Consider the following 45,905-nt stretch of genomic DNA (forward strand, 5'->3'; position numbering starts at 1 on the left):
GCTTGAGGTGATCACGGGCACTGGGCGTCGGCGCCGGTTCTCGGATGATGACAAGGCCCGCATCATCGAAGAGACACTTGTTCCGGGCGCTGTAGTTTCGGAGATTGCGCGCCGTCATGGGTTATCGCCGCAACAGTTGTTCGGCTGGCGCCGTCAAGCACGGCAGCCTGCATCGGCGAGCACCGAGACGTCAGGGCCGCTTTTTGTTCCGGCGCTCGTGGAAGCTACATTGCCGGAGCGCGCGGTTCGCCGCCGCGGTCGCAACCGTGCGCTCGATGAGGATCGTGTTGCTGGAATCATCGAGGTTGAGATTGGCAGCGTGACGGTGCGCGTCGGCCGCGGTGCCGACGCCAGGACGGTCACGGCGGTGATCCGCGCGCTAAAGGCCAGCGCGTGATCGGTCCGACCGGCGCAGTTCGGGTTATGATGGCGACCAAGCCGGTCGACTTCCGGAAGGGTGCCGAGGGTCTCGCGGCTCTGGTGCGAGACGGGATGAAGACCGATCCGTTCTCCGGTGCTGTCTACGTGTTCCGCGCCAAGCGGGCGGACCGTGTGAAGCTGATCTTCTGGGATGGCACTGGTGTCTGCCTGTTTGCCAAGCGGCTCGAAGATGGCGCATTCCGCTGGCCCAATGTACAGGACGGCGTCATGCATTTGACTGCGGCGCAGCTCTCGGCGTTATTGGAAGGTCTCGACTGGCGCCGTGTCCACGTCGCGCGCGAGACGACGGTGCCGACGCAGGCCAGTTGATCTGCGACACAGTGAATCATCTTCATCGGATCGCTCGCGACGCATTGAGGCTCGTGATTTAATTGCTTCCATGACGGCTCTGGCAGACGCGCTTCCCGATGATCCCGGTACGCTGAAGGCGATGCTGCTGGCGGAACGGGCACGCGCCGAACGGTTGGAACAAATCATCAGGGAGTTGCGCCGCCATCGCTTTGGCCGGCGCGCCGAGACGCTGCCGGAAGATCAACTTCTGCTCGGGCTCGAAGAGGTCGAGCAGGCTGCTGCGAGCAGCGAGGCGGCAGGTGAAGCGGTCGCTCCGGCCGAGCGAGCACGTCATGCCGTCAGGCACCGCATGAACCGCGGATCGCTTCCGGCACATCTGCCGCGCATCGAGATGGTGGCCGATATCGAGGACCACAGCTGTCCATGCTGTCGTAACGCGCTGCATCGGATTGGCGAAGACCGGAGCGAGAGACTCGACATGATCCCCGCGCAGCTGCGCGTGCTCGTCGTGCGCCGGCCGAAGTATGCCTGTCGGGCCTGCGAAGAGGTGGTGGTGCAGGCTCCGGCGCCGGCACGGCTGATCGAGGGCGGATTGCCGACCGAAGCGACAGTGGCGCAGGTCCTCGTCTCCAAATACGCCGATCACTTGCCGCTCTACCGCCAATCCCAGATCTACGCCCGGCAGGGCATCATACTCGACCGCTCGACATTGGCCGACTGGGTCGGCCGCGCCGCCTGGTTGCTGCGGCCGGTGCATGAGCGCCTGCTCGCTACTTTGAAGACCTCGACCAAGCTGTTCGCCGACGAGACCACGGCGCCGGTGCTCGATCCCGGCCGCGGGCGGACCAAGATCGGCCAGCTCTGGGCCTACGCACGCGATGATCGCCCTTGGGGCGGGGCCGATCCGCCGGGCGTAGCTTACCTCTATGCGCCCGACCGCAAGGCGGAGCGGCCGATCGCTCATCTCGCCGGCTTCACCGGCATCCTGCAGGTAGACGGCTATGCCGGCTATCGCGCCCTCGCCGAACGCGGCGACGTGCGGCTCGCGTTCTGCTGGGCCCACGTGCGCCGGCGCTTCTACGAGCTTGCCGTCGCCGGTCCGGCGCCGATCGCCAGCGAGGCGCTCAAACGCATTGTCGATCTCTATGCCGTCGAGACCCAATGCCGGGGCCGCTGCGCCGATGAGCGGCGCGCGCTTCGGCAGGAGAAGAGCCGCCCCATTCTGGAAGCCCTCGAACCCTGGCTGCGTGCCAAGCTCGACCTGATCAGCCAGAAGACCAAACTCGCCGAGGCGATCCGCTACGCGCTGTCGCGCTGGGAGGGGCTCACGCGATACCTCAATGACGGCCGCATCGAGATCGATAGCAACATCGTCGAACGCTCAATCCGACCGATTGCGCTCAACCGCAAAAACGCGTTGTTCGCCGGCTCCGACGGCGGCGGCGAGCACTGGGCCGTCATCGCCTCGCTGATCGAGACCTGCAAGCTTTGCAGCATCGAACCGCATAACTATCTGGCCGACGTCATCACCAGGATCGTCAACGGCCATCCCAACAGCCAGATCAACGACCTGCTGCCTTGGGCCTATACCGCTGCGCTGGATACCAGGGAAGTGGCCTGAAAACACCGCTTACCCTCAAACTGTGGAGCATTTGAATTCTTCAAAGACTCGGACAATGCAAAAGCCCGATCCATGCTCTCTTTGTCGGACCTATAGTCGAGTAACAAACTCACGAGATTGTTCACAGCAACGGCAGCGTTCGGTCGAGCCCTCAGGATGGACTCGTACTGCGAAATCGCTGCGTCGTGATCGCCTTTGAGTATCTGCAGGCCGGCATACAGCAGTTGCAAGTTTAAATCGGCCGGCATCTGTTTTAATCCAGCTTGAAGCACGCTTTCGGCGGCGTCATAATTTTTCTGGCGAATGTAGAGATCCGACAGAGCTGCGTAGCCCTCGGGGCTATTCGGCTGCTTTGCTGTTGCATTCTTAAAACTTTGGATCGCATCGACGTCCTTGTTTTGCCCAAGCTGAACCTTCCCCAACAGCACGAGGATTTGCGAATTTTCCGGATATTTCTGACTTATTTCCTGCAGGAGTGAGGCCGCTTTTTCTGGCTTGCCTTGCTTTACATACGCCGAGACCAACGAGACGACAGGTTGGAGAGCAGTCGGCGCTGCCTGGTGAGCGTCTTCAAGCGCTGCAATGCTTTCATCGACTTTGCCTTGTCCCGCCAGTGCTAACGCACGTATTTGATCAGATAGCACACGGCCCTCGCCGAGCTTGCCAACTGCATCTGCGACGGCGGCCGCACCGGTCCAATTTTTTTGAGAAAGTTTGATCTGCGCCAAGGAGGAAAGGAGCTGCAGATTTTGGGGATACCGGCCTGATGCCTCGATGAGAACATGCTCCGCATGAGTGACATCATCGCGACGCTGCAGGAACGCAGCATATCGTAGAGCAACTTGGGGGATCATGTTTGAGAACTTCAGCGCATCGGCATACTGGCGATCCGCTAACTCGTTCTTTCCATCCTTTTCATAGGCTGCCGCTAAGAGCAGTAGAAGTTCAGGCGACTTCGGCTGATCGTTCATTGCTTCGCGAAGATCTGAAATCGCGCTATCGATTCGTCCTTTGTCTATGCTAATCGCAGCTCGAAGTCTTAAGGCTCCCGTGTTCCGTCGGTCGTTTTCGATAACCTCCGCAATCAGCGGCTCCGCATCTGAGATCTTTCCCTTACTCACATAGACTTCAGCGAGCTTGAGCTTAACTTTGAACTTCCGCTCTGGCGTCAAAACAGAACCCGCTAGCTTCTGTAATGATTGGATTGCGTCGGTACTCTTATTTTGGGAGACGTCGAGCTGTGCCAAGGCCATCTCGTAATCGAACACATCACCACCGACCTTTATTAGTTTGTCCAGCTCCGTTCGGGCGGCTTCCGGGCCTTTCGCGAGACTGAGGAAACGCACCAGATCAAGAGCGATCTTGCTATCATGAGGATTGGCGCTCACCCTTGTCCGAAGCTCCTTTTCGGCTTCATCAAACCGCCGCTGCGCGATAAGAAGCTGAATGAGCTGCGATTGGTAAGAAGGCTCCTTTGGATTGAGCGATATTATTCGTCGCAGCAGCTCTTCTGCTTTCGCCAAATCGCCCTTTCGCGCATAGGCCTGCATCCTTAGCAGCGAGATTCGCGTTTCATCCTGGGGAGCGACAGCAAGCGATTCCAAAAGCTTTAACGAACCGTCCGCATCCCCCTCAAATAATTTTTTAGAAGCAAGGAGACTAACCGCGTCAACATTCGTTGGATCAATCTCGAACGCGCGCTGCGCTTCGCGGACCGCACCCGCACTGTCATTGGTTTTCAATAGAATGAGAGCCTTTAAGGCGTGAAGTGCAGCGCTCGGCTTATCTTCCTTGGCAACCTCAATAACCTTCAGCGCCCCGTCAACAGCGCCGCCGCTAACCATAATGCGAGCAAGCTTTAGCCTCGCGTCGAGATCACTTGGATCAAGCTCAACGATACGGCGAAGGTCCAAAAAAATCGAAGTAGCTTTTGTCCGTTCGTCTACGCCAGCGAGAGCTTTCCAAACTTCAACCTTGTCGCTTTTGTATTTTACAGCCTTGAGGAGCTCCTTGCGTGCGCCTAGATCATCGCTCTTTTCTATGAGAACCATAGCGTTCGTATAGTGTTCCTGCGCCTGCTGTTCGGGTGAGCCACACCCTGTCAAACAGACAACTAGAGCAAGTGCGAACAAACCACCAAGTGAGCGTCTCATCTTTGAACCTATCGTCCTCATTCTGTCTCGCGCGTTCGGGAAGCTCTTTCCAGGACAACTGCTTCCTAAAAAAGCAAATATTCAAAGCGGTTCAGTCGGAAGAGTCGTCGCATTCGGGGCGAAGCACCGGCAAAGTGCAAAGACTCTCCGCGGCCATTCAAACGTTTTCGCACCATTAAAAGCAGCCCAATGAAGCGGGCGTCGAGATACTCTGTCTTTGAAAGATCGATAATCATCTGCTTGCCACTAAGTAACGCGACATGAAAATGCTGGATCGCTTTTTCAATATGGCTTGCAACAGCGTCGCCGACCAGATTGATTGTGATGGATTCCTGTGTTTGCTGGATCTCGATCGAGAGTTCATCGACAGGTCGTTTTCGACGCTGGCTGATCATCAATGGCACCGCACTTCCGAGCAACATTTTTAACAACGCCTTTCCATCACTCCAATAACGCCGCCAAAGGTATGGTTCTTCTTTAATCCGCCACAACCATTCAAAACCCGTGCTCCTGATCAACGGCGGCGCTCTTCGGACGGTTCCTGCCTCGAAATTAATGGTGGCGCCGAACTGAGCACGGAGGGGGGCACGCAAGTTTCGGTGGTTGTGTAGCATCCACGCCTGTGCCTTTTCGGCTCCAAAAAACACCGCGATCAAATCCGCGTTGCTTGCATTGATTGTTCCTATAATTGCTGGCGTGCTCATTTCCTCTACGGTGCCAAAGCCCGGGTTCAGCACGCCGACACACTGTAACCCTCCCCCCTCTGCGTTCAATTTTGCGCCCACAGTGGCCGCTAAGCCTTCGGCACCACCAAGCAGAAAAACCTTCAGGGGACGAGCGGTCTTACTTGCCGACTTAAGCCGACCAAAAAGATCACTTCCTGCAATCCTTTCATGGATCGGAATGCCAAGCAGCTTTGCGATCCAAATGAGGGGCATGCCATCGGCAAGGCAAAGACTGCTTGCCAACATAGCCTCGCGAAAATCAGGGTTTCCTTGGCTTTTGACCAGAAAATTGACGTTGGGAGTGGAGATTAGAAAGGGCGAACTTTGATCTGCTGCAAACTCGATTGACTGCAGCAAGGACCGAAAATCTATGGCATCGACCGGAATGCCTAGCAGGCCAAAGACATTGCGTGAAAGATCGTCAGGGACCCTAGAATCTGGATTTGCCTCCGAGGGATGCTGCGAAATGATGTCGACAGCCTGACCTGGCCCCTTGCTATGCGACTTCTCTAACACCATTCGCTCCAACAGGGTCACCGAGAATTAAGTCATTAGGTGTAAGATCCGAATAGGGGTATGACCGAATGACTTGCTCTTTGAAATAGATTTAATATAATTTAATTAATATCGATTCATAAAAATGGACCCCAAGGATACCAAGTTGTGATGGCTGCGGCTGTTATAACGGCTCGGCGGCGGACATGGTAAGCTATTCCGATTGACCAAGGTGCTTTTCGCCATTTGAACTTAAAATGCACCATGACCAAGCATCCGACCGAGTAAGTTCCGAGGTTCCCGATTGGGCCAGGGAAAAGCCTCTCCGTTTCTGGGATCCCGGCCGGAAGTTGCTTTTATCGGTTCGGCGTTACCAGTATTGGCGGGCTCGGGGCGGGGCTTTGGGCTTGCTTCACTGCAAGGTTATCGCTCTTCGTCATCGCTTCTGGAGCGTCATTACAGGCGCAGAAATTCCTCTCACCTGCGCGATCGGGGGCGGGCTATTAATACCTCACCCCAACGGTATTGTTATACATCCCGGCGTGAAAATCGGCGTCAATTGCTTGATTTTCCATCAGGTCACCCTGGGAAGCCGTAAGGGTGGCGGGGTGCCCGAGATTGGCGGGCACGTCGACATAGGAGCCGGCGCTAAACTTCTTGGACCAATAAAGGTTGGTGCGCACGCGCGAATAGGTGCAAACGCGGTCGTAATTGGTGATGTGGAACCTTACGGGGTCGCGAGGGGATATCCTGGAAAGATTCACCACGCTTCGTAATAGCTCAACGTTTCAGCTTACCCTGCTAAATTGCTAATCTACGGGCGAAGCTGTATTCGATCACCCATTGTCGAAACTCATCAACTGATTATTGCGTATTGAAGTCACTCCAACGCTCAGCCTGCCGCGCTTACGAGAAAAAACTTTGCGAACAAATGGAAGCATAGACGGCGAGTCGGACTGGAGTCCGAAGCAACTTGGTGTCGTTGTCATTGGGCGTAACGAAGGACAACGATTGGTTACTTGCCTCCGCTCCGTCTCCGAAACAAAGGCGGTCGTCTATGTCGATTCTAAGTCGATAGACGACTCTGTGAAGACCGCAAGCGATATGGGAGCGGACGTCGTCGAGCTCGATCTTAGCATTCCGTTCACTGCTGCCCGCGCCCGCAATGCTGGGTTTGACCGACTTTTGAAAAAAGAACCCCATGTGCGGTACGTGCAGTTCGTTGACGGTGACTGTGAGCTGATACCGCAGTGGACGACGGACGCTGTCCTATTTCTCGAGAGTCGACCAACCATAGCTGCTGTCTGCGGTCGGTTAAGGGAACGATATCCTGATCGATCGATCTACAATTGGCTCTGCGACAAAGAGTGGGATCGTCCGATCGGCGAAGTCCGCTCCTGCGCCGGTAACGTGATGATGCGCGTGAAGGCATTGAAAGCCGCAGGCGGCTATCGTGAAGATGTTATTGCGGCTGAAGAAGATGAGCTATGTGTGAGGCTTCGTAAGGCGAACTGGAAAATTTGGCGGCTCGCTGACGAAATGGCAATTCATGATGCGGCAATGGTGCACTTCGGGCAATGGTGGCGACGGGCGTGCCGCGCGGGTTATGCTTTTGCCCAGGGCCATTATTTGCATGGAGCTCCACCTGAGCGACACTTTAGGCGCGAGACGTGGCGCGCCCTGATCTGGGGACTTGGACTACCACTCGGGGGCATTGCCGCTACAGCAGTTGCGCCGAGCATTGGATGGACGATCTTGCTGGTCTATCCGCTGCAGCTAGCGCGACTGACGGTCAACAACAGAGGGACTATTTCTACGCGGCTTCGCCTTGCATGCTTTCAACTTCTCGCACGCTTTCCTGAAGCGCTTGGTCTTGCGATGTTCTGGCGCGACCGCTTACTGAATAGGCGTCCTTACATCATCGAACACAAGCAGATTGCAAAGAGCGGCATTCATGACCAACACCTCTGGTGATCGAAAACCCACAGCCGTTCCGTTACGCGTTGGGATCATCGGAACCGGCTACATCGCGGACTTCCATGTCCGTTCTATTCGCGCAGCCGCTGGCACAAAACTCGCCGCTGCCTGTGATTCCAATCTTGGCCGGGCACAAGCCTTTGCAAAATCCTGGGATATCCCGCTCGCCTTCGATTCTCTTGGGAAAATGCTTCAGGATCGCCAGATCGACTGCGTGCATATTCTCACACCACCCGATCTGCATTTTTCTCTAGCCAAACTCGCTCTTGAATCCGGTGTGCACGTCTTTTTGGAAAAGCCTATGTGCACTTCGACGGAAGAGGCCGACGAGCTGATAGGACTAGCCGCTGAACAAGGCGTTTATCTCGGGGTCAGCCATAACTTTCTGTTCTCGACCGCATTCCAGCGATTGCGTGAAGCTATCTCTTCGGAGCGACTTGGGCCGATTGATCACATCACGATCAATCACTTCTATGAACTCGGCCAGGTTCGCTTTGGCCCATTCGACAGTTGGATGCTACGCGATCCCGGAAACGTTATCCTCGAAACCGGGCCTCACCTGGTTTCTGCACTGCTGGATCTTGTTGGTAAGCCAGAGAGCTTCTCGGTAACCGCCGACCGGATGGTGACCTTGCCAAATGGAGCTCAAGTCTATCGGCGCTGGCGCATAAGGACCACCGTGGGTCGCGCCGCAATTGATCTCAATATAAATTTCGCGCCAGGTTTCCCGCAGCGAACAATCTCCGTGCGCGGGCTTTTTGGGTCAGCATTGCTGGATTTCGATGCCGACACCTGTGTCATCGATCAGAGGACTCCGCGAGATATCGATTTCGACCGCTTCAAGCGCAGCCGCCAAATTGCGAGCCAGATGAGGACGCAGGCACTCGTTGTCCTCGCTAAATACGCGCTCGGAAAATTAAAGCTTCTGCGCCGCGGCAATCCTTACCAGAACTCGATACAGGCTAGCACGGCTGCGTTCTATTCAGCCATCGGAACCGCCCAGCCGCTTGATGTTCGCATTGCGGGAGCCACTGGGCGTGACGTCGTCGCTCAATGTGAAAGGATTATCGAGGCGTCGGCCCTCGATAAAGTCGCTTCTTTAGTTGCTTACGCGCCTATTGAACGCCCTGCTCTGGTGACTCAGCCTACCGTCCTCGTTCTCGGCGGCGCCGGTTTCATCGGCAAGGAGTTGATACGCAAGTTGTTGACAGACGGGTATTGCGTTCGTGCGCTGGTTCGCGGCTCTGGACTAGCACTGGAGGAGTTCAGGTCTGACCATCTCGAAATCGTACGTGGTGACATCGGAAACCGGACGGACCTGGAAAGATCCATCTCCGGCATCGAGTTCGTCTATCATCTTGCCCATGCGCAATGTAGAACTTGGGATGAATATCTAACGAGAGACGTCGAGCCGACTCGGCTAGTCGGCGAAGTTTGTCTCGCTGCTGGAATCAAGCGCTTGATCTATACCGGTACAATCGACTCCTATTACGCGGGGAGCAAGGCGGGCACTATCAATGAGACCACACCGCTAGACCCTGGAATTCATCGTCGAAACTATTATGCCCGCGCCAAGGCCGCAGCCGAAGGTATTTTAACCGACATGAATCGTAATCGAGCGCTGCCGCTGGTAATCTTGCGTCCCGGCATCGTGATTGGCCGTGGCGGCAATCCTTTCCATTGGGGAGTCGGACGCTTTTCAGAGAACGTATGCGAGGTGTGGGGAGATGGACGCAACAAGTTACCCTTCGTCCTTGTATCGGACATTGCCGGTGCGCTGGTACTTGCGATCGAGGTACCTGGCATTGAAGGCAAGAGCTACAATCTGGTCGACGAGCCAATTCTGACAGCTCGGGACTACCTGCGCGATTTGCAAGAGCGAGGCGACATGAAGCTGGCCGTACTGTACCAGCCAATTTGGAAATTCTACCTAGCGGACCTCGCAAAGTGGCTTGTTAAGGCATTGACCAAGCATCCAGACCGGATCCGCGTGCCGAGCTATGCCGACTGGGAATCGCGGACACAGAAGGCTTTCTTTGACTGCGCCCGGGCTCGTAGAGAACTCGGTTGGAACCCGACATCTAATCGATCGGGTTTGGTCAATGACGGAATTGGAGAAGCACTTCGGCCCTGGATTGAGGCCACTAGATGAAATTGAATGTGCTGAGGGCAACCAACGACAAGGGCTGGTGTGTTTGTCAGTGCGGCCACGGCTAAGGGGGTTTTTACCAGCTGCTTGGCAAAGACGATCAGCGGCTCACGCCTACGGAGTGGCACGAACTCGCGCCAATTGAATACAACGGCGGCATTTCCTCATCGAACCTCGACTAAGTCATAGGACCAGGTCCGGTCGAAAGCCGGATACGATCCGTCATTCAGCCAGAGCTGGAGACCTCTAAAAACCGCTGGGCAAATTGGCGATTGGCTGATTCATTCGATCATGTCGCAAGCGGAGCGCGGGCATGGTCGATCGGTCGCCGGGTTTCTTCGATTTGGACGATCGGCTGGCGGAACTGTCGGCCAAGGGCGACGATCTGGAGCGCGTAAAGGCGCTCGTCGATTTTGACATGTTTCGCCCCGCGCTCAAGGCGGCCGTGCCGCGCGCGGATCGGTCGAAGGGCGGCAGACCGGCCTTTGATCACGTCCTGATGTTCAAGGTGCTCATTCTTCAGGCGATGCACGCGCTGTCGGACGAGCGCACCGAGTCCCTGATCAAGGATCGACTGTCGTTCATGCGCTTCCTCGGCCTAGAATTGGCTGACAGCGTTCCCGACGCCAATACGATCTGGACGTTCCGCGAGATGCTGAAGAAGGCCGAGGCCATTGACGCCTGGTTCGACGAAGCGCTGCGCTCGGAAGGCTTCCTGGCGATGAGCGGTCAGATCGTCGATGCCACGATCGTGGCAGCGCCCAAGCAGCGTAATACGATCGCGGAGAAGACGGCAATCAAGGAAGGCCAAATTCCGGACGAATGGAAGGATAAGCCCGCTAAGCTTGCCCAGAAGGACCGGGATGCGCGCTGGACGGTCAAATACACGAAGGCCAACCGCGCGAGGACGGCAGCCTGCCGGCGGTCGACCTCGCTATGCCGGCGTTCGGCTACAAGAACCACGTCTCGATCGATCGCGGCTTCGGCCTGATCCGTAAGTGGACAACCACGCACGCCGCCGCCCATGGCGGCGCGCGGCTCGAAGACGTGCTGGATCGGACGAACACAGCCAGCGACGTGTGGGCGGACACGGCCTATCGGTCGGCGAAGAACGAGGCGATGCTGGCGCGGCGCGGGTTCGTGTCGCGCATCGACCGTAAGAAGTCGCTGGGTCGGCCAATGCCGGAGCGCATGCGCATCGCCAATGCTCAGACGTCCAAAGTCCGCAGCGCCGTCGAGCACGTGTTCGCGCATCAGAAGGGTCCGATGAGTCTCATCGTGCGCACGATCGGCATCGAAATGGTCTTGGGGTTGACGTTATAGCGTAAGCGCTGTGGTGGCCCCACCTTTTTCTGACGTTGCTGATCAGCGATGGTGAAGATCTCTGAAGGGGAGATCGGCTTGTGTCTACGCTTGACCATACGCTTAAGCCGCAGGATTATGGCGTGCGCAAGGTCTGGCGGCAGCTCAAGCGTGAAGGCTTCGATGTCGCCCGCTGCACGGTGTCGCGACTGATGCGAGGCCTGGGCCTGCAAGGGGTCATCCCTGGCAAACCTGTCAGGACCACGATCCGCGACAAGGCGGCGCTATGTCCGCTGGATCACGTCAATCGGCAGTTCAAGCCGTCGAGACCAAACGCCCTTTGGCTCTCCGACTTCACCTACGTCGCACTTGGACGGGCTTCATCTATGTCGCCTTCGTCATCGACGCTTATGCCCGCAGGATCGTGGGCTGGCGGGCTTCGCGCACGGCGCACGCCGGCTTCGTGCTCGATGCGCTGGAGCAGGCATTGCGTGATCGACGGCCGGTCCATCGTAGCGGCCTCGTGCACCACAGCGACAGAGGCAGCCAATACGTCTCGATCAAATACACGAACGTCTGGCAGAAGCTGGTATCGAACTTCCGTCGGCAGCGTCGGAGATTCCTATGACAATGCTCTCGCCGAAACCATCAACGGTCTCTACAAGGCCGAGGTGATCCATCGGCGCGGACCATGGCATAGCTTCGAGGCCGTCGAGTTCGCGACCCTGGAATGGGTAGACTGGTTCAACAACCGGCGGCTCCTGGAGCCGATCGGCAACATTCCGGCTACTATTGAACTTCCGCTTGAAACTTCGCACAGCAGTATTCTTCTACAGCCGTAAGAGCCAAGGCCATCATCCTGGTATGGCGCTAAAGCGAGCGACCAAGCTCCTCTCCCGGTCAAACAGCCGGCGCCACGGGCCATCGCCGGACCTTCAAAGCCAGCCGAATCGCTTTCCGGCACCGCGCAGCAATGGTCGAACAGGCAATCTTGCACTAATACTAAAACCGACCACCACAAAGGGACGGGACACGTGTCTGTTGAAGATCATCAAACATTTGTGGCGTTAGCTGCCTTACTTCTTTGGCCGATTGTAGGTCTATGGATTTTTTTGAGTTCCAGATCTGTTCCTCGCAATCTGATTTGGGCAATATTGACTGCTCAGCTCCTTCTGCCGGTCGGCGCGGTCATCAAATTTCGAATGATTCCACCTATCGACAAGGTCAACGTCGCAAGTTTCGTTGCGGTGATTGGCTGCCTCCTCTTTGCACGAGGAAAACCCTTACCGCGATCAAAGGGGTTTGGGTTAGTCGGGCTGTTGCTCATTTCAAACATTGCGAGCCCCATTATAACGTCATGGCTCAACCCGGACAATGTTGTCATCGGCGTTCGCTTTCTGCCGGGTGTTGGCATCTATGATGCCCTATCAGCTTCCGAGGCAGCACTGATAGGGCTGATTCCTTTCATTTTGGGGCGTAGGTATCTTCGATCGATTGAAGATTGCAAGAATATTCTCTTGGCGCTCACTATAGCGGGCCTTTGCTATTCCATCCCTTTGCTGTTTGAGATTCGTTTCAGCCCGCAGCTTCATCTTTGGGTCTACGGCTACGCTCCAAGTGAATTCGTTCAATCTGTGCGCGAGGGTGGCTATCGGCCCATGGTTTTTATGGGTCACGGATTGTTAGCTGCATTATTTATGTCGTCTAGCGTGCTGGCCGCGACTACCCTTTGGCGCAATCGGGTCAATGTTGGCGTAATGCCATCCTCCATTTTGGCCCCGTATCTGGGACTGGTACTTTTTTTATGCAAGAGCATGGGCGCTCTAATTTATGGAGTGGTCGGAGGTTCACTCATCATCTTCACAAAGCCCAAAACACAAGTTCGCATTGCTGTTGTGTTAGTAGCTATCTCGCTGGCGTTTCCTCTGTTACGCTCCTTGAATTTAGTACCAACGACCCAGGTTGTCGAACTTGCGAAGCAGATTAGTGAGGCCCGAGGTGAATCGCTCGAATTTCGGTTCGAAAACGAAAACAAGTTGCTACAACGAGCTTTTGAACGGCCGTGGTTTGGATGGGGACGATTTGGGCGAAGCCGTATTTATGATGCTAATTCTGGCAGAGACACAAGTGTAACCGACGGTCGATGGATAATTGACATAGGACAATTCGGTCTGATTGGCTTTTTTTCCGAATTCGGACTTCTCGCGATATCCGTTTTCCGTGCCGCAGCTTCCTTTCAATACTTATCGTCCCGAAAGGAGCAGCTGATGTTCACAACACTCATTTTGATCGTTGCAATTAGCGTTTTTGATCTATTGCCCAATTCAGGCTTGATACCTTGGACATGGCTGATATCAGGAGCATTGCTAGGTCAATCCGAAGCGCTCGCCTTGCGAAACTCCTCCATGAGTAATTGCTTTCCAGCCAATAAAACGGCCCGCAGATGACCCTTCGCAAGCGGACTGTGCGGGCGGGCATTTGGACCATTGCGTCATACAGTGTCGAACTTTCTACCAGACTGCTTACAAATCTGATCATGACGCGACTCCTCTTCCCGGACGTGTTCGGTATCGTTGCTGCCGCAACTGGGATCATCATCGCCTTCGCGTTATTAAGCGATTTTGGAGTTAAGGCTGTTGTTATCCAGAGCCCTCGAGGTGAAGATATCGGATTTCTTCGATCTGCCTGGACGTTCCAGTGTTCGAGGGGGTTGTTGTTATGGATTATTTTGGCGGCCGGCAGCCTAATTTTCACTCTCTCCGATATGCGTACCTTTCTATCGCCAGCAAGCGTATTCGCAAACCCATCATTTCCGGCGGTTACGGCAGCTCTTGGACTTAGCTTAATTCTAAGCGGCTTCGAATCGACAACGATCCCGTTAAACCTAAGAAAACTGAATTTTCGGCCGCTCGTTATCCTAGATTTGGCTGCACGTATAGTCCCCATTCCGATCATGATCGCGGGTGCTTATGCGTATCCAAACGTCTGGTCGATGGTAGTGGGAAGTTTGACGAGCAGTGCGCTACGCGCAACGCTATCGCATATAATTATCCCTGGACCTCGAATGGCTTTCTCTCGGCACAATAAGCATTTCAAAGAAATCATTGCGTTTGGAAAATGGGTAAACCTATCCTCTTGGGCCACGTTTATTGGATCGCAAAGCGATATTATATTATTAGGAGTTTTATTGCCTAGCCCGTTACTGGGAGTCTATTACATTGCAAAAACTTTGAGCGACGCTATCGAAAACTTTCTCGAACGCCTGAACAGCACGATGACACTTTCCGTGCTTGGCGAAGTGATCAGAAGCAATCCGGATAACCTGAAAGATAGATACTACCGATTTCGAATGCCCATTGAGTTGGTAGCTGCCGGCTCAGCTGGCTTCCTTTTATCCGCCGGGGATCTGATCGTTGAAGTTCTATATGATCATCGCTATTTGGAAGCCGGGATCATGTTACGAATACTTAGCTTCGGATTGCTTCTCTATCCATTTCAACTCATCCGGAGCGCGTTTGCCGCAGTGTCAAAAGCGGACATTGTTGCTTGGGTTTCAATGGTTCAAGCCGTTTCACTGATTATCTGTTTGAGCCTAGGGTATCAGTTTTTCGGCCCATTAGGAGCGATTGCGGGTGTCGCGGGGAGTCGATTCTTTCCCTCCCTATTGATAATTGTATTAGCACATCAGGCAAACTGGATAAGCGTTTTGAAGGAGCTGAGATGGCTTCCTATTTATGCTCTCGGGTACATGCTCGGTGAAGCGGCCACGCGTGTGCTCGAACCTTTCGCCGGCATTAGTCTCAGACAAATCTTTCATTGATCTCCACTAGAGTCGGTGGTCTGCCCCCTGAAAAGTGGTCCTCCCTGACTTAGGCTATTCGCCGTTATGGAGCTGCCCCGTTTTGTGGTCCAGATGTCAGGCAATTTCTCGGGCTGTTTGAGTTTGTCGTGCGAACTCGTTCGGCGTCAAGTTGCCGAGCGAGGTGTGGGGCCGATCATTGTTGTAGTGGCACCTCCATTCCTCGATCCGTTCGATAGCGTCGGCCATCGACAGGAACCATGAGGCATTCAGGCACTCCGCCCGGACGCGACCGTTGAAGGCCTCGCAAAACGCATTGTCCGTTGGCTTTCCGGGTCTCGAGAAGTCGATCTCGACGCCATTGTGATAGGCCCACTGGTCGAGCATCTTGCCGGCGAACTCGGGGCCATAGCACCTACGGAAGGAATGCGGAGAGGCCACCAAGGAGCGTAAGCGGTGTTTTCAGGCCACTTCCCTGGTATCCAGCGCAGCGGTATAGGCCCAAGGCAGCAGGTCGTTGATCTGGCTGTTGGGATGGCCGTTGACGATCCTGGTGATGACGTCGGCCAGATAGTTATGCGGTTCGATGCTGCAAAGCTTGCAGGTCTCGATCAGCGAGGCGATGACGGCCCAGTGCTCGCCGCCGCCGTCGGAGCCGGCGAACAACGCGTTTTTGCGGTTGAGCGCAATCGGTCGGATTGAGCGTTCGACGATGTTGCTATCGATCTCGATGCGGCCGTCATTGAGGTATCGCGTGAGCCCCTCCCAGCGCGACAGCGCGTAGCGGATCGCCTCGGCGAGTTTGGTCTTCTGGCTGATCAGGTCGAGCTTGGCACGCAGCCAGGGTTCGAGGGCTTCCAGAATGGGGCGGCTCTTCTCCTGCCGAAGCGCGCGCCGCTCATCGGCGCAGCGGCCCCGGCATTGGGTCTCGACGGCATAGAGATCGACAATGCGTTTGAGCGCCTCGCTGGCGATCGGCGCCGGACCGGCGACGGCAAGCTCGTAGAAGCGCCGGCGCACGTGGGCCCAGCAGAACGCGAGCCGCACGTCGCCGCGTTCGGCGAGGGCGCGATAGCCGGCATAGCCGTCTACCTGCAGGATGCCGGTGAAGCCGGCGAGATGAGCGATCGGCCGCTCCGCCTTGCGGTCGGGCGCATAGAGGTAAGCTACGCCCGGCGGATCGGCCCCGCCCCAAGGGCGATCATCGCGTGCGTAGGCCCAGAGCTGGCCGATCTTGGTCCGCCCGCGGCCGGGATCGAGCACCGGCGCCGTGGTCTCGTCGGCGAACAGCTTGGTCGAGGTCTTCAAAGTAGCGAGCAGGCGCTCATGCACCGGCCGCAGCAACCAGGCGGCGCGGCCGACCCAGTCGGCCAATGTCGAGCGGTCGAGTATGATGCCCTGCCGGGCGTAGATCTGGGATTGGCGGTAGAGCGGCAAGTGATCGGCGTATTTGGAGACGAGGACCTGCGCCACTGTCGCTTCGGTCGGCAATCCGCCCTCGATCAGCCGTGCCGGCGCCGGAGCCTGCACCACCACCTCTTCGCAGGCCCGACAGGCATACTTCGGCCGGCGCACGACGAGCACGCGCAGCTGCGCGGGGATCATGTCGAGTCTCTCGCTCCGGTCTTCGCCAATCCGATGCAGCGCGTTACGACAGCATGGACAGCTGTGGTCCTCGATATCGGCCACCATCTCGATGCGCGGCAGATGTGCCGGAAGCGATCCGCGGTTCATGCGGTGCCTGACGGCATGACGTGCTCGCTCGGCCGGAGCGACCGCTTCACCTGCCGCCTCGCTGCTCGCAGCAGCCTGCTCGACCTCTTCGAGCCCGAGCAGAAGTTGATCTTCCGGCAGCGTCTCGGCGCGCCGGCCAAAGCGATGGCGGCGCAACTCCCTGATGATTTGTTCCAACCGTTCGGCGCGTGCCCGTTCCGCCAGCAGCATCGCCTTCAGCGTACCGGGATCATCGGGAAGCGCGTCTGCCAGAGCCGTCATGGAAGCAATTAAATCACGAGCCTCAATGCGTCGCGAGCGATCCGATGAAGATGATTCACTGTGTCGCAGATCAACTGGCCTGCGTCGGCACCGTCGTCTCGCGCGCGACGTGGACACGGCGCCAGTCGAGACCTTCCAATAACGCCGAGAGCTGCGCCGCAGTCAAATGCATGACGCCGTCCTGTACATTGGGCCAGCGGAATGCGCCATCTTCGAGCCGCTTGGCAAACAGGCAGACACCAGTGCCATCCCAGAAGATCAGCTTCACACGGTCCGCCCGCTTGGCGCGGAACACGTAGACAGCACCGGAGAACGGATCGGTCTTCATCCCGTCTCGCACCAGAGCCGCGAGACCCTCGGCACCCTTCCGGAAGTCGACCGGCTTGGTCGCCATCATAACCCGAACTGCGCCGGTCGGACCGATCACGCGCTGGCCTTTAGCGCGCGGATCACCGCCGTGACCGTCCTGGCGTCGGCACCGCGGCCGACGCGCACCGTCACGCTGCCAATCTCAACCTCGATGATTCCAGCAACACGATCCTCATCGAGCGCACGGTTGCGACCGCGGCGGCGAACCGCGCGCTCCGGCAATGTAGCTTCCACGAGCGCCGGAACAAAAAGCGGCCCTGACGTCTCGGTGCTCGCCGATGCAGGCTGCCGTGCTTGACGGCGCCAGCCGAACAACTGTTGCGGCGATAACCCATGACGGCGCGCAATCTCCGAAACTACAGCGCCCGGAACAAGTGTCTCTTCGATGATGCGGGCCTTGTCATCATCCGAGAACCGGCGCCGACGCCCAGTGCCCGTGATCACCTCAAGCCGGTGCAAATCCTGCGGCTTAAGCGTATGGTCAAGCGTAGACACAAGCCGATCTCCCCTTCAGAGATCTTCACCATCGCTGATCAGCAACGTCAGAAAAAGGTGGGGCCACCACAGCGCTTACCAAGGAGCGGTGCGCGCAGCCTTTCATTGCAAGCGCGCGCCGGTCGAGGTGGCCATGGCCAGTCAAGGTTTCTCTAGAATGTGAATGTTCACAACCCATTCCGGAGAGACCGACCATGACCAGTACAAATGCTATACTCGCCGATGCGGTGTTGGTAGCCATTGATATTGCCAAGGCTTGCAACGAAGTCCTGATCGAGGCCCCTAGCCATAAACGTCGGCGCCGGCTGTCGGTCCTCAACAGCCGTGCGGAGCATGATCGGCTGATCGAAATGCTGCAGGCGTATGGCCGACCTGTGGTCTGCGCTTTTGAGGCGACTGGGAACTATCACCGGCCGATAGCATGGCGGCTGGCTGAAGCGGGTTTTGAGGTGCAGCTGGTGTCGTCGCTGGCGCTCGCCCGGACCCGGGAGGCCTTGCACAACAGCTGGGACAAGAACGATCCTAAGGATGCGCAGGTGATCCTGCACATGCTGAGGATCCGGGCGACGCAGGTCTACCATGATCCGCTGCGCGTCGGCATCAACGACGTGCAGGAACTGTCGAAGACGCATGAAGCGATCGCCAGGGCCAAGACCGAGATCCAGCACCGCATCCTGACGCATTACCTGCCGCTGTATTTTCCCGAGATCGAACGCTTCCGGGGCAACAGCCGCAGCGATTGGTTCTTCGCCTTCCTCGATGCCTTTCCGACGCCGGCAAACATCACGGCGCTGACAAAGGAGGAGTTCGTCAAAGCAGCCTGGGATGTCGTCGGCCGCAAGGTCAGCAAGACGCAGATTCTCATGGATATTTACCAGACGGCGCGTACATCGATTGGACTGCCGTTGCCGCTCGACGCTCCTGCCATCCGCATGTTCCGGATGGTCATTGCCGAAGCACGCAGCCTGATCCGGCAACGCAATGCGATCGAAGCCCAGGCCGACGAACTGCTTCGGCACAGCCAGGATTATCAGCTCCTGCGGCAAATCCCCGGCATCGGGCCGATCAATGCACTGACGGTCATTGCCGAAGCCGGAGATCTTCGCCGCTTCCACCACCATCGCCAGTTTCTCAAGTTCTGCGGACTGGATCTGTCGACCCAGCGGTCCGGCCAATATCGCGGCCAGACCCGGCTTTCGAAGTTTGGCAATGCCAGGCTGCGCCGCACCCTATGGATTGCCGGGCAGGTTGCCATCCGCCAGCGTGAGAACGGCTTCCGGCACAAGTTCGAACGCTACATCGCTAGAGATCGCGACAATCCCGATCTGCGCCGCAAGGCGATGACCGCTATTACCGCCAAGATGGCGCGCGTCGTGCACGCCGTTGTCAAAAGCGGTTCCGATTACCGGCCCTTCGTCGAGGGGCGGGTGCCAGGTGGAAGAACCTCTGTCAGCTAGGGCCGTGAGGGCATCTGTTCGATGACCCTGTAGATAATGTTCGGGTCTTCCGCCTGGATCAGAAGCTCGTGTTGAGGACGGTGAGGGCCGCCTTCGTGCGGACCCTGTGTTTGCTATGGACGAGACCTTTTCCTTTGCCGGCGGAAGCCGCCTGGTTCGACCTTGCGACTTGACCAGCGTCACGCAGCGAGAGCATGCTGGCGAACGGAGAGACTTTGATCGGCTGCTCCACTTCCTTCCGCTCTTAGGACGTTGTCGCAGCGAATGGTCTTTGGCTTGCCGCGCTCCCTTGCCAGCCGCTCAAGAACCTCGACGACCTGGAAGGCTCTGAAGTTCGTTCTCGGAACGATCGCAAGTGATTCTCGGGTGTGGCAATCGACAACGGTCAAAAGCCGGAACGGGCGGCCGTTGAACAACGCATCCGACATGAAGTCCATCGCCCAGCAGTGGTTCACGGCGGCGATCTTTGGCCGATCGGAACGATAGCGCCAGGCCCGTTTGCGCTTCGGCGTTTTTGTCCTGATCGACAGGCCTTCTTCGCGATACAGCCGGTAAGTGCGTTTGTGGTTCAAGCGATAGCCCTCGCGCAGCAGCAGGACGTGGAGACGCCGATAGCCGTAGCGCACCCGGCTGGCCGCCAGATCCTTCAGCCGAATGCGCAGCTCGGTTTGCGGATCACCGCGCGACTTGTAGCGTTGTGAAGAGCGATGAAAGCCGGTCGCTTTGCAGGCCCGTCGTTCGCCAATATCGTAGACCTTCTGCAGATGGAATACGACCTCACGTCGGACGGCGGGCCTCACCATTTTTTTCGTAGGACGTCCTGCAACATCGCCTTGTCCAGCGTCAGATCCGCCACCACACGCTTCAGCTTCGCGTTCTCGTCCTCAAGCTGCTTCAGCCGCCGGATCTCGCTCACACCCATGCCGGCATAGACTTTCTTCCATCGATAAAATGTCGGCTCCGAGACCCCCATCTTCCGGCAGATCTCCTCAATCGTCGTCCCGCTCTCTGCCTGCCTCAACGCAAAGGCAATCTGTTCCTCCGAAAACCGCTTCCGTTTCATGGCATCCGCCCTCCGTGGGGTTCAGAATGCCCGAAAAAATTGCCTTCAACATGGACCAGCTTCGTGGGTCAGGATCAATCAGTTCGCTGTTCTCAAACCGCTTCTGCCTAATGATCCGCGCGGCAAGCCGCGGGTCGATGATCGGCGCGTCATCAGCGGCATTATCCAGGTTCTGAAGTCCGGTGGGCGCTGGATCGATGCGCCGGAGGTCTATGGTCCGCGCAAAACACTCTACAATCGCTTCGTCCGCTGGGCAGCGAAGGGCGTATGGGTAGACATATTCCACGCACTCGCAACGGCCGGTGGACCTCCTGCGCAGGTCCTGATCGATAGCTCGGCCGTGAAGGCGCATCGATGCGCATCTGGCGGCAAAGGGGGGAACATCAGCAGGCCATCGGCCGATCGCGCGGCGGGCGGACCACGAAGATCCATGCTCTAACCGACGCGGAGTGTCGTCCCGTCGCGTTCTTGCTGACCGGGGGTCAGATAGCCGATTGCACCGCTGGAGCGGTTCTGCTCGAACAGATGCCACGTTCCGCGATCCTGCACGGCGACAAGGGTTACGACAGCGATGCCATCCGCCGACAGGTCGAGGGAAAGGGTGCGATGCCGAACATCCCGCCCAAGGCGAACCGACATTGGAAGAATTGCTTTTCGCCCGTCCTCTATCGAAGCCGCAACGCCATCGAGCGTATGTTCTGTCGCCTGAAGGACTTTCGCCGCATCGCAACCAGATATGATCGTCTCGCAATCAATTTCCTCGCAGCCGTCTGCATCGCTGCGGTGGTCAGTTACTGGTTATGAGTCCGGACCCTAGCGGAGGTGAGTTGTACTGAGCTTTTCTTCGTCGAAATAGTCCGTCCGCGATTGAAGGCCGGGCTGATGAAGCGCAAACGGATCGGATTTTTACAATTCTGCGCGAGCCTGAGGTCGGTACCGATCTGCCGGCATGGTGGGGCATTGACGACGTTAAGCGCTGAGGTCTATTGAAGACGAGATTAGGAAGTTGAAGAATCTGCTAGCCAACCACAACTTTGAAGAATTTGCGCTTCTAGAGCATATTCCGACCGGAATGAATCGTTGGGGATTACCAATGGTCTGCCCCTATGAGGTGCTCCGTTTTCAGTCTTAATGCATGATGGGCTTTTCGGCCATGCACCGGCCGCAGCAGGAAGGCGGCACGTCCGATCCAATCGGCCAAGGTCGAGCGATCCGGATCAATATCCTGGCGTGCGTAGATCTGGGCTTGTCAATACAGCCGCAGATGATCGGCGTATTTGGCGACGAGCACCTGCGCCACAGTGGCCTCGGTCGGCAGCCCACCCTCGACCAGCCGCGCCGGCGCCGGTGCCTGCACCATGGTCTCGCAGGCTCAGCAGGCATACTTCGGTCGGCGCACGACCAGGGGTCTGACTCACATCTGATGAGTTTTCTGCCGAGCTTGCGGTTCTCCAACGGGGGATCAGCGCCATGCGAGCCGGTATTCGAATTTCGTCGCTTGTGCCGAGTGGGTTGGTTATCGAGAGCGTAAGTGATTCATCTGACTCGATTATTTTAGCCGTCCGATCCGACGGCGGCATGGCCGAGTGCCCATTGTGCGGGGCGAGATCGCGCCGAATCCATAGTCGATACGATAGACAAGTCGCGGATTTGCCATGTGCAGGCAAGCAAATACGCCTCCGCGTGATCACGCGGCGGTTCATTTGCGAGATACGTCATTGTCGGCGGCGGATTTTCGCAGAACGGTTCGGGGACGATGTTCTCCCGACCCGGTCGCGCCGGACGGCACGGCTGGAATGCATCGTCCACCATCTGGGGCTGGCACTCGGCGGCAGGCCGGCAGCGAGATTTGCCAAGCGACTGATGCTGCCGGTGAGCAACGATACTCTGCTGCGGGTTGTTAGGCGACGAACGCGCCCAAGAACGGAGCCTCTGATCGTCGCTGGTATTGACGACTGGGCTTTTCGCAAGAACCATCGCTACGGAACAATTGTGTGCGATCTGGAGAGGCGGCGGATCGTAACTCTGCTTCCCGATCGCGAGATTGCAACGGTGCGGGCTTGGCTTTCCGACCATCCGGAGATCATGGTCGTATCGCGCGACCGTGGCGGCGGCTACGGTGAGGCCGCGGCAAAGGCGCTGCCCGACGCCGTCCAGGTCGCCGACCGTTGGCACCTGATGGAGAACAAGCGCGGCGTTCCTCAACGCGGTACGCCGTTCCATGCGGCCGCACCGCAATCGGTGCGACGACGATCAATCCAAAACTGCTCACTTGCGCGGAAAGGCTGCAGTATGAAGGGTATCTCCGACGCAAGCAGACGAATGCCGCCATCATGGCGCTCGTCGGAGACGCAGTGCCACTCAAGGAGATCGTCCGTCGAACAGGACACAGCCGTAAACTCGTTCGCCAAGTCAGTCGCGGCGAGAGTACGGATGTCTTCCGGACACGGCAAAGCACGCTCGATGCCCACTTGCTTTTTCTGGATGCGCAATGGAGCGGGGGCTGCCGTAACGGCGCAGAGCTCTGGCATCGTTTACAAGGGCAAGGCTTCCAAGGCTCCTTGCGTGTCGTCAGTGAGTGGACGACACGGCGACGACGGGCCGAGAAGGCGACCAATCAACAACTGCAAAAAGTGCCATCCGCGAGAACAATCTCACGATTGATGACCACGGCGCGCGACAATCTCAGCAAAGCAGATACGGTCACCATCGCCGCCATCGAGGCGCGCATTCCCACACTCGTCGAAGCCCGCATGCTCGTCGAAAGCTTCCAGACCATGGTGCGCAAGAAGCTTGTCGCTGATCTCGATCCTTGGATCGCCACCGCCAGCTTGAGCCTGATCGGTTCCTTTGCGAGTGGCATCATTAGGGACAAGGCCGCCGTCCGTGCCGCCATGCAGCAAAAGGCTGCGCGCACCGCTGCTCAGTGACCTCTCCTCAGTCCTTCCGTAGGTGCTACGGCACCGAGCTGACCTCGATGGCAGTCCTGCGATGGTGCCAACACACCGGCGTCGAATGGCACTACATCGCGCCGGGAAAGCCTACCCAGAACGCCTTCGTAGATAGCTTCAACGGGCGCTTCGGGACGAATGCCTCAATGACACGCTCTACTCGACGCTGTCCGAGGCGCGCAGCACCATCAGTTCATGGAGGGAGGATTACAACCAACACCGACCACATTCGGCACTCGGCAACATCACACCCGCCGAGTTCGCAACGAAATCCACGCTGGAAAAACAGGCCGCACAAGGCCAAAACGAAAACCAGGACTCTCCCTCAAGCTGGAGGAGACTAGGGTCTCGGGTCAAAGCCACCGTCAAACGCTATCACTACGACAGCCACGACCAACTGCGACGCCATCTCGCTAATTTCGTCGACGCTTACAATTTCGGTCGAAGGCTGAAAACCCTCAAAGGCCTCACGCCTTACGAGTTCATCTGCAAATGCTGGACAAGCGAACCCAAGCGATTCAAACTAAACCCGTTTCAGAAAATGCCGGGACCAAACACCTAGGTCCGCCGTGAGAATATCAGCAAGGGGTTTAGCTTCTCGGTACCGGGTCCGCCAAAGCCCAGACTATGAATAGTTCCAAGCTTTGTTGTATTAAGCCCATGCTTCGCAGCCGCAGCGCGGTATGTCTCAATGCCTCGTTTAACAAAAGGAAACTCTAACCACTTATCGCTTTCGAGGTGGTCGTTAACGTTAGCAAAGCATTTTCCACCCGCCGCAAGCCGCCGACTAACCTCAGAAAAAAAGTCGTCCAAAACTTCGTCGTTGAGGTGGTAAAGGACGCTAAAACTATAGATAATATCAAAGGTATGATCTCGTGAAAGAATGTCTGAACCAAATGATGATGAACATATTAGGCGTGGATTTTTGCTGCTCAGTCCGGCCTTACCGACTTCCCGCCATGCCAAATTTAGCACAGATGCCCTAATGTCCACGCCGACGTATTTATTTGGTTCCAGGTAATCCATCACCGGAATCCCGGCCGTTAGAGGACCGCAACCCAATTCAAGAAATGTACTCGACGGCGTTAGTCCGTTGTTTCTCAAGAAATCAATCTGAAACTTTCGGTGACTGTCCCATTGTCCGCGAAAGCCCATCGAATCTTCGAGTTCATGCTTTTGGCGAAGGTCAACCATTTTTTGGAAGTTGGCTTTGTCGAAAACAAAGCCTTTTAGACTGTGAATCAGTCTTGCGCTGGTACGTGACAAAGGAATTTTCAAGACGAAACTCCGACTTCTGACTACGTTACTCACCCTGCTCTATTCGATTCAGCAACTACTGCAACAGCAACTGCGTCGATCATAACGGGAAGCAGTTTACGCCTACCATGCCGTAGACCCCGTGGGGCGCGAAGGTCCGCAGCGCGCTTACCGTCGTCTGCTTGATTGCTTAGGCTGAGCATAGGGTATCACTTCCACTCCTAAATCACAGTCGCAAAGTTTCAAGCTGAAGCTCTCGCAAAGCCATATTTTCCCAAGGGCTTCTGGGCTCGACGAACGCGGCGTTCGCCGAAAGCTGCAATCGCGCACCGCCCTGATCCCTAAACTCGCCGATCAGAACGAACGTGGCTGGGCGCGGCGGAGCATGAACAGGTCCGATAAGAGGCGATGTTGGTCGACTTGAGTTTGCGATCAATCCGGATCGCCAGAATTCTCGGGTGAACTTCGACAAGCATTGAAACTTCTGCCATGTGGGGCGCCGATCGACGAACGCAGATCAGACATGGCTCGAGTACCCGACCAATGCCGAGCGCACGATCCGTCATTCAGGGGTTCGAAGACGAGGAGCTTCGGCCGACCCGGCGCAAGAGGCGGGCGAGGCTTAGAATGTATTGAACCAGCCTCGTTCAGAAAAGCTTCTATAGCGTCGGTTCGACACATCCTCCGCAGCGGACTTTCGCTTGGCAAGCTTAGTACTGGAGTCGCCACAATCTATACATCGACCGCTTCGCAACGCATTGGTTAGATTGTAGTCAGGCACGCTTGGATGGGTAGTTCCAAAACGCTCTGAAGCAGAGCAAGCGGCAATGCCTATCACAACCTAATACCATGTACATGATCTCGTACATAGTCCCGCGGATCATCGGACCTTTCGATGATATGAAAGCCGCTAGCATTCAAGAACTCCTTGACAGGCTTTTTGGTCCCTAACTCGCCATCCTTAAAATCGTGACAAGCGATCACGACATACTTGGCCATCTTGATTGAATTGAGCATACCCTTAATCGCTAGTTCCTCAGCTCCCTCGATGTTCATCTTAAGTAAATTGATTTTTTCAATTTGATGCTGCTTGACAAACCTATCAAGCTCTATTGCCTGTACTGCGGTCGAATGGCCATTTCCGTTCACATTTTTTATGCTGTTGCTTTCATTGTGGCGAAGCGAATTGATCCATACCGTGCCGAGCTTATCCGAAATGGCTAGATTGTACGTCCTGACGTTCTTGAGGCCATTAAGTTCGCATGTCTTTTCTAAGGCCGAGAAAGTCCACGGGTGAGCTTCAATTGAATGAATAGTTCCACCGGCGATCAATGGAGACAGCGTTAGCGCGTCCACGCCGACGCCAGCGCCAACGTCTATGATGGTGTCTCCAGGACTGGGTCGGTAAAGGTGCGTCCAGTAGTCCAGAGAGCCCGCCAGTCTCTCACGGGCGCGCTTCGCCATATGTCGAATGTCGTATCCAAAATACTCGAACTGCGCGGACCTGGGCAGGTAAACGCCGTCGACGACATCAATCCACATTTCGTCATACATTACACTCTGAATCGATGTGCCGGTGGCGTGGCGCGACCATTGCGAGGCCGCTTTAGCGAGGAGTCCACGGCGGCCGGGTCCGTCCAACAGAGAGGCTACTCGTCGCGCTAACGATGGCATTTGACCTCAAATATTTCTTTTACTTCCGACAAAGTTCACCACGCTACCCACATCGCACCATAAAGCAGGTGGTGGCTTAGCTGCTACTAAGGTATAAGACCGCGCGAGCCGATCCGTGTGTTTTGCGGCGTGATAGCAGATCCACGTTGTCGTAGCGCCAGTTTTTGCACGGAAGCGGTAGCGACCATACGATACATATATACCTTGGCGCGGTAGACACCAAGTTTGTTGAGTTGCGCTTGGTCACCAGGGTGACTGTTTAACTAACTCGATGAATTGGCCTTCTCGGAGGCGGGACAACTACTGCCTCTCCTTCCCAATTTCCATCATGTTTTTGGAGCAGCCGATTCTGCTCGTCCAAGTTGTGCTTTACTACGAAGAACCTTCACCTCGCCGAAAAATCGCGGTGGCACGCCGACGGCCTTTTGCCGGCCTCGAGAACCTGGGACCAGCTGGAAAAACAGGCCGCATAAGGCCAAAACGAAACCCAGGACTCTCCCTCAAGCTGGAGGAGACTAGGGTCTCGGGTCAAATCGTCTCGCAATCAATTTCCTCGCAGCAGTCTGCATCGCTGCGATGGTCAGTTACTGGTTATGAGCCCGGACCCTAGATTGTCTGAATAAAGCCAAAAGAGGCTTTTCAATCAACAGATAGCAAATAAGTCCGCCAACAGTGGAAAAAATGACTGAAACAAGAATAAACACCCACCCGAAGGACACTTCTGAATATCCAACCGCCAACCAAAACTTCCGCACTATGGGAAGAGTTGCGAAGTGAGTTAGATATACAGAATAGGATGCCGCGCCTAAGAACAACAGGACTCTACATCTGGGAGCTGAAAAGGTGAGCTCGGCAAAGACACAGCCGAACAAGATCAGCGCAGCAGGAAGGCCAATTTTGACACTTCGGGACAAATGTGAGAGTTGCAGGATTTGAAAATTAATCAGTATTAAGCATCCCACTAGGATTGAGATGGACAACCAAAAAGAGGAGCCCTCTCGGGAAAACCACTGCCCGACGGCGACACCTATTGCAAACTCAAGAACGATATTATTGGTATAAAAAATTCCAGCAGCAGACGAGAAGCGAAAGATTGCGCCGATCGTAACAAGCGCTGTTAGTATTGTTGTAACCGCGATAGGAAGCCACGTGCGAGGTAATAATAAGCAAAATGCAAAAAGTAAATAAAATGTCATTTCGTAATTGAGAGTCCAGCCCGGAATTATTAATGGTGCTATCGATCCCGTCACGGGATGATGCCATGGCAAAAATAGGAAAGAAGTTGTTGTGTGAAACAAGTCGATTTTTGTTGTTGAGAGCAGTTGAGGGGCAACATATGCGATCAAGATAAGAATTGATGTCGCCAACCAATAAAGCGGAACTATACGCGTGAACCGTCGATAGAGAAAAGTCACCGGGCTGGTGGTCTCTGATGTTGTGATCCACATGATGAACCCAGAGACGACGAAGAAAATATCGACACCGTATTGGCCGCCAGATTCTGGAAAACTTACCGGCACACCCGAAATGCGGGACCATTGCGATGAGGCGTGAAACCAAACGACGAGCAACGCTGCGAAGGCCCGCAAATATTGAACGGATAGCATTGAAGTTCGTGTTTCACTCATCACGCTATTTTTGAAACCGTCTATGATATCCGGACGCATATATTGAATGGTAGATGGAGACCAGTGCACGATAGCACACTCGTTGGAGCAGTTGGGTGTGGATGTATGCAGCAGCGGCGGTGGTCGATAATGGCTTGAGCTCCAAGGATCATCTAGCTGCACGCCGTCGTCAAAAGCGGTTCCGATTACCGGCCCTTCGTCGAGGGGCGGGTGCCAGGTGGAAGAACCTCTGTCAGCTAGGGCCGTGAGGGCATCGGTTCGATGACCCAGTAGATAATGTTCGGGTCTTCCGCCTGGATCAGAAGCTCGTGTTGAGGACGGTGAGGGCCGCCTTCGTGCGGACCCTTGTTTGCTATGGACGAGGCCTTTTTCCTTTTGACCCGAGACCCTAGTCTCCTCCAGCTTGAGGGAGAGTCCTGGTTTTCGTTTTGGCCTTGTGCGGCCTGTTTTTCCAGCGTGGATTTCGTTGCGAACTCGGCGGGTGTGATGTTGCCGAGTGCCGAATGTTGTCGGTGTTGGTTGTAATCCTCCCTCCATGAACTGATGGTGCTGCGCGCCTCGGACAGCGTCGAGTAGAGCGTGTCATTGAGGCATTCGTCCCGAAAGCGCCCGTTGAAGCTATCTACGAAGGCGTTCTGGGTAGGCTTTCCCGGCGCGATGTAGTGCCATTCGACGCCGGTGTGTTGGCACCATCGCAGGACTGCCATCGAGGTCAGCTCGGTGCCGTTGTCGAGACGATCGTGGCGGGCCGGCCGCGCCAGCGGATGATGGCGTCCGGTTCACGCACGACGCGCAGGCCGGAAAGCGATGTATCGGCGATCAGTGCCAGGCACTCCCGCGTATAGTCGTCGACCACGGCGAGCACCCGGAAGCGCCGACCGTCGGTGAAGGTGTCGGAGACGAAGTCCAGGCTCCACCTTGCGTCGGCACGATCGGGCATGAGCATCGGCCTGCGTGTGCCCAAGGCCCGCTTGCGGCCGCCGCGCCGGCGCACCTGCAGCTTCTCCTCCCGGTAGAGGCGCCGCAGCTTCTTCTGGTTCATCACGATACCCTGCCGCTCCAGCATGATGTGGATCCTGCTGTAGCCGAACCGCCGGCGCTCCGCCGCCACGGCCTTCATCGCATCGCGCAACGGACCGTCGTCCGGACGGATGCTGGTGTAGCGCACCGTTGAACGGTCGATGCTTAGAGCCTGGCACGCCCGACGCTGGCTCACCCCATGCACCTCGCAGGCGCAAGCCACCGCTTTCCGCTTCGCATCGGGCGTCACCATTAATGAGATGGCCCGCCCCGGCTCTCCGGCTGCGATGATGCAGCTGGTTGATTCCCAACTGAAGGAGCCGATATGTCCAGAAGCCACTCTGTCGATGCCGCCGTCTTCGGCATTGATCTCGGAAAGACCCGCTTCGACGGCATGGCAGCCGATGCATCCGGCAAGCCGATACGCCGCGTCAAGCTAACCCGTTATACGATCCTGCCGTTCTTCGAGCAGGCGCCTCGCGCCTTGATCGGGATGGAAACTTGTCCGGGCGCCCAATGGCTGGCGCGCAAATTGGCTGCGATGGGCCACACAGTGCGGATTATCCCAGCGCAGTTCGTGAAGCCTTTCGTCAAATCGAATAAGAACGACGCGCGTGACGCAGAGGCGATTGCCGAAGCGGTGGTCCGTCCGACGATGCGCTTTGTAGAGATCAGGCAGGAAGCGCAAATCGATCTGCAGGCGCTTCATCGGATCCGAGACCGGATCTCCGCAAACAGAATACAGCTTATCTGTCAGATGCGCGCCTTTTGTCTGGATATGGAATCGCGATGCGGCCAGGGGCTGGCGTCTTCAAGCTCGACATGGCGCGCATCCTTGCCGACGAGACCAACGACCTCACACCGATGATGCGCACGATGCTGCGGGAACTCTGGGACGAGTTCGTCGTCGTCGACGCGCGGCTCGCCACCGTCAGCCGGCAGGTCGAAGCGATCGCCGATCGCGTCGACGCAGCGCGCCGGCTGATGTCGATCCCCGGGATTGGGCCACTGGGAGCAACGGCCCTGCTTGCCGCAATCGGAGATGGACGGCAGTTCCGCAAGGCGCGTGACCTTGCGGCATGGCTCGGGCTCGTTCCACGCCAAAACTCGACAGGCGGGAGGACCACGCTGCTGGGGATCAGCAAGCGCGGCAACCCGTACCTGCGGCGCCTCATCATCCATGGCGCACGCTCATGCATCGCCCACCTGAACCGTGAGCGCGACCGTATGGGTGAGTGGATCGGCCGGCTCGAACAGCGGATGCATCGCAACAAGGTTGTTGTCGCTTTCGCCAACAAAATCGCTCGGATGGCGTGGGCCGTGCTCACGCGGCCGGGCAATCTTTATGAGCGCGTTGATCCGGCCCGGGCTTGATCATCGCGTTCTCGTCAGGTTGCGGGGTCAAGGAGTGATGTCGGAACAGTCCATCCGCTGGTTGTAAGCCCTGTCAAAAAACGGGCATCATGGCCCGTACGATTTATTGGGAACAACCGGCGCGCATCTCATCATGGCCTGGCTGCAACAGCAGCTCACTCGCGAGAGGCCGGATACATTTACGCAAACTGCGCCCGACAGAAATCCAAATCCCTTGCAACGCCGGGGCGGACCATACATTTTTTGAGGTGACATCCTTCAGAATCGCATTGTCGAGCATCTGCTCGGCCAAGAGCTTCTTCAGCCGGGCATTCTCGTCCTCCAGCGCCTTCAGGCGACGGGCGTCGGACACATCCATCCCGCCGAACTTCGCCTTGAACTTGTAGAAGGTCGCAGCCGAGATACCATGCTTGCGGCAGACCTCCGTCGTCTTCGCTCCGGCTTCCTGCTCCTTCAGCATCCCGATGATCTGTTCCTCAGTGAACCGCGAGGCGCGCATCGTCCGTCTCCGTGATCGACGGACTCTACCCAATTCTGGAGGAAGTTCAGGGTCTCAGGTCAGAGCCTATGACCGGCAATTCAAGGAACACCATCCGCGCACGTTACGTACCGAATTTTGGAACTTGAGGAACCAGAAAGCTGCGCCGCGACAATGCAGCCACGGCAAGGCTGGAAGCAACAGCGCCAAACTGTCTGGCTCCGTTCGGCAAGGCGTTGGATGATCCAGATCATCCGGCACAATCGTGCACAACGCGACCGGCGGCCGCGAGATCGTCAAGGCGCGCCAAGAAGAAGCGAGCAAAGCTGGAGGCCAAAGGTCAGCCTGGTAGACTCCAGCTGCTTCGGCTCGAGACGGACACGCTGATACAGCACCTAGATTTAACTGGGCAATGTGGAGTAGCATGGCTCGACAAATAAATCGGGAGCTTAAATTGAAAGTGCTTTCACGCTGTCCGGTTTGCCGCTCCAAGCTTACCCAATTTGCTTTTAAGGCTCCCACGACACGCGGCCAGGATACCAGGATGTGGTCCGTTTCAGCGTGCGGTTCGTGCACTCACCACTTCATTAATCCTCAGCCTTCTTGGGATGACCTGAAGATTTACTATGATAATTGTTATGGTGCTTATAGCCCCAATCACGGTACCGAGGCGGGTGACGAAGATGTCATTCGGGGAGCCCAACAGACGGGCAAATTGCGAGGCATTCCGTTGCCGACCGGCAAGCGTTTGCTAGATGCCGGTTGCGGTGCCGGCTCATTTTTAAGAATTGCCAATAAGCTTGGAGCGCTCGGTGAAGGCATCGAGCCCAGTGAATACGCGTCTGGGGTCGCTAGGAGCCAGGGTCTGAAAGTATTCTGCGGAACTATCGAAGCGTTCGCTCAACAAACCACGGACACCTTCGATATCATTACGTCTCATCACGTAATGGAGCATGTTCCAGATCCTGTTGCGTCGTTTAGCGCCATGAGAAAGCTACTGGCCCCCAATGGATTTATTTGGATAGCTGTTCCAAACGCAGCTTACCCTCCTGCTAGAGCTCTAAAACGCCGATGGCATAGTTCAGACTTGCCATATCATCTGATGCAATTCAGCCCGACCAGTTTGAGAACCGCAGGCGAACTCGCAAATCTAAAGGTACGCACTCAGGAGACCCTTTCGATTCCTCATCTTGTTGAAACGAGCTTGGCCCAGTATTTCCGTTACAAATGGATGATTCCTCGAAAAATCTCCCATGGATCCGGCATATTAAAACCGTTGGCGGGCTGGTACGCGAAGCTTATGGATCGAAGATGCGCAGGAGAAGCTATAATTACAGAGTTTGTTACATAATTAGAACATCGCGGTTGTTCACGGTGACGCAAAGCAGGATCGTTCAATCATCATGATGTGGTATCTAATGCGCCTATCTGAAATCATATTAATTCCATTCGCGGTGTTACTCGTCGGAGCGGCGCTCGATGTCTGGGAAGGATTTTCCGAGACCGCCGAGCCAAACCGGCCCGATTAAGTCCCGTGAAGCTGTTCGCCGCTCTTGGTCCGGGCGATATCGTGGCCGCTCATAGGCAACAAATCGCCGGTCGCGTAATCGAATCTGAGACTGCTATCACCTATTCTGGCCCGCTCTTAGAGTATTGTCGCGTACGAAATATAGATACGCTGGCGGTCTCTCAAAATTTGAGATCAGATGAATTTTCCGACGGCGTCCTGACGGTTGAAAATCGACCGATGCCCCGCCTTCCGTATCACCTCTCAATGGTTTTTAGAGCCTTCTACCTAGCTTACAGAGCAAAACGCTTCGGCGCTGATTTCGCGCTCATAAATTCCGGTAGCGCCCATTATTTTGCACTAACGGCCTTTAGAATTGTGGGCATCGCCGTCGCTGTTGACTTTCACAATACGCTTTGGCCAACCGGATACCCGGAACCCAGCGCAACCAAACGAGTATTGCGGAAACTAGATAGCTACTTCTTTCGCTGGCTGTGCGCGGGAGCCATCGGCGTTTCGGAAGAATGCGGTCGCCAAGTCAAACAATCGGCAAATTATTGCATTCCGTTTTTTGGATACAAGGCTCAGTTTAGAGACGATGGTTATGTTTCATCAATATCAACCGACCGAAATCTCTTTCGGGTCGCGTTTGTGGGTCGCATCGCAGAGAATAAGGGAGCATTTGATCTTATAGAGATCGCAGAACTGCTCTCGGCCAAGCCCGTGAGAATCGATGTCTGTGGGGATGGCCCCGCACTAGTAAGCCTACGCCGGACCGTTCTTGAAAGGGGATTGGATAATCTAATAACGATCCACGGCGCCCTGAGGCGGCCCGACCTTCTCAGGGTATATCAAAGATCAGACGCCGTTTTAGTCCCAACCAGAACAGACTTTTCCGAAGGTCTCCCAAAAGTTTGCATCGAGGCAGCCCTCTTTGGCCTTCCTATAATCACCAGCAAATTGAGCAACGCTTTCGATTCTTTAGGTCCTGCAATAATTGAGGCTAAGCCAAACCAACCGAGTAGTTATGCGCAAGCCATTGTCTCCCTTATGAACGATCCCGACAGACGTCTCCGCATTAAGTCAGATTGCGCGAATCTAGCTGGACAATTCTTTGATAGGTCAAACAGCTTACCGGCGGCCCTCGACCGGCTGCTTGCTTTTTCGCTCCCTAACTGGACCCCGCTTCGGGATTTCGAAGAAGTTTTCGCTAAAGCTATTTAAGTCCGTCACGCGCGCCGTCCGCAATCGACGGCCTGTTCGATTTCATCGGCAAGGGCGGCAATGCCTGAGTGTGCTGGTAACCTGACCTGGATTCTTGAACTAAGCTCCATGAGAAATTGAGCCTGGAAGGGAGCTATGGTTATGCCGAAGGAAAGGCTCATCGCGGAGCAGATCGTGATAGTGCTCCGTCTGATTGAAGTGTGCTGATGTCGCACGGTAAGGGGCGCCAGTGGTCTGCCGTTAAGCCGGAATTTCGCAGCAGAGTTATATCGCTGGCGAATACCGCGGTCTTGAGCTCGATCAGACGAAGCGCTAAGAGCCCGTTTGGAAAATCAGGGATGAGCGTTTCTGCGGATGAGGACGCCGCCCATGGCGACGTGGATCATGGCGGTTGAGACGTCGATGCGGCGCTCGTAGTCGCGAACGAGCCTGCGCCAACGGATCATCCAACCGAAAGTTCGTTCGACGACCCAGCGACGCGGTAGGACTTCGAAGCCCTTCTGACCGTCGCGGCGACGGATGATTTCGATCACGAACCGTAGATAGGTGGCCTTGTCCATCAACTGCAGCCGGTCGTAAGCGGCATCGGCGAAGAGATGTTTCACCCACGGCCAGCGTTTGCGGATCGTATTGAGGATCGCCTGCGCTCCGGCGCTGTCGGAGATATCGGCGGTCGTCAGATTGACCATCAACAGCCGCCCGTCGGTGTCGACCGCGATATGGCGCTTGCGCCCGACGATCTTCTTGCCGGCGTCATAGCCGCGCGTCTCGCCATGCGGCGCTTTGACCGACTGGCTGTCGATCACCGCAGCAGACGGGCTGGCTTCGCGACCTTGCCTTTCCCGGTCGAGCATGAGTTCGATGTCATGGATCGTTTGGAACAGGAAGCGCCGCGCCAGTTCGCGGAACCAGCCGTAGACCGTCCGCCAATGGCCGAAATGCACGGGCAGCATCCGCCAGCCGCAGCCCGAGCGCACCAGATACCGTACCGCGTTGATCACTTCGCGAAATTCGATCTCCCGCGGCCGCCCCCTGCGTCCGGGCTTCGGCATCAGCGGCGCGATCCGCTCCCATTCCTCGTCCGTCAGGTCAGACGGGTAGCGCTTGGTCTTCCGGGCGATCTTGGCCATTCGGCCTCGCTGCTTGCGTGTCCACATCCGAAGTGTGAATCATATTCGCAACGACACCGGAATCTCGGCCCAGCCCAATTTTCAAACAGGCTCTAAGGATCTAGAGCAGGAGGCCGCAGCTTCGTAGCCACGTCTGGAGCTTACAACTTCGTCGAGGCGCGGAGCTACGATGGGCGCAAGTTGCGGCCCATTACTTTGATCGACAAGTTCCACGCGGGAATGCCCAGCCATTCGTGGCTCGCGGGAATAACAGTTTCGGTGTCATCGAGACAATGGCCGAGGTGATGCTTGCCAAAGGCGATGCTGAACACATCCGACGGCCAACCGCGCGAAGATGACGGCCAGGATTGTGCGGAACTAGTTCGCAAAGCTCGAAGCAAAGACACTCTATTGCCCCGAGCAGCTTATAGGGAGCGGATACTGCGAGTCATTCAATGGCGAGCTGCGCGACGAATGCCTGAACGGTGAAATCTTCTACAGCCTGAAGGCCAGTGTCGTCATCGAACAATGATGCAAGCACTCAACACGATCCTACTGCACTCCGAGCTACCGGCCGCCACAACCACAACAGTGTCCGTCGTCGGGGATTTTTGGACCGTCGGCGGTGTGAGCTAACGGAGGCTCTTCTCTATTCGGCGTGTTGAGGTCAAGTTCCTTCGAGCCTTCCGTCTCACCGATTGATCTCTCTCGCGGGCCTCGCTTCTCTTCGGGATTGGCTTATTAGCCCTCCCAGTATGGGATCAGAAAGAATGAAGCAGCACAATCTGACTCGCGTCCTGACAGCAATGCCGCCGGTACAAGAGCCTCCACAAACTCACTTCACTCACCGTCCCGCGGGACATCGTCCGCCGGTGAGCACCGTACTTTTATTGACTGACTCAGATGGCTGTTTGGGCGACCTCCCTTGTCCAATGGAACTTGGTGCCGTCGATCCATATCCGGTGCATGACGACAGCAAGGCGGCGCGCCAAAGCGACGATAGCTTTCTGCTGGCCGCGCCGTTTGGCAACGTTCATTGCCCACGCTTTCAGCCAGGACCATTTCTTGACGCGGGTTAGCATCACCTGGGCCGCTTCGTAGAGCAACGTGCGCATCATCCCATTGCCGCAGAGCGAGATGCGGCCCACCCGCGTGCTTTCATCCGACTGATGGAGCGCCGGTGTCAGACCCAGCGCCGGGCCGACGGCTTTGGAGTTGCGGAAGCGTGACGGCACGTCGATGGTGCTGATGAAGGCAAGCGCTACCACGGGCCCGACGCCGGGTATTGTCATCAAGCGGCCGCAAACGGCATCATGCCGGGTCAACGCCAGAACCTTCCGATGTAGCCGATTATGTTCTTCGCGCAACTTGTCGCGGGCCTCCAGTAACGGTTCGCGTTTGGAAATCCCGATTAAAAAATGGCACATCCGGTGCCGACATGCTTATGAGGCTCTAAACGCGCGGATGTCCATCTTGGCCATGGGCATGCCCATGACACCGTATACGTTGACGCAGACTGCTCAGAACACCGTAAAATACTCTTGCAGGCGGGCGGGCCATACGTTTTTTTAAGCAGCCGCAGCTCCAGCGCCTGTTCGGCGACGACCTCTTTGAGATCGCGCGCCTCCTTGCGCAGCACTTTCACCTCGTCGCTGGTGGCCGCCCGCGCCGTATCGCCGGCAAGCCGTTTCTTGCCGGCTCCAGGAACTCCTTCGAGCAGTTATAATACAGGCTCTCAGCGATGCCTTCGCGACGGTACAGCGCGGCGATCGACTCCTCACCGCGTAGGCATTCCAATACGATGCTGATCTTCTCTTCGGCCGAATACTGCTTGCGGGTCGCACGGCGGATGCCCTTAATGACCTGCTCCGCTGGCGCTTTCCCTGTCCCGGATTTCTGTCTCATCTTCGCTCCTTTGAAAGGCTACGATGAACCAAAAATCCTCCGTTCGCAGTTAAACCGCTTTGGTCCTATCAGCGCTGACGCCGGACACCAGCCTAAAATATTCGTCAGGTGGCCTGCACCCGGTTCCGAAGACACCAAGTTAAGGTGTTTACTGGAGCTGGAGGTGTGTCATGGAGCGACGGCAGTTTACGAGGGAGTTCAAGCTTGAGGCGGTACGGCTGATCAAGGAACGAGGCGTCTCGTGTGCGCAGGCGTCAGACGATCTGGGTGTGCACCCGACGCAGTTGCGGGATTGGGTGAAGTTTGCGGACGATCCGCAGCATGCGTTCCCTGGTCAAGGCCAGATGAGGCCGGAGCAGTTGGAGATTGCGCGATTGAAGCGCGAGGTGACCAGGCTCAAGGCTGAACGGGATATTCTAAAAAATGCCGCGGCCTACTTCGCGAAGGAAGCAACGTGAAGTTCTCCTTCATTGCGAAGCACCGGGGGATTTGGGCCGTGGACTGGATGTGCGAGGCGCTCGGTGTCTCGCGAGGCGGATTCTATGCGTGGCTGACACGACCGCGCAGCCAGCACAGCTGTGATGATGAAGACCTTGGCGCCAGGGTTCGTGCGAGCTTCCTGGCGAGTGACCGAACCTACGGGGCGCGGAGGATATGGCGCGATCTCGTCGCTGAGGGCATGTCTTGCGGGCTGCACCGGGTCGAACGATTGATCCGGCTGCAGGCATTCAAGGCCCGTCCGCGCCGGCGGCGGCTGCCGCCTGATCTCGGCGAACGGCAATCCACCGGCGTCGCACCAAATGTGCTTGATCGTAGCTTCGAAGCAACCGCACCCAACCGCAAATGGATCGCCGACTTCACCTATGTCTGGACCGCAGAAGGGTGGCTCTATGTTGCCGCTGTGATCGATCTGTTCTCGCGTCGCGTGGTGGGCTGGTCGATGAGCGCGTGAATGACTGCCCAGCTCGTCACCGATGCGCTGGCGATGGCGATCTGGCGGCGCGGCAAGCTCGATGCCCTGCTGCATCATTCCGACCGCGGCAGCCAGTACACCAGCGAGCAGTTCCAGCGGCTGATGGCCGATCACGGCGTCGTCTGCTCGATGAGCCGTTCAGGCAACGTCTGGGACAATGCGGCGATGGAGAGCTTCTTCTCCTCGCTCAAGACCGAACGCACCGCGCGGAAGATCTATCGAACGAGAGATGAGGCAAGAGCTGACGTCTTCGATTATATTGAGCGCTTCTACAATCTGAAGCGCAGGCACTCGACAATCGGATATCTAAGCCCGATGGAGTTCGAACAGAGAGCCGGATTCGTCTAAGTCGGTGTCAACTGAACCGGGTGCAGGCCAAGGTAATAGACTTAACGGGGCATTGTAGGATAGCGTTGTGGGTTCTGCAATGTAGGGAAGAGGACGAGTTTCGGATGGGGTTTGACATTTCAGATCTAAAATTTCTTCTGTCTGGTATCTCCGGGACATCGATATGCACGCTGGGGCATCTCAATCTCTTTATGTCTCGTTCCGAATTAGACAGGACCCTTCGAGAATACGGCCAACCCTCTGTTCGGTTACCAGAAAAGGCGATTTTATTTGCCGAAGATGTCCTAGAACCTCTCGGATTTTCGGTCGATAGCATCGACGCGTCCGCTTACGAGAACGCCACTATAATTCACGACCTAAACAATTCTGTGCCCGAGAAATTGAATGAGAAGTTCGATATTGTGTGGGATGGAGGGACGCTCGAACATGTGTTTGATTACCCAGCGGCACTCACCAACGCGATGCGGATGGTCAAAGTTGGTGGCCATTTGGCATTTCGAACCCCCGCGAATAATCAGTGCGGGCATGGGTTCTATCAATTCAGCCCCGAACTTTTTTTCCGAAGCTTAGTTCCCGAGAACGGTTTTGAGCTAGAGCGACTCTTCATCGCAAGCAAAGGACGATACTACCACGTCAGAGACCCCGCATCCGCTCACTGTCGAGTAGAACTAATGGACAGCGCCCCGGCAGTTCTCATGGTTCACGCCCGTAAGATTGCACCTACCCCTAAGCAGGTAGGCGTGCCGCAACAGAGCGACTACGTCGAATTCTGGACACAAAAAACTGAGTGCGACGGAAGATTGAAATCTCTTCTAAGATCAAAGCTCGCGCCTGAGTCTATCGCGAGAATAAGTTCAGTGCTGAACAGGTTAAGGCAACGCCGCGTTGTTAAAAAGTGGAGGAGAATGTCAAAACTATCGAATAGAAAGTTTTATCATCCTGTAGGAGACTGGTCTCAGCCATCTAAAACCGTTTGGAGCAAGTAACGGTCAGGTTTTCATGAGTATCTGACTTTCCGATTTCTCAGCGCCTCGAAATCCCATTCAAGAGCCACGCCTTGACCACTAACTGAAGAAGCCGTTGGTCGAGGCGATGCTCGACAATGCCATGTAGAAGGACCTCAATTCGAAGGGTGCCGAGTCAGCAGCAAGCGTACTACATCGCACCGAGCAAGCCGCAGGGGAGCCTTCGTGGAAAGCTTCATTGCGGGATGACCCGAGACCCTAGTCTCCTCCAGCTTGAGGGAGAGTCCTGGTTTTCGTTTTGGCCTTGTGCGGCCTGTTTTTCCAGCGTGGATTTCGTTGCGAACTCGGCGGGTGTGATGTTGCCGAGTGCCGAATGTTGTCGGTGTTGGTTGTAATCCTCCCTCCATGAACTGATGGTGCTGCGCGCCTCGGACAGCGTCGAGTAGAGCGTGTCATTGAGGCATTCGTCCCGAAAGCGCCCGTTGAAGCTATCTACGAAGGCGTTCTGGGTAGGCTTTCCCGGCGCGATGTAGTGCCATTCGACGCCGGTGTGTTGGCACCATCGCAGGACTGCCATCGAGGTCAGCTCGGTGCCGTTGTCGAGACGATCGTGGCGGGCCGGCCGCGCCAGCGGATGATGGCGTCCGGTTCACGCACGACGCGCAGGCCGGAAAGCGATGTATCGGCGATCAGTGCCAGGCACTCCCGCGTATAGTCGTCGACCACGGCGAGCACCCGGAAGCGCCGACCGTCGGTGAAGGTGTCGGAGACGAAGTCCAGGCTCCACCTTGCGTCGGCACGATCGGGCATGAGCATCGGCCTGCGTGTGCCCAAGGCCCGCTTGCGGCCGCCGCGCCGGCGCACCTGCAGCTTCTCCTCCCGGTAGAGGCGCCGCAGCTTCTTCTGGTTCATCACGATACCCTGCCGCTCCAGCATGATGTGGATCCTGCTGTAGCCGAACCGCCGGCGCTCCGCCGCCACGGCCTTCATCGCATCGCGCAACGGACCGTCGTCCGGACGGATGCTGGTGTAGCGCACCGTTGAACGGTCGATGCTTAGAGCCTGGCACGCCCGACGCTGGCTCACCCCATGCACCTCGCAGGCGCAAGCCACCGCTTTCCGCTTCGCATCGGGCGTCACCATTAATGAGATGGCCCGCCCCGGCTCTCCGGCTGCGATGATGCAGCTGGTTGATTCCCAACTGAAGGAGCCGATATGTCCAGAAGCCACTCTGTCGATGCCGCCGTCTTCGGCATTGATCTCGGAAAGACCCGCTTCGACGGCATGGCAGCCGATGCATCCGGCAAGCCGATACGCCGCGTCAAGCTAACCCGTTATTTGCTGATTCCGGAGCAAGCCGCCCACCTATTCCAGGATGATGCCGCCCACCTGTTCCGATTAATTGTCGCCCAGCATTCCGATTAATCCTCGCCCAGCATTCCGGGATGATGTCGCCCGGGGTGGCGGGATGTCGGAGAGCCCTGCTGGCCGTTTGTAAGGTCCGTTTCTTTGGCTTTGGCTGAAGAGTGGATCGATGCCGGCGGAGAGGGTTGCGATGCGGGTGGTACGCGAAGTTTTACGTTTGAGGTTTGCAGGGATTTCCAAGCGCGAGGTGGCGCGGCGTACCGGCTTGGCGTCATCGACAGTACGGGCGACGATTGCGCGTTTCCAGTCGCTTGGGTTGACCTGGCCGCTGCCCGAGACCGTCACCGACAGCGAGCTGGAAGCAAAGCTCTACAAGAACGCCGGCAAGAAGCAGGGTCATCGCCGCAGCGCCGAGCCGGACTGGTCGATCCTGCACCGGGAGATGAAGCGCAAGCACGTCACCTTGTCGATCCTGTGGGACGAGTACATCGAGGCTCACCCGGAAGGATATCGCTACAGCCGCTTCTGCGAGCTTTATCGGGCCTGGGAAGGCAAGATCTCCGTCACGATGCGGCAAACCCATTTAGGTGGCGACAAGCTGTTCGTCGATTACGCCGGCGACACCGCGCCGGTGGTAATTGACCGACTGACGGCGAGATCAGGAAGGCGCAGATTTTTGTCGCCGTCCTGGGGGCATCGAACTTCACCTATGCGGAGGCGACGTGGACGCAATCGCTCGCCGACTGGATCGGTGCGCACACGCGTGCCTTCGAGGCCCTCGGCGGGGTACCCCGGCTTGTGGTGCCGGACAACACCAGGACGGCGGTCATCAAGGCGTGCCTGTACGAGCCTCAGGTCAACAGGACCTATACGGAGATGGCCGCGCATTACGGCATCGGCATCTTGCCGGCGAGACCGCGCAAGCCACGCGACAAGGCCAAGGTCGAAGCCTGTGTGTTGATCATGGAACGCTGGATTCTGGGCCGCCTGCGCAATAGGAGATTCCATAGCCTGGGCGAGTTGAACGAAGCCATCAGAGGATTACTAGTGCGACTGAACGACGAACGCCCGATCCGGCGTCTCGGCGTAACGCGGCGCCAGCTTCTCGAAGATCTCGATCGGCCGGCGCTCAGGCCCTTGCCGGCTGAGCCTTATGTGTTCGTCGAATGGCGCGCCCGCCGGGTCGGGATCGATTATCACGTCGATATCGACAAGCATTATTACAGCGTGCCGCATCGCTTCGCCCGTACCGAGGTCGAGGTTCGGCTCACCGGCCGCACCGTCGAAGTATTCGCCAAGGGCGAGCGGATCGCCGCGCATCTCCGCTCGAGCGGCAACGGCAAACACACGACCGTGCAAGAACACATGCCCTCCAGCCACCGGCGTTACGCCAACTGGACACTCGATCGCATCCGCAAAGACGCCGCCTTGATTGGACCGTCGACGGCGGCGTTGTGCGACCTGATCCTGGAGCATCGCCCGCATCCCGAACAGGGCTTTCGGGCCTGTCTGGGAATCGTGCGGCTGGTCAAGCCGTTCGGCATGGCCCGGGTCGAGGCCGCCGCGACGCGCGCGCTCGACATTGGGACACGGACCTACGGTTCCGTCAGATCGATCCTCGACAACAATTTGGACCGCCACACCGACCGACCGCGCGGCCCGGACGGGGTGACGATCCTCCACCCCAATATCCGTGGCCCGCGCTATTACCATTGAGGAGATCACATGCTCACCCATCCCACCCTCGATCAGCTCAATCAACTCGGGCTGTTCGGCATGGCCAAAGCCTTCGATGGAGTCGCCGCATCCAGCGACGCCGCCGCGCTTCCGCATCTGGATTGGCTTGCGCTGCTGCTCGACCGCGAGATGACTTATCGACACGACAGAAAGCTGACGGCCAGGCTCCGGTATGCAAGGCTGCGCCACCAAGCGGCTGTCGAGGATGTCGATTACCGGGCCACGCGCGGTCTCGACCGCGCGCTATTCCAGAAGCTCGCCGAGGGCCGCTGGATCGACGCCCACGATAACGTCATCCTGAGCGGCCCGACCGGAGTCGGCAAAAGTTGGCTCGCCTGCGCTCTCGGACACCGAGCTTGCCGTAACAACCGATCCGTTCTCTATCAGCGCGTTCCCAAGCTCTTCGCCGATCTCGCGCTGGCACGCGGCGACGGTCGTTATGCCCGACTGCTGCGGGCGCTCGGGGGCGTGCAACTCCTTATATTAGACGATTGGGGCCTCGAACCTCTCGATGCCGCCGCTCGACATGACCTGCTGGAAATTCTCGAAGAACGCCATGGACGACGATCCACGATCGTCACCAGCCAGCTCCCGGTCGACAAATGGCACGATGTCATCGGCGATCCAACCTACGCCGACGCCATCCTCGACCGCCTCGTCCACAACGCTCACCGCATCGATCTCACTGGAGACAGCCTGCGCCGCACCCGCGAAAGGTCCACCAAAAAAGATTGACCATTCACAACAAGCAATGGCACAACTTTAGCAGCCAGCGAGGCACGCGCCCTGGGCGACATCATGTCGGAATCTATGGGCGGCATCATCTCGGAATGCCCGGGCGACTTCATCGGAATCCGCACGTTATACGATCCTGCCGTTCTTCGAGCAGGCGCCTCGCGCCTTGATCGGGATGGAAACTTGTCCGGGCGCCCAATGGCTGGCGCGCAAATTGGCTGCGATGGGCCACACAGTGCGGATTATCCCAGCGCAGTTCGTGAAGCCTTTCGTCAAATCGAATAAGAACGACGCGCGTGACGCAGAGGCGATTGCCGAAGCGGTGGTCCGTCCGACGATGCGCTTTGTAGAGATCAGGCAGGAAGCGCAAATCGATCTGCAGGCGCTTCATCGGATCCGAGACCGGATCTCCGCAAACAGAATACAGCTTATCTGTCAGATGCGCGCCTTTTGTCTGGATATGGAATCGCGATGCGGCCAGGGGCTGGCGTCTTCAAGCTCGACATGGCGCGCATCCTTGCCGACGAGACCAACGACCTCACACCGATGATGCGCACGATGCTGCGGGAACTCTGGGACGAGTTCGTCGTCGTCGACGCGCGGCTCGCCACCGTCAGCCGGCAGGTCGAAGCGATCGCCGATCGCGTCGACGCAGCGCGCCGGCTGATGTCCCCGGGATTGGGCCACTGGGAGCAACGGCCCTGCTTGCCGCAATCGGAGATGGACGGCAGTTCCGCAAGGCGCGTGACCTTGCGGCATGGCTCGGGCTCGTTCCACGCCAAAACTCGACAGGCGGGAGGACCACGCTGCTGGGGATCAGCAAGCGCGGCAACCCGTACCTGCGGCGCCTCATCATCCATGGCGCACGCTCATGCATCGCCCACCTGAACCGTGAGCGCGACCGTATGGGTGAGTGGATCGGCCGGCTCGAACAGCGGATGCATCGCAACAAGGTTGGTAAGCGGTGTTTTCAGGCCACTTCCCTGGTATCCAGCGCAGCGGTATAGGCCCAAGGCAGCAGGTCGTTGATCTGGCTGTTGGGATGGCCGTTGACGATCCTGGTGATGACGTCGGCCAGATAGTTATGCGGTTCGATGCTGCAAAGCTTGCAGGTCTCGATCAGCGAGGCGATGACGGCCCAGTGCTCGCCGCCGCCGTCGGAGCCGGCGAACAACGCGTTTTTGCGGTTGAGCGCAATCGGTCGGATTGAGCGTTCGACGATGTTGCTATCGATCTCGATGCGGCCGTCATTGAGGTATCGCGTGAGCCCCTCCCAGCGCGACAGCGCGTAGCGGATCGCCTCGGCGAGTTTGGTCTTCTGGCTGATCAGGTCGAGCTTGGCACGCAGCCAGGGTTCGAGGGCTTCCAGAATGGGGCGGCTCTTCTCCTGCCGAAGCGCGCGCCGCTCATCGGCGCAGCGGCCCCGGCATTGGGTCTCGACGGCATAGAGATCGACAATGCGTTTGAGCGCCTCGCTGGCGATCGGCGCCGGACCGGCGACGGCAAGCTCGTAGAAGCGCCGGCGCACGTGGGCCCAGCAGAACGCGAGCCGCACGTCGCCGCGTTCGGCGAGGGCGCGATAGCCGGCATAGCCGTCTACCTGCAGGATGCCGGTGAAGCCGGCGAGATGAGCGATCGGCCGCTCCGCCTTGCGGTCGGGCGCATAGAGGTAAGCTACGCCCGGCGGATCGGCCCCGCCCCAAGGGCGATCATCGCGTGCGTAGGCCCAGAGCTGGCCGATCTTGGTCCGCCCGCGGCCGGGATCGAGCACCGGCGCCGTGGTCTCGTCGGCGAACAGCTTGGTCGAGGTCTTCAAAGTAGCGAGCAGGCGCTCATGCACCGGCCGCAGCAACCAGGCGGCGCGGCCGACCCAGTCGGCCAATGTCGAGCGGTCGAGTATGATGCCCTGCCGGGCGTAGATCTGGGATTGGCGGTAGAGCGGCAAGTGATCGGCGTATTTGGAGACGAGGACCTGCGCCACTGTCGCTTCGGTCGGCAATCCGCCCTCGATCAGCCGTGCCGGCGCCGGAGCCTGCACCACCACCTCTTCGCAGGCCCGACAGGCATACTTCGGCCGGCGCACGACGAGCACGCGCAGCTGCGCGGGGATCATGTCGAGTCTCTCGCTCCGGTCTTCGCCAATCCGATGCAGCGCGTTACGACAGCATGGACAGCTGTGGTCCTCGATATCGGCCACCATCTCGATGCGCGGCAGATGTGCCGGAAGCGATCCGCGGTTCATGCGGTGCCTGACGGCATGACGTGCTCGCTCGGCCGGAGCGACCGCTTCACCTGCCGCCTCGCTGCTCGCAGCAGCCTGCTCGACCTCTTCGAGCCCGAGCAGAAGTTGATCTTCCGGCAGCGTCTCGGCGCGCCGGCCAAAGCGATGGCGGCGCAACTCCCTGATGATTTGTTCCAACCGTTCGGCGCGTGCCCGTTCCGCCAGCAGCATCGCCTTCAGCGTACCGGGATCATCGGGAAGCGCGTCTGCCAGAGCCGTCATGGAAGCAATTAAATCACGAGCCTCAATGCGTCGCGAGCGATCCGATGAAGATGATTCACTGTGTCGCAGATCAACTGGCCTGCGTCGGCACCGTCGTCTCGCGCGCGACGTGGACACGGCGCCAGTCGAGACCTTCCAATAACGCCGAGAGCTGCGCCGCAGTCAAATGCATGACGCCGTCCTGTACATTGGGCCAGCGGAATGCGCCATCTTCGAGCCGCTTGGCAAACAGGCAGACACCAGTGCCATCCCAGAAGATCAGCTTCACACGGTCCGCCCGCTTGGCGCGGAACACGTAGACAGCACCGGAGAACGGATCGGTCTTCATCCCGTCTCGCACCAGAGCCGCGAGACCCTCGGCACCCTTCCGGAAGTCGACCGGCTTGGTCGCCATCATAACCCGAACTGCGCCGGTCGGACCGATCACGCGCTGGCCTTTAGCGCGCGGATCACCGCCGTGACCGTCCTGGCGTCGGCACCGCGGCCGACGCGCACCGTCACGCTGCCAATCTCAACCTCGATGATTCCAGCAACACGATCCTCATCGAGCGCACGGTTGCGACCGCGGCGGCGAACCGCGCGCTCCGGCAATGTAGCTTCCACGAGCGCCGGAACAAAAAGCGGCCCTGACGTCTCGGTGCTCGCCGATGCAGGCTGCCGTGCTTGACGGCGCCAGCCGAACAACTGTTGCGGCGATAACCCATGACGGCGCGCAATCTCCGAAACTACAGCGCCCGGAACAAGTGTCTCTTCGATGATGCGGGCCTTGTCATCATCCGAGAACCGGCGCCGACGCCCAGTGCCCGTGATCACCTCAAGC

31 protein-coding genes and 16 pseudogenes are annotated in these 45,905 nt (G+C 57.4%); 27 read left to right on the plus strand and 20 right to left on the minus strand.

From position 1 onward, the window contains the following. From NB311A_RS07400 to NB311A_RS07410, 3 genes are all read left to right on the plus strand, one after another. Nucleotides 1-397, plus strand: a 397-nt coding sequence (locus NB311A_RS07400) for a transposase (RefSeq protein ID WP_009797881.1), incomplete at its 5' end; no start/stop codon positions are given. After that, complete coding sequence (tnpB, locus tag NB311A_RS07405; protein WP_040674336.1) at nucleotides 394-750, plus strand: IS66 family insertion sequence element accessory protein TnpB; 357 nt, start codon at nucleotides 394-396, stop codon at nucleotides 748-750. The genes NB311A_RS07400 and tnpB (NB311A_RS07405), both read left to right, overlap by 4 nt. Before the next feature lie 70 nt (nucleotides 751-820). Continuing rightward, entirely contained in the window at nucleotides 821-2,353 is a 1,533-nt protein-coding gene (locus tag NB311A_RS07410) for an IS66-like element ISNisp6 family transposase (protein ID WP_009797884.1), read from the plus strand. On the opposite strand, the gene NB311A_RS07415 is transcribed toward NB311A_RS07410, so the two are convergent. Together NB311A_RS07415 and NB311A_RS07420 are read right to left on the minus strand one after the other, a co-directional pair. Continuing rightward, a complete protein-coding gene (locus NB311A_RS07415) occupies nucleotides 2,317-4,506 on the minus strand; it encodes a tetratricopeptide repeat protein (protein WP_165475236.1) in 2,190 nt (729 codons plus the stop codon). The two genes, NB311A_RS07410 and NB311A_RS07415, sit on opposite strands and share 37 nt — an antisense overlap. 65 nt (nucleotides 4,507-4,571) lie before the next feature. Continuing rightward, complete coding sequence (locus NB311A_RS07420) at nucleotides 4,572-5,768, minus strand: WecB/TagA/CpsF family glycosyltransferase (protein WP_131522888.1); 1,197 nt, start codon at nucleotides 5,766-5,768, stop codon at nucleotides 4,572-4,574. An 825-nt stretch (nucleotides 5,769-6,593) separates the two neighbouring features. Here NB311A_RS07420 and NB311A_RS19640 point away from each other — a divergent pair. From NB311A_RS19640 to NB311A_RS07450, 6 genes and pseudogenes are all read left to right on the plus strand, one after another. Next, nucleotides 6,594-7,700: a glycosyltransferase family 2 protein gene (locus NB311A_RS19640; protein WP_245256961.1), complete on the plus strand. Its 1,107-nt coding sequence runs from the start codon at nucleotides 6,594-6,596 to the stop codon at nucleotides 7,698-7,700. Then, nucleotides 7,681-9,855: a Gfo/Idh/MocA family oxidoreductase gene (locus tag NB311A_RS19650; protein ID WP_083780402.1), complete on the plus strand. Its 2,175-nt coding sequence runs from the start codon at nucleotides 7,681-7,683 to the stop codon at nucleotides 9,853-9,855. Before NB311A_RS19640 ends, NB311A_RS19650 begins: the two co-directional genes overlap by 20 nt. 310 nt (nucleotides 9,856-10,165) lie before the next feature. Continuing rightward, nucleotides 10,166-11,148 (plus strand): annotated as a pseudogene (locus NB311A_RS07435) (transposase); the annotation flags it as partial. Between the two features lie 137 nt (nucleotides 11,149-11,285). Beyond that, nucleotides 11,286-11,996: pseudogene (locus NB311A_RS07440) on the plus strand (IS3 family transposase); the annotation flags it as partial. A gap of 192 nt (nucleotides 11,997-12,188) precedes the next feature. After that, nucleotides 12,189-13,601: a hypothetical protein gene (locus NB311A_RS07445; protein WP_131522889.1), complete on the plus strand. Its 1,413-nt coding sequence runs from the start codon at nucleotides 12,189-12,191 to the stop codon at nucleotides 13,599-13,601. Then, the gene (locus tag NB311A_RS07450) at nucleotides 13,598-14,974 is read left to right on the plus strand and encodes an oligosaccharide flippase family protein (protein WP_009797896.1); all 1,377 of its coding nucleotides are present in this window, start codon (nucleotides 13,598-13,600) and stop codon (nucleotides 14,972-14,974) included. The genes NB311A_RS07445 and NB311A_RS07450 overlap by 4 nt, the downstream gene beginning before the upstream one ends. A gap of 96 nt (nucleotides 14,975-15,070) precedes the next feature. Here the strand turns inward: NB311A_RS07450 and NB311A_RS07455 are convergent. The 4 genes and pseudogenes from NB311A_RS07455 to NB311A_RS07470 form a co-directional block, all read right to left on the minus strand. Beyond that, nucleotides 15,071-15,364, minus strand: a pseudogene (locus NB311A_RS07455) (integrase core domain-containing protein); the annotation flags it as partial. Between the two features lie 51 nt (nucleotides 15,365-15,415). Beyond that, nucleotides 15,416-16,948, minus strand: coding sequence for an IS66-like element ISNisp6 family transposase (locus NB311A_RS07460; RefSeq protein ID WP_009797884.1), 1,533 nt, complete (start codon nucleotides 16,946-16,948; stop codon nucleotides 15,416-15,418). Between the two features lie 70 nt (nucleotides 16,949-17,018). Further along, nucleotides 17,019-17,375 (minus strand): IS66 family insertion sequence element accessory protein TnpB, encoded by a 357-nt coding sequence (tnpB, locus tag NB311A_RS07465; RefSeq protein WP_040674336.1) that lies wholly within the window; start codon nucleotides 17,373-17,375, stop codon nucleotides 17,019-17,021. Further along, complete coding sequence (locus tag NB311A_RS07470; RefSeq protein ID WP_009797898.1) at nucleotides 17,372-17,812, minus strand: transposase; 441 nt, start codon at nucleotides 17,810-17,812, stop codon at nucleotides 17,372-17,374. Before NB311A_RS07470 ends, tnpB (NB311A_RS07465) begins: the two co-directional genes overlap by 4 nt. A gap of 194 nt (nucleotides 17,813-18,006) precedes the next feature. On the opposite strand from NB311A_RS07470, the pseudogene NB311A_RS07475 reads away from it, so the two are divergent. Next, nucleotides 18,007-19,294, plus strand: a pseudogene (locus NB311A_RS07475) (IS110 family transposase). A 226-nt stretch (nucleotides 19,295-19,520) separates the two neighbouring features. Here NB311A_RS07475 and NB311A_RS21070 read toward each other — a convergent pair. Beyond that, nucleotides 19,521-20,332: pseudogene (locus NB311A_RS21070) on the minus strand (IS3 family transposase); the annotation flags it as partial. Between the two features lie 73 nt (nucleotides 20,333-20,405). Here NB311A_RS21070 and NB311A_RS20220 point away from each other — a divergent pair. Beyond that, nucleotides 20,406-21,136, plus strand: a protein-coding gene (locus NB311A_RS20220) for an IS5 family transposase (RefSeq protein WP_371256474.1) whose coding sequence is annotated in 2 segments (ribosomal slippage) — nucleotides 20,406-20,705 and nucleotides 20,708-21,136 — 729 coding nt in all. Because the reading frame shifts where the segments join, the coding sequence is not laid out codon by codon here. 343 nt (nucleotides 21,137-21,479) lie between these two features. On the opposite strand, the pseudogene NB311A_RS20225 reads toward NB311A_RS20220, so the two are convergent. After that, a pseudogene (locus NB311A_RS20225) lies at nucleotides 21,480-21,743 on the minus strand (transposase); the annotation flags it as partial. Between the two features lie 167 nt (nucleotides 21,744-21,910). Between NB311A_RS20225 and NB311A_RS23065 the strand changes: the two are divergent. From NB311A_RS23065 to NB311A_RS20240, 4 genes and pseudogenes are all read left to right on the plus strand, one after another. Next, nucleotides 21,911-22,552, plus strand: a pseudogene (locus NB311A_RS23065) (ISL3 family transposase); the annotation flags it as partial. Between the two features lie 113 nt (nucleotides 22,553-22,665). Beyond that, on the plus strand, nucleotides 22,666-23,262 hold the full coding sequence (locus NB311A_RS23070) for a hypothetical protein (RefSeq protein WP_371256480.1): 597 nt from the start codon (nucleotides 22,666-22,668) through the stop codon (nucleotides 23,260-23,262). A gap of 29 nt (nucleotides 23,263-23,291) precedes the next feature. After that, a pseudogene (locus NB311A_RS21255) lies at nucleotides 23,292-23,560 on the plus strand (integrase core domain-containing protein); the annotation flags it as partial. 78 nt (nucleotides 23,561-23,638) lie between these two features. Continuing rightward, nucleotides 23,639-23,845: pseudogene (locus NB311A_RS20240) on the plus strand (IS3 family transposase); the annotation flags it as partial. On the opposite strand, the gene NB311A_RS19660 reads toward NB311A_RS20240, so the two are convergent. The 4 genes and pseudogenes from NB311A_RS19660 to NB311A_RS07525 form a co-directional block, all read right to left on the minus strand. Beyond that, nucleotides 23,842-24,561, minus strand: a complete 720-nt coding sequence (locus NB311A_RS19660; protein WP_131522890.1) for a class I SAM-dependent methyltransferase — start codon at nucleotides 24,559-24,561, stop codon at nucleotides 23,842-23,844. The pseudogene NB311A_RS20240 and the gene NB311A_RS19660 overlap by 4 nt on opposite strands. An 813-nt stretch (nucleotides 24,562-25,374) precedes the next feature. Then, nucleotides 25,375-26,094, minus strand: coding sequence for an FkbM family methyltransferase (locus NB311A_RS07520; RefSeq protein ID WP_009797909.1), 720 nt, complete (start codon nucleotides 26,092-26,094; stop codon nucleotides 25,375-25,377). A gap of 704 nt (nucleotides 26,095-26,798) precedes the next feature. Beyond that, the gene (locus NB311A_RS20245) at nucleotides 26,799-27,881 is read right to left on the minus strand and encodes an acyltransferase (RefSeq protein ID WP_083780405.1); all 1,083 of its coding nucleotides are present in this window, start codon (nucleotides 27,879-27,881) and stop codon (nucleotides 26,799-26,801) included. Between the two features lie 419 nt (nucleotides 27,882-28,300). Beyond that, a pseudogene (locus NB311A_RS07525) lies at nucleotides 28,301-29,115 on the minus strand (IS3 family transposase); the annotation flags it as partial. 72 nt (nucleotides 29,116-29,187) lie between these two features. Between NB311A_RS07525 and NB311A_RS23075 the strand changes: the two are divergent. Beyond that, on the plus strand, nucleotides 29,188-29,730 hold the full coding sequence (locus NB311A_RS23075) for an IS110 family transposase (protein WP_009797913.1): 543 nt from the start codon (nucleotides 29,188-29,190) through the stop codon (nucleotides 29,728-29,730). Beyond that, nucleotides 29,631-30,236, plus strand: a complete 606-nt coding sequence (locus tag NB311A_RS23080) for an IS110 family transposase (RefSeq protein ID WP_371256473.1) — start codon at nucleotides 29,631-29,633, stop codon at nucleotides 30,234-30,236. The genes NB311A_RS23075 and NB311A_RS23080 overlap by 100 nt, the downstream gene beginning before the upstream one ends. A gap of 235 nt (nucleotides 30,237-30,471) precedes the next feature. On the opposite strand, the pseudogene NB311A_RS07535 reads toward NB311A_RS23080, so the two are convergent. Then, nucleotides 30,472-30,735 (minus strand): annotated as a pseudogene (locus tag NB311A_RS07535) (transposase); the annotation flags it as partial. 523 nt (nucleotides 30,736-31,258) lie between these two features. Between NB311A_RS07535 and NB311A_RS20255 the strand changes: the two are divergent. Next, on the plus strand, nucleotides 31,259-32,065 hold the full coding sequence (locus NB311A_RS20255) for a bifunctional 2-polyprenyl-6-hydroxyphenol methylase/3-demethylubiquinol 3-O-methyltransferase UbiG (protein ID WP_165475239.1): 807 nt from the start codon (nucleotides 31,259-31,261) through the stop codon (nucleotides 32,063-32,065). 183 nt (nucleotides 32,066-32,248) lie between these two features. Continuing rightward, nucleotides 32,249-33,445, plus strand: coding sequence for a glycosyltransferase family 4 protein (locus NB311A_RS07540; protein ID WP_009797916.1), 1,197 nt, complete (start codon nucleotides 32,249-32,251; stop codon nucleotides 33,443-33,445). Nucleotides 33,446-33,777: 332 nt separating this feature from the next. On the opposite strand, the gene NB311A_RS07545 is transcribed toward NB311A_RS07540, so the two are convergent. Beyond that, the gene (locus tag NB311A_RS07545; RefSeq protein WP_116394730.1) at nucleotides 33,778-34,602 is read right to left on the minus strand and encodes an IS5 family transposase; all 825 of its coding nucleotides are present in this window, start codon (nucleotides 34,600-34,602) and stop codon (nucleotides 33,778-33,780) included. A 415-nt stretch (nucleotides 34,603-35,017) separates the two neighbouring features. On the opposite strand from NB311A_RS07545, the gene NB311A_RS23085 reads away from it, so the two are divergent. Further along, nucleotides 35,018-35,086: a hypothetical protein gene (locus NB311A_RS23085; RefSeq protein WP_371256476.1), complete on the plus strand. Its 69-nt coding sequence runs from the start codon at nucleotides 35,018-35,020 to the stop codon at nucleotides 35,084-35,086. 367 nt (nucleotides 35,087-35,453) lie between these two features. On the opposite strand, the pseudogene NB311A_RS07550 reads toward NB311A_RS23085, so the two are convergent. Both NB311A_RS07550 and NB311A_RS07555 read right to left on the minus strand, forming a co-directional pair. Continuing rightward, a pseudogene (locus tag NB311A_RS07550) lies at nucleotides 35,454-35,948 on the minus strand (transposase); the annotation flags it as partial. Nucleotides 35,949-36,112: 164 nt separating this feature from the next. After that, nucleotides 36,113-36,459, minus strand: a pseudogene (locus NB311A_RS07555) (transposase); the annotation flags it as partial. Nucleotides 36,460-36,629: 170 nt separating this feature from the next. Here NB311A_RS07555 and NB311A_RS07565 point away from each other — a divergent pair. Further along, nucleotides 36,630-37,780, plus strand: a pseudogene (locus NB311A_RS07565) (IS3 family transposase). A 104-nt stretch (nucleotides 37,781-37,884) separates the two neighbouring features. Next, the gene (locus NB311A_RS19665; RefSeq protein WP_131522891.1) at nucleotides 37,885-38,766 is read left to right on the plus strand and encodes a methyltransferase domain-containing protein; all 882 of its coding nucleotides are present in this window, start codon (nucleotides 37,885-37,887) and stop codon (nucleotides 38,764-38,766) included. Between the two features lie 214 nt (nucleotides 38,767-38,980). On the opposite strand, the pseudogene NB311A_RS22520 reads toward NB311A_RS19665, so the two are convergent. Then, nucleotides 38,981-39,888 (minus strand): annotated as a pseudogene (locus NB311A_RS22520) (IS3 family transposase); the annotation flags it as partial. A 72-nt stretch (nucleotides 39,889-39,960) separates the two neighbouring features. Here NB311A_RS22520 and NB311A_RS07580 point away from each other — a divergent pair. The 5 genes and pseudogenes from NB311A_RS07580 (at nucleotide 39,961) to NB311A_RS23095 (ending at nucleotide 43,589) form a co-directional block, all read left to right on the plus strand. Continuing rightward, on the plus strand, nucleotides 39,961-40,170 hold the full coding sequence (locus NB311A_RS07580) for a hypothetical protein (protein ID WP_009797927.1): 210 nt from the start codon (nucleotides 39,961-39,963) through the stop codon (nucleotides 40,168-40,170). Nucleotides 40,171-40,300: 130 nt separating this feature from the next. Further along, a pseudogene (gene istA, locus NB311A_RS07585) lies at nucleotides 40,301-41,826 on the plus strand (IS21 family transposase). 9 nt (nucleotides 41,827-41,835) lie between these two features. Further along, on the plus strand, nucleotides 41,836-42,582 hold the full coding sequence (istB, locus tag NB311A_RS07590; RefSeq protein WP_009797930.1) for an IS21-like element helper ATPase IstB: 747 nt from the start codon (nucleotides 41,836-41,838) through the stop codon (nucleotides 42,580-42,582). 175 nt (nucleotides 42,583-42,757) lie between these two features. Further along, entirely contained in the window at nucleotides 42,758-43,132 is a 375-nt protein-coding gene (locus NB311A_RS23090; RefSeq protein WP_371256478.1) for a transposase, read from the plus strand. A 163-nt stretch (nucleotides 43,133-43,295) separates the two neighbouring features. Next, complete coding sequence (locus NB311A_RS23095; protein ID WP_371256479.1) at nucleotides 43,296-43,589, plus strand: transposase; 294 nt, start codon at nucleotides 43,296-43,298, stop codon at nucleotides 43,587-43,589. On the opposite strand, the gene NB311A_RS07600 is transcribed toward NB311A_RS23095, so the two are convergent. The 3 genes from NB311A_RS07600 to NB311A_RS07610 all read right to left on the minus strand — a co-directional run. Then, nucleotides 43,553-45,085 (minus strand): IS66-like element ISNisp6 family transposase, encoded by a 1,533-nt coding sequence (locus NB311A_RS07600; protein ID WP_009797884.1) that lies wholly within the window; start codon nucleotides 45,083-45,085, stop codon nucleotides 43,553-43,555. The two genes, NB311A_RS23095 and NB311A_RS07600, sit on opposite strands and share 37 nt — an antisense overlap. Nucleotides 45,086-45,155: 70 nt before the next feature. Next, nucleotides 45,156-45,512, minus strand: coding sequence for an IS66 family insertion sequence element accessory protein TnpB (tnpB, locus tag NB311A_RS07605; protein WP_040674336.1), 357 nt, complete (start codon nucleotides 45,510-45,512; stop codon nucleotides 45,156-45,158). After that, nucleotides 45,509-45,905: transposase (locus NB311A_RS07610; RefSeq protein WP_009797881.1), on the minus strand; the 397-nt coding region annotated here is incomplete at its 5' end. The genes NB311A_RS07610 and tnpB (NB311A_RS07605), both read right to left, overlap by 4 nt.

It is taken from the genome of Nitrobacter sp. Nb-311A, from assembly GCF_000152905.1.
Taxonomy (GTDB): domain Bacteria; phylum Pseudomonadota; class Alphaproteobacteria; order Rhizobiales; family Xanthobacteraceae; genus Nitrobacter.

Excerpts from the sequence above, each read along its gene's own strand:
- NB311A_RS07410 (WP_009797884.1), top strand. The coding sequence starts at position 821 with ATGACGGCTCTGGCAGACGCGCTTCCCGATGATCCCGGTACGCTGAAG.
- NB311A_RS07415 (WP_165475236.1), bottom strand. The coding sequence starts at position 4,506 with ATGAGACGCTCACTTGGTGGTTTGTTCGCACTTGCTCTAGTTGTCTGT.
- NB311A_RS19650 (WP_083780402.1), top strand. The coding sequence starts at position 7,681 with ATGACCAACACCTCTGGTGATCGAAAACCCACAGCCGTTCCGTTACGC.
- NB311A_RS07450 (WP_009797896.1), top strand. The coding sequence starts at position 13,598 with ATGACCCTTCGCAAGCGGACTGTGCGGGCGGGCATTTGGACCATTGCG.
- NB311A_RS07460 (WP_009797884.1), bottom strand. The coding sequence starts at position 16,948 with ATGACGGCTCTGGCAGACGCGCTTCCCGATGATCCCGGTACGCTGAAG.
- NB311A_RS23070 (WP_371256480.1), top strand. The coding sequence starts at position 22,666 with ATGGCGCTCGTCGGAGACGCAGTGCCACTCAAGGAGATCGTCCGTCGA.
- NB311A_RS07520 (WP_009797909.1), bottom strand. The coding sequence starts at position 26,094 with ATGTATGACGAAATGTGGATTGATGTCGTCGACGGCGTTTACCTGCCC.
- NB311A_RS20245 (WP_083780405.1), bottom strand. The coding sequence starts at position 27,881 with ATGCGTCCGGATATCATAGACGGTTTCAAAAATAGCGTGATGAGTGAA.
- NB311A_RS23075 (WP_009797913.1), top strand. The coding sequence starts at position 29,188 with ATGTCCAGAAGCCACTCTGTCGATGCCGCCGTCTTCGGCATTGATCTC.
- NB311A_RS20255 (WP_165475239.1), top strand. The coding sequence starts at position 31,259 with ATGTGGTCCGTTTCAGCGTGCGGTTCGTGCACTCACCACTTCATTAAT.
- NB311A_RS07545 (WP_116394730.1), bottom strand. The coding sequence starts at position 34,602 with ATGTGGACACGCAAGCAGCGAGGCCGAATGGCCAAGATCGCCCGGAAG.
- NB311A_RS19665 (WP_131522891.1), top strand. The coding sequence starts at position 37,885 with ATGGGGTTTGACATTTCAGATCTAAAATTTCTTCTGTCTGGTATCTCC.
- NB311A_RS07580 (WP_009797927.1), top strand. The coding sequence starts at position 39,961 with ATGTCCAGAAGCCACTCTGTCGATGCCGCCGTCTTCGGCATTGATCTC.
- istB (WP_009797930.1), top strand. The coding sequence starts at position 41,836 with ATGCTCACCCATCCCACCCTCGATCAGCTCAATCAACTCGGGCTGTTC.
- NB311A_RS23090 (WP_371256478.1), top strand. The coding sequence starts at position 42,758 with ATGGAAACTTGTCCGGGCGCCCAATGGCTGGCGCGCAAATTGGCTGCG.
- NB311A_RS07600 (WP_009797884.1), bottom strand. The coding sequence starts at position 45,085 with ATGACGGCTCTGGCAGACGCGCTTCCCGATGATCCCGGTACGCTGAAG.